Annotated in this window: 47 protein-coding genes, 9 tRNA genes, 1 riboswitch and 1 other annotated feature (1 of these 58 running past the window's edge); of the genes, 18 read left to right on the top strand and 38 right to left on the bottom strand. The window is 43.1% G+C overall.

Annotated features, from left to right (window positions below; all coding sequences use genetic code 11):
* A protein-coding gene (locus tag FAY33_RS16065) for an NUDIX hydrolase (RefSeq protein ID WP_143322243.1) crosses the window boundary here: on the bottom strand, window positions 1–153 show its 5' portion. The gene continues 396 nt to the left of window position 1, outside the view; only the first 153 of its 549 coding nucleotides appear in the window; its start codon is at window positions 151–153; its stop codon lies beyond the left edge, outside the window.
* Window positions 154–167: 14 nt separating this feature from the next.
* Window positions 168–962, bottom strand: coding sequence for a pyrroline-5-carboxylate reductase (gene proC, locus FAY33_RS16060; RefSeq protein ID WP_143322242.1), 795 nt, complete (start codon window positions 960–962; stop codon window positions 168–170).
* A gap of 151 nt (window positions 963–1,113) precedes the next feature.
* Window positions 1,114–1,375: a binding site (T-box leader), on the top strand.
* 65 nt (window positions 1,376–1,440) lie between these two features.
* On the opposite strand from proC, the gene FAY33_RS16055 reads away from it, so the two are divergent.
* The 12 genes from FAY33_RS16055 to thiD all read left to right on the top strand — a co-directional run bounded on the left by FAY33_RS16055 (window position 1,441) and on the right by thiD (window position 12,324).
* Complete coding sequence (locus FAY33_RS16055) at window positions 1,441–2,916, top strand: chorismate-binding protein (RefSeq protein WP_143322241.1); 1,476 nt, start codon at window positions 1,441–1,443, stop codon at window positions 2,914–2,916.
* A complete protein-coding gene (locus FAY33_RS16050; protein WP_143322240.1) occupies window positions 2,913–3,527 on the top strand; it encodes an aminodeoxychorismate/anthranilate synthase component II in 615 nt (204 codons plus the stop codon). Before FAY33_RS16055 ends, FAY33_RS16050 begins: the two co-directional genes overlap by 4 nt.
* Window positions 3,505–4,524, top strand: coding sequence for an anthranilate phosphoribosyltransferase (gene trpD / locus FAY33_RS16045; RefSeq protein WP_143322239.1), 1,020 nt, complete (start codon window positions 3,505–3,507; stop codon window positions 4,522–4,524). Before FAY33_RS16050 ends, trpD begins: the two co-directional genes overlap by 23 nt.
* Entirely contained in the window at window positions 4,521–5,321 is an 801-nt protein-coding gene (gene trpC, locus FAY33_RS16040) for an indole-3-glycerol phosphate synthase TrpC (protein WP_143322238.1), read from the top strand. The genes trpD and trpC overlap by 4 nt, the downstream gene beginning before the upstream one ends.
* The gene (locus FAY33_RS16035) at window positions 5,318–6,001 is read left to right on the top strand and encodes a phosphoribosylanthranilate isomerase (protein ID WP_347562710.1); all 684 of its coding nucleotides are present in this window, start codon (window positions 5,318–5,320) and stop codon (window positions 5,999–6,001) included. The genes trpC and FAY33_RS16035 overlap by 4 nt, the downstream gene beginning before the upstream one ends.
* Entirely contained in the window at window positions 5,947–7,131 is a 1,185-nt protein-coding gene (gene trpB, locus FAY33_RS16030; RefSeq protein WP_143322237.1) for a tryptophan synthase subunit beta, read from the top strand. The genes FAY33_RS16035 and trpB overlap by 55 nt, the downstream gene beginning before the upstream one ends.
* Window positions 7,124–7,903 carry a tryptophan synthase subunit alpha gene (trpA, locus tag FAY33_RS16025; protein WP_143322236.1) on the top strand — a complete coding sequence of 260 codons (780 nt, stop codon included), beginning with the start codon at window positions 7,124–7,126 and terminating at the stop codon, window positions 7,901–7,903. The genes trpB and trpA overlap by 8 nt, the downstream gene beginning before the upstream one ends.
* A 36-nt stretch (window positions 7,904–7,939) precedes the next feature.
* A riboswitch (TPP riboswitch) is annotated at window positions 7,940–8,048 on the top strand.
* Between the two features lie 90 nt (window positions 8,049–8,138).
* Window positions 8,139–9,446, top strand: a complete 1,308-nt coding sequence (gene thiC, locus FAY33_RS16020; RefSeq protein ID WP_143322235.1) for a phosphomethylpyrimidine synthase ThiC — start codon at window positions 8,139–8,141, stop codon at window positions 9,444–9,446.
* Window positions 9,447–9,482: 36 nt separating this feature from the next.
* Entirely contained in the window at window positions 9,483–10,022 is a 540-nt protein-coding gene (gene thiW, locus FAY33_RS16015; protein WP_243126804.1) for an energy coupling factor transporter S component ThiW, read from the top strand.
* Between the two features lie 13 nt (window positions 10,023–10,035).
* On the top strand, window positions 10,036–10,899 hold the full coding sequence (gene thiM / locus FAY33_RS16010; RefSeq protein ID WP_143322234.1) for a hydroxyethylthiazole kinase: 864 nt from the start codon (window positions 10,036–10,038) through the stop codon (window positions 10,897–10,899).
* Window positions 10,886–11,527 (top strand): thiamine phosphate synthase, encoded by a 642-nt coding sequence (gene thiE / locus FAY33_RS16005; RefSeq protein WP_243126802.1) that lies wholly within the window; start codon window positions 10,886–10,888, stop codon window positions 11,525–11,527. The genes thiM and thiE overlap by 14 nt, the downstream gene beginning before the upstream one ends.
* On the top strand, window positions 11,524–12,324 hold the full coding sequence (gene thiD, locus FAY33_RS16000) for a bifunctional hydroxymethylpyrimidine kinase/phosphomethylpyrimidine kinase (RefSeq protein ID WP_143322233.1): 801 nt from the start codon (window positions 11,524–11,526) through the stop codon (window positions 12,322–12,324). Before thiE ends, thiD begins: the two co-directional genes overlap by 4 nt.
* 5 nt (window positions 12,325–12,329) lie before the next feature.
* Here thiD and FAY33_RS15995 read toward each other — a convergent pair whose 3' ends face one another.
* Entirely contained in the window at window positions 12,330–15,380 is a 3,051-nt protein-coding gene (locus tag FAY33_RS15995) for a glycoside hydrolase family 2 TIM barrel-domain containing protein (protein WP_143322232.1), read from the bottom strand.
* A gap of 525 nt (window positions 15,381–15,905) precedes the next feature.
* Here FAY33_RS15995 and FAY33_RS15990 point away from each other — a divergent pair.
* Window positions 15,906–16,751: an AraC family transcriptional regulator gene (locus FAY33_RS15990; RefSeq protein WP_143322231.1), complete on the top strand. Its 846-nt coding sequence runs from the start codon at window positions 15,906–15,908 to the stop codon at window positions 16,749–16,751.
* Between the two features lie 14 nt (window positions 16,752–16,765).
* Here FAY33_RS15990 and FAY33_RS15985 read toward each other — a convergent pair whose 3' ends face one another.
* The 13 genes from FAY33_RS15985 to FAY33_RS15925 all read right to left on the bottom strand — a co-directional run bounded on the left by FAY33_RS15985 (window position 16,766) and on the right by FAY33_RS15925 (window position 33,448).
* Complete coding sequence (locus tag FAY33_RS15985; protein ID WP_243126801.1) at window positions 16,766–17,866, bottom strand: GntR family transcriptional regulator; 1,101 nt, start codon at window positions 17,864–17,866, stop codon at window positions 16,766–16,768.
* Between the two features lie 10 nt (window positions 17,867–17,876).
* Window positions 17,877–18,572 carry an L-ribulose-5-phosphate 4-epimerase gene (locus FAY33_RS15980; protein ID WP_143322230.1) on the bottom strand — a complete coding sequence of 232 codons (696 nt, stop codon included), beginning with the start codon at window positions 18,570–18,572 and terminating at the stop codon, window positions 17,877–17,879.
* A 20-nt stretch (window positions 18,573–18,592) separates the two neighbouring features.
* Complete coding sequence (locus tag FAY33_RS15975) at window positions 18,593–20,188, bottom strand: FGGY-family carbohydrate kinase (protein ID WP_143322229.1); 1,596 nt, start codon at window positions 20,186–20,188, stop codon at window positions 18,593–18,595.
* Window positions 20,189–20,200: 12 nt separating this feature from the next.
* On the bottom strand, window positions 20,201–21,727 hold the full coding sequence (locus tag FAY33_RS15970) for an alpha-N-arabinofuranosidase (protein ID WP_143322228.1): 1,527 nt from the start codon (window positions 21,725–21,727) through the stop codon (window positions 20,201–20,203).
* Window positions 21,728–22,287: 560 nt separating this feature from the next.
* Window positions 22,288–23,712 carry a D-alanyl-D-alanine carboxypeptidase family protein gene (locus FAY33_RS15965; RefSeq protein WP_143322227.1) on the bottom strand — a complete coding sequence of 475 codons (1,425 nt, stop codon included), beginning with the start codon at window positions 23,710–23,712 and terminating at the stop codon, window positions 22,288–22,290.
* Window positions 23,713–23,783: 71 nt separating this feature from the next.
* Window positions 23,784–25,343: a ribonuclease Y gene (gene rny / locus FAY33_RS15960; RefSeq protein WP_143322226.1), complete on the bottom strand. Its 1,560-nt coding sequence runs from the start codon at window positions 25,341–25,343 to the stop codon at window positions 23,784–23,786.
* Between the two features lie 125 nt (window positions 25,344–25,468).
* On the bottom strand, window positions 25,469–26,077 hold the full coding sequence (locus tag FAY33_RS15955) for a regulatory protein RecX (RefSeq protein ID WP_143322225.1): 609 nt from the start codon (window positions 26,075–26,077) through the stop codon (window positions 25,469–25,471).
* A 62-nt stretch (window positions 26,078–26,139) separates the two neighbouring features.
* Entirely contained in the window at window positions 26,140–27,234 is a 1,095-nt protein-coding gene (recA, locus tag FAY33_RS15950) for a recombinase RecA (protein WP_143322224.1), read from the bottom strand.
* Window positions 27,235–27,534: 300 nt separating this feature from the next.
* Window positions 27,535–28,425, bottom strand: a complete 891-nt coding sequence (locus FAY33_RS15945; RefSeq protein ID WP_143322223.1) for a S8 family peptidase — start codon at window positions 28,423–28,425, stop codon at window positions 27,535–27,537.
* Window positions 28,426–28,761: 336 nt separating this feature from the next.
* Window positions 28,762–30,033 carry a diaminopimelate decarboxylase gene (locus tag FAY33_RS15940; RefSeq protein ID WP_143322222.1) on the bottom strand — a complete coding sequence of 424 codons (1,272 nt, stop codon included), beginning with the start codon at window positions 30,031–30,033 and terminating at the stop codon, window positions 28,762–28,764.
* Window positions 30,034–30,173: 140 nt separating this feature from the next.
* Window positions 30,174–31,610 carry a pyruvate kinase gene (gene pyk / locus FAY33_RS15935; protein ID WP_143322221.1) on the bottom strand — a complete coding sequence of 479 codons (1,437 nt, stop codon included), beginning with the start codon at window positions 31,608–31,610 and terminating at the stop codon, window positions 30,174–30,176.
* 15 nt (window positions 31,611–31,625) lie between these two features.
* The gene (locus tag FAY33_RS15930; protein ID WP_143322220.1) at window positions 31,626–32,474 is read right to left on the bottom strand and encodes a rhomboid family intramembrane serine protease; all 849 of its coding nucleotides are present in this window, start codon (window positions 32,472–32,474) and stop codon (window positions 31,626–31,628) included.
* Between the two features lie 32 nt (window positions 32,475–32,506).
* Window positions 32,507–33,448 carry a magnesium transporter CorA family protein gene (locus FAY33_RS15925; protein ID WP_143322219.1) on the bottom strand — a complete coding sequence of 314 codons (942 nt, stop codon included), beginning with the start codon at window positions 33,446–33,448 and terminating at the stop codon, window positions 32,507–32,509.
* A 254-nt stretch (window positions 33,449–33,702) separates the two neighbouring features.
* Between FAY33_RS15925 and FAY33_RS15920 the strand changes: the two genes are divergently transcribed.
* The 3 genes from FAY33_RS15920 to FAY33_RS15910 all read left to right on the top strand — a co-directional run bounded on the left by FAY33_RS15920 (window position 33,703) and on the right by FAY33_RS15910 (window position 40,122).
* Complete coding sequence (locus FAY33_RS15920) at window positions 33,703–37,968, top strand: 2-hydroxyacyl-CoA dehydratase (RefSeq protein ID WP_143322218.1); 4,266 nt, start codon at window positions 33,703–33,705, stop codon at window positions 37,966–37,968.
* A gap of 347 nt (window positions 37,969–38,315) precedes the next feature.
* The gene (locus tag FAY33_RS15915) at window positions 38,316–39,740 is read left to right on the top strand and encodes a cell wall-binding protein (protein WP_143322217.1); all 1,425 of its coding nucleotides are present in this window, start codon (window positions 38,316–38,318) and stop codon (window positions 39,738–39,740) included.
* A gap of 211 nt (window positions 39,741–39,951) precedes the next feature.
* Window positions 39,952–40,122 carry a DUF1540 domain-containing protein gene (locus FAY33_RS15910; protein ID WP_143322216.1) on the top strand — a complete coding sequence of 57 codons (171 nt, stop codon included), beginning with the start codon at window positions 39,952–39,954 and terminating at the stop codon, window positions 40,120–40,122.
* A gap of 99 nt (window positions 40,123–40,221) precedes the next feature.
* On the opposite strand, the gene glyA is transcribed toward FAY33_RS15910, so the two are convergent.
* From glyA to FAY33_RS15885, 5 genes are all read right to left on the bottom strand, one after another.
* The gene (gene glyA / locus FAY33_RS15905; RefSeq protein WP_143322215.1) at window positions 40,222–41,469 is read right to left on the bottom strand and encodes a serine hydroxymethyltransferase; all 1,248 of its coding nucleotides are present in this window, start codon (window positions 41,467–41,469) and stop codon (window positions 40,222–40,224) included.
* A gap of 85 nt (window positions 41,470–41,554) precedes the next feature.
* Window positions 41,555–43,273: a single-stranded-DNA-specific exonuclease RecJ gene (gene recJ / locus FAY33_RS15900; RefSeq protein WP_143322214.1), complete on the bottom strand. Its 1,719-nt coding sequence runs from the start codon at window positions 43,271–43,273 to the stop codon at window positions 41,555–41,557.
* 38 nt (window positions 43,274–43,311) lie between these two features.
* Window positions 43,312–44,031 (bottom strand): SprT family zinc-dependent metalloprotease, encoded by a 720-nt coding sequence (locus tag FAY33_RS15895; RefSeq protein WP_243126799.1) that lies wholly within the window; start codon window positions 44,029–44,031, stop codon window positions 43,312–43,314.
* Between the two features lie 132 nt (window positions 44,032–44,163).
* Window positions 44,164–44,664, bottom strand: coding sequence for a hypothetical protein (locus FAY33_RS15890; RefSeq protein ID WP_143322212.1), 501 nt, complete (start codon window positions 44,662–44,664; stop codon window positions 44,164–44,166).
* A gap of 6 nt (window positions 44,665–44,670) precedes the next feature.
* The gene (locus FAY33_RS15885; RefSeq protein ID WP_143322211.1) at window positions 44,671–45,360 is read right to left on the bottom strand and encodes an HD domain-containing phosphohydrolase; all 690 of its coding nucleotides are present in this window, start codon (window positions 45,358–45,360) and stop codon (window positions 44,671–44,673) included.
* Window positions 45,361–45,500: 140 nt separating this feature from the next.
* On the opposite strand from FAY33_RS15885, the gene FAY33_RS15880 reads away from it, so the two are divergent.
* The gene (locus FAY33_RS15880) at window positions 45,501–46,061 is read left to right on the top strand and encodes a tyrosine-type recombinase/integrase (protein ID WP_143322210.1); all 561 of its coding nucleotides are present in this window, start codon (window positions 45,501–45,503) and stop codon (window positions 46,059–46,061) included.
* Between the two features lie 270 nt (window positions 46,062–46,331).
* Complete coding sequence (locus FAY33_RS15875) at window positions 46,332–47,003, top strand: YjjG family noncanonical pyrimidine nucleotidase (protein ID WP_143322209.1); 672 nt, start codon at window positions 46,332–46,334, stop codon at window positions 47,001–47,003.
* Between the two features lie 3 nt (window positions 47,004–47,006).
* Here FAY33_RS15875 and FAY33_RS15870 read toward each other — a convergent pair whose 3' ends face one another.
* The 17 genes from FAY33_RS15870 to FAY33_RS15790 all read right to left on the bottom strand — a co-directional run bounded on the left by FAY33_RS15870 (window position 47,007) and on the right by FAY33_RS15790 (window position 57,483).
* Window positions 47,007–47,852, bottom strand: a complete 846-nt coding sequence (locus FAY33_RS15870; protein ID WP_143322208.1) for a serine hydrolase — start codon at window positions 47,850–47,852, stop codon at window positions 47,007–47,009.
* Between the two features lie 26 nt (window positions 47,853–47,878).
* Window positions 47,879–48,769, bottom strand: coding sequence for a C40 family peptidase (locus FAY33_RS15865; RefSeq protein WP_143322207.1), 891 nt, complete (start codon window positions 48,767–48,769; stop codon window positions 47,879–47,881).
* Window positions 48,770–48,792: 23 nt separating this feature from the next.
* Complete coding sequence (locus FAY33_RS15860; RefSeq protein WP_185967662.1) at window positions 48,793–49,725, bottom strand: ATP-binding cassette domain-containing protein; 933 nt, start codon at window positions 49,723–49,725, stop codon at window positions 48,793–48,795.
* Window positions 49,725–50,780 carry an ABC transporter ATP-binding protein gene (locus FAY33_RS15855; RefSeq protein ID WP_143322205.1) on the bottom strand — a complete coding sequence of 352 codons (1,056 nt, stop codon included), beginning with the start codon at window positions 50,778–50,780 and terminating at the stop codon, window positions 49,725–49,727. Before FAY33_RS15855 ends, FAY33_RS15860 begins: the two co-directional genes overlap by 1 nt.
* Before the next feature lie 11 nt (window positions 50,781–50,791).
* On the bottom strand, window positions 50,792–51,775 hold the full coding sequence (locus FAY33_RS15850) for an ABC transporter permease (protein WP_143322316.1): 984 nt from the start codon (window positions 51,773–51,775) through the stop codon (window positions 50,792–50,794).
* The gene (locus FAY33_RS15845) at window positions 51,775–52,716 is read right to left on the bottom strand and encodes an ABC transporter permease (RefSeq protein ID WP_143322204.1); all 942 of its coding nucleotides are present in this window, start codon (window positions 52,714–52,716) and stop codon (window positions 51,775–51,777) included. Before FAY33_RS15845 ends, FAY33_RS15850 begins: the two co-directional genes overlap by 1 nt.
* A 34-nt stretch (window positions 52,717–52,750) precedes the next feature.
* The gene (locus FAY33_RS15840) at window positions 52,751–54,682 is read right to left on the bottom strand and encodes a peptide ABC transporter substrate-binding protein (RefSeq protein ID WP_143322203.1); all 1,932 of its coding nucleotides are present in this window, start codon (window positions 54,680–54,682) and stop codon (window positions 52,751–52,753) included.
* A gap of 551 nt (window positions 54,683–55,233) precedes the next feature.
* On the bottom strand, window positions 55,234–56,031 hold the full coding sequence (locus tag FAY33_RS15835; RefSeq protein ID WP_143322202.1) for a serine hydrolase: 798 nt from the start codon (window positions 56,029–56,031) through the stop codon (window positions 55,234–55,236).
* Window positions 56,032–56,401: 370 nt separating this feature from the next.
* Window positions 56,402–56,475, bottom strand: a tRNA-Arg gene (locus FAY33_RS15830).
* Window positions 56,476–56,648: 173 nt separating this feature from the next.
* Window positions 56,649–56,722 (bottom strand) — tRNA-Arg (locus FAY33_RS15825).
* Window positions 56,723–56,751: 29 nt separating this feature from the next.
* Window positions 56,752–56,837: transfer RNA gene (locus FAY33_RS15820), tRNA-Leu, on the bottom strand.
* 23 nt (window positions 56,838–56,860) lie between these two features.
* Window positions 56,861–56,933: transfer RNA gene (locus FAY33_RS15815), tRNA-Val, on the bottom strand.
* A gap of 64 nt (window positions 56,934–56,997) precedes the next feature.
* Window positions 56,998–57,071, bottom strand: a tRNA-Asp gene (locus FAY33_RS15810).
* A gap of 29 nt (window positions 57,072–57,100) precedes the next feature.
* A tRNA-Ile gene (locus tag FAY33_RS15805) sits at window positions 57,101–57,174 on the bottom strand.
* Window positions 57,175–57,212: 38 nt separating this feature from the next.
* Window positions 57,213–57,285: transfer RNA gene (locus tag FAY33_RS15800), tRNA-Thr, on the bottom strand.
* A 6-nt stretch (window positions 57,286–57,291) separates the two neighbouring features.
* Window positions 57,292–57,363 (bottom strand) — tRNA-Glu (locus FAY33_RS15795).
* Window positions 57,364–57,411: 48 nt separating this feature from the next.
* Window positions 57,412–57,483: transfer RNA gene (locus FAY33_RS15790), tRNA-Asn, on the bottom strand.
* Window positions 57,484–57,671 lie beyond the last annotated feature (188 nt).

Raw genomic sequence — 57,671 nt, 5'->3', positions numbered from 1 at the left:
TGTGACAGGAACCACTGCCGCTGCTCCCATGTGATGAATGAAGTCCCAATGTGCCTCATGACCGCTTACAAGGACCGTGTCCTGATAAATCTTTAATATACTTCCCTGGTATTTCAATTCCCGTTTTATACGTTTTACCGGCGGCTGTTCCATGTGATCCCTCCCTGTTAAAATTCTGTGCATTTTTTAAAGCAGGCATCCGTCGCTTTTATCACCGCATTACGCAGTCCATGCTCTTCCAGTGCGGAAACGCCTGCAATGGTGGTTCCTCCCGGAGAACAGACCTTGTCCTTTAATGCTCCCGGGTGCTCCCCTGTCTCTAAGACCATCTTCGCACTGCCAAGAACCGTCTGTGCAGCCATTTCATAGGCAGCATCTCTCGGAAGTCCGTACTTTACAGCACTGTCTGCCAGAGCTTCAATAAACATGTACACATAAGCAGGAGAACTTCCGCTGACACAGACCACTGCATTCATCAGCCGTTCTTCTACAATTCTCATCTTTCCTAAAGAGCTGAAGATATTCTTAATTGCATTCTGCTCTTCGTCGGAAAATACACCTTTTTCGTAGCAGACTCCAGTCATCCCTTCGCCCAAAAGTGCAGGAGTGTTTGGCATGGCACGGACAACCCTTTTTTCATCTCCCAGCTTTTCCTTCAACTGGGTGGTGGTAATGCCAGGAGCAATGGAAATAATCACATTTTTTTCCGATACAGCATTGCGTATATCTGCGAGAACCGGAGTAAAATACTGGGGCTTTACAGCCAGTACAATATACTTCGCATTCCCTGCAAGCTGGCCGTTATGATCTGCGTGCAAAACTCCCAGTTCTTCTGTGATCTGCGTGCACCGGTCCTTATTGACATCTGTGAACATAAGATCTTCTTTGTCATATACATGAAGAAGCCCTTTTAATATTGCCAGCCCCATATTTCCAATTCCTATAATACCGATCTTTGCCATGAAACATCCTCCTGTTTTCTGTTAGAAATCAAAACCAATCAGCATCATTCTAGCACCATTCTTAAAATCATGTCAATGACAACAAAATCATTTTAAAAAAATAAATGTTGACATTTGTATTTCCATCTCATATACTGTAGCAAAGCAAAATAATAAACTGTTGAGCAGGAGTAAGTAAGATCACTTCATCATGCACAGAGAGCTTCCGGTTGGTGAGAGGAAGCGTTGGTGTCCGATCTGAATGGACCTGCGAGGGCGGCTTGAAACCGGAATATTCCGGGAGTAGATGCTGACGGGTTTCCTATCCGTTATCAAGGGGAGGCACATGTTGGTGTGCTGAAAGGCGGGAGAAGTCTATCTTCTCCAATCAGGGTGGTACCGCGGAAATCAGATCATAAGCTTCCGTCCCTCTTATCCATAATCATATGGAGGAGGGACGGGAGCTTTTTTTATTGTATAAGAAAGGAGTAAGGAAACCATGAATACTACACCGGACATCAGGGAAATAAAAAAGCTTGCCGCTTCCTATCCCGTAATTCCGATCTGCAGGGAAATCTTTGCAGACACTGTAACTCCCATTAGCCTGCTGCAGAAAATAGCAGCCAGGAACAGCCGTTTTTATCTGTTAGAAAGCGTTGAGGGCGGAGAAACCTGGGGCCGCTACTCCTTTCTTGGATATGACCCCATCATGCAGGTTACCTGCAAAAACAAAGAAGTTACCATACATCATTATTCCAGCAAGGAAGAAACCAAAAACATTGAGACTGATACGCCTTATGACGTTTTAAGGGATCTTCTAAAAGAGTATCGGTCACCAAAAATCAACGGTCTTCCTCCCTTTACTGGAGGTTTTGTAGGATATTTTTCCTACCGCATGATCGGCTATGCAGAACCAATTCTCTCCATCAAGGAAGGAAACTGCAATGATTTTGACCTTATGCTTTTTGATACGGTGATTGCCTATGACCATCTGACAGAAAAAATAAGTCTTGTGGTAAACATGAAGACAGAGCATGTGGAAGAAGCATACAAAAATGCCTGTAAAAAAATAGAACAACTGACAGAAATCATTCGGGAAACAACGGTTAAAAAGCAGCCCGCCTCTTCCTGCTCTCCCAGCTTTCACTGCAATGTGACGAAAGAGGACTACTGCCTTATGGTGGAACAGGCAAAAAAGTATATTGTTAACGGAGATATTTTCCAGACAGTTCTCTCCAGACAATTTACCAGTGAATATTCTGACAGCCTGTTCGATGCCTACCGGGTATTAAGAACCACCAATCCTTCCCCCTATATGGTCTATCTCTGCACCGGGGATATGGAGATTATGAGCACTTCCCCGGAAACTCTTGTCCGGCTAAAAGACGGGCGCCTTACTACGTTTCCTGTTGCCGGTTCCAGACCAAGGGGTGCTGATGAGGAGGAAGATAAAAGGCTTGAAAAAGAACTGCTGGCAGATGAAAAAGAACTGGCAGAACATAACATGCTGGTAGATCTTGGGCGGAATGACCTTGGAAAGATTGCTGAATTCTCCACCGTAGAGGTAACCGGATACAAAATCATCCACCGCTATTCCAAGATCATGCACATCTGTTCCCAGGTGGAGGCTGTCATCAAAAAAGACTGCGACGCATTTTCTGCCATTGAATCTGTTCTTCCTGCCGGAACCTTATCCGGTGCTCCAAAGATTCGCGCCTGTCAGATTATTGACGAACTGGAATCCGTTCCCAGAGGGGTCTACGGAGGTGCCCTTGGGTATGTGGATTTTACGGGAAATATGGATACCTGCATTGCCATTCGGATGGCAGCAAAAAAAGATGGAATTGTAACTGTGCAGGCAGGAAGCGGAATTGTTGCAGACAGTATTCCAACACTGGAATATGAGGAATCCGGACATAAAGCAGAAGCGGTGATTTATGCCTTACAGAAAGCGGCGGAGGTAAACAGCTTATGATTCTGATGATTGATAATTATGACAGTTTTACCTACAACCTGGTTCAGATGCTTGGCGGGCTGGACTCACGGATTAAAGTAATCCGTAACAACGAGAAAACCATCGGGGAAATCAAAGAGTTTTCTCCCGATTATCTGATCCTCTCCCCTGGTCCCGGCTATCCAAAAGATGCCGGAATCTGTGAAGAAGCAATCCGGACATTTACCGGGAAAATTCCCATACTTGGTGTGTGTCTGGGGCATCAGGCTATCTGTGAGGTGTCTGGTGCTGCCATAACACCTGCCAGAAAGCTGATGCACGGAAAGCAAAGTATTCTTACGGTTTCCCGGACAGATCCTCTCTTTTTCGGTCTGTCCGCACAGATTCCGGCTGCAAGGTATCACTCTCTCATTGCCCAAAGGGAATCTCTTCCCTCTTCTCTCTCTGTGATTGCCACCGACGACCAGGGAGAAATTATGGCAGTAAAGCACCAGGATTATCCGGTTTATGGGCTTCAGTTTCACCCGGAATCCATTCTTACACCAGATGGCAAAACCATTCTAAGAAATTTTTTATCCATAGGGAAAGCAAGGAAAGGAGCAAAAAACCATGATCCAGAAAGCAATTCATGAGGTAATAACAGGTCAGGATTTAAGCTTTGATGCCGCCAAAGAGGTTATGAACGAGATTATGAGCGGAGAGACAACACCCGCCCAGATCGCCGCTTTTCTCACAGGTCTCCGGATGAAAGGGGAAACCATTGATGAAATCACAGCCTGCGCCACTGTCATGAGGGAAAAATCCCTTCGTCTGGAACCGGATTTTCCGGTCATAGACATTGTAGGAACCGGGGGAGATGAAGCGGGAACCTTTAACATCTCCACCACCAGTGCATTTGTGGTGGCTGCCGGAGGAGTTCCGGTAGCCAAACATGGCAACCGCAGTGTATCCAGCAAAAGCGGAGCTGCCGATGTTTTGGAGCACCTTGGAGTGAATTTAGACCTGACAGCAGAACAATCCAAACTTCTGCTAAAGAACACAGGAATGTGTTTTCTCTTTGCACAGACCTACCACTCCTCCATGAAATATGCCGGTCCGGTTAGAAAAGAACTGGGCGTGCGGACCATTTTTAATATTCTGGGACCGCTCTCCAATCCTGCCGGTGCCACCATGCAGCTTCTTGGAGTCTACGACGAAAAGCTGGTGAAACCTCTTGCCCAGGTGCTAAGCAACCTTGGCGTGAACCGTGGACTGGTGGTTTGCGGAGAAGACGGACTTGATGAAGCCACCGTTACCGGTCCCACTCATGTGTGTGAAATCCGTTTTGGAGCGTTGACCCATTACAAAATCACACCGGAACAGTTTGGTCTTACTTCTTCCTCTCTTGAAGAGCTGAAAGGGGGGACTCCCTCTGACAATGCAGAGATAACAAGAGCAATTTTAAAGGGAACTTTAAAAGGTCCAAAAAGAGAAATTGTTCTGCTGAATTCTGCTCTGAGTCTGTATCTTGGAACCGATGACTGTACCATTTCCCAATGCATGGACACTGCTGCACGCTTGATTGATTCCGGGAAAGCATACGAAAAACTGGAAGAATTTATCCAGGCTTCTAAGGAGGTGTACCAATGATTTTAGATACTCTGGCTGCCGGCTCTAAAAAAAGGGCTGAGGCGGCAAAAGAAAAAATCCCTATGGATCAGATGCGAAAACTTGCCCTGGCTGCATTGGATGCCGAAAAAGACAGCCCTGATGGCAGAGTGTTTGAACAGGCACTTAAAAAAAAGTCCATGTCCTTTCTCTGCGAGGTCAAACGTGCCTCTCCTTCCAAGGGAATCATTGCAGAGGACTTTCCCTATGTGGAAATTGTAAAAGAATACGAAAAGGCAGGAGCAGATGCCATCTCCGTCCTTACAGAACCAGACTATTTTCTGGGGGAAAACGAATATCTTTCAGAGATCAGAAAGTCCGTCTCTCTCCCGCTTTTAAGAAAAGATTTTACGGTGGACCCATACCAGATCTATGAGGCAAAGGTTCTTGGAGCATCGGCAGTTCTTCTGATCTGCTCCCTTTTGGATACCAGTACCTTAAAAGAGTATTTAACCATCTGTGACAGCCTGGGCTTAAGTGCACTGACAGAAGCCCACGATGAAAGGGAAATCCACTCTGCTCTCATGGCAGGGGCAAGAATTGTGGGAGTCAATAACCGGAATCTTAAAAACTTTGACGTCAATTTAGATACCTGTCTCCGGCTAAGATCTCTGGTTCCCGACCCTGTAATCTTTGTTGCAGAAAGCGGAATCAGAACCAAAGAAGATATCCGCTCTCTGGCTGATGCAGGAGTCAACGGGGTTTTAATCGGGGAAAGCCTGATGAAATCAGAAAATAAAAAGGAACTTCTTGAATCATTCCAGAGGGCTGCCACATGATGCAGAAAGAAAAACAGATCAAACTATGCGGCTTAAAAACCATAGAAGATATAGACGCAGTAAACAGGTTCAAACCAGACTATGCAGGTTTTGTCTTTGCACCGGGAAAACGGCAGATTTCTCCTTCAAAAGCTTTTCTGCTGAGAAAAGCACTGATACCAGAAATCTCAGCCGTAGGCGTGTTTGTAAACAGTCCGGTGACAGAAATTCTTCCCCTGGTCAGGGACCATGTGATCGACGCCATACAGCTTCACGGAGAAGAAGATGAAACCTATATCAGGAACATGAAACAGGAGATGCAAACTTCTGTTCCCATTATAAAAGCCATCCGGATAAAGGAGAAAACAGATTTTCATCTGGCAGATTCTCTCTCGGTTGATTTTCTGCTTTTTGATACTTACTGCAAAGGCATCCACGGCGGCAGCGGGAAAACCTTTGACTGGACCATGATTCCTGCCATAAAAAAGCCTTATTTTCTGGCAGGCGGGATTGAGGAGTCTAATCTATATGATGCAATGAAAACCAATGCGTTTTGTCTGGATATCAGCACTGGAGTGGAAACAGAAGGCAAAAAAGATCCTGATAAAATCAGGAACATCATTCAATTAATAAGGAGTAAAACATCATGTCAAAAGGAAAATTTGGACGGCACGGCGGACAGTTTATCCCTGAAACGCTGATGAACGCAGTTACAGAATTAGAAATAGCCTACAAAAAATACAGTCAGGACGATGATTTTCTATCGGAACTTGACGCTCTTAATAAAACCTATACCGGAAGACCCTCTCTCCTTACTTATGCGGACAAAATGACAAAAGATCTGGGCGGAGCAAAAATCTATTTAAAGCGGGAGGACTTAAACCACACCGGTTCCCACAAGATTAACAATGCTCTTGGGCAGGTTCTTCTTGCCAAAAAAATGGGTAAAACCCGGGTGATTGCAGAAACCGGTGCCGGACAGCATGGGGTTGCCACAGCCACAGCTGCTGCACTTTTAGGCATGGAATGTGAGATTTTTATGGGAGAAGAAGATACAAAGCGTCAGGCACTTAACGTATTCCGCATGGAACTTCTGGGTGCAAACGTTCATGCCGTTACCAGCGGAACAAAAACCTTAAAAGATGCAGTCAACGAAACCATGAGGGAATGGACCAACCGGGTAGATGACACCCACTACGTTCTCGGTTCTGTGATGGGTCCCCATCCATTTCCCACGATTGTAAGGGATTTCCAGAGTATTATCGGAAGGGAAGTCCGCGGTCAGTTAGAAAAGGAAGAAGGAAAACTTCCCGACCTTTTAATCGCATGCGTAGGGGGAGGCAGCAATGCCATAGGGCTTTTTTATGAATTTTTAAATGAGCCGTCTGTGGGTCTTGTAGGGTGTGAGGCTGCCGGTCACGGCGTTGATACAGATAAAAATGCCGCCACCATCTCCAATGGCACCCCTGGAATCTTCCATGGTATGAAATCTTACTTCTGTCAGGATGAATACGGACAGATCGCACCGGTTTACTCCATTTCCGCCGGTCTTGATTATCCTGGAATCGGACCGGAGCACGCCGCACTTTTTGATTCAGGCAGGGCCTCCTATGTTCCGGTTACAGACAAAGAGGCGGTGGAGGCTTTTGAATATCTATCCCGTATGGAGGGCATTATTCCGGCAATTGAAAGCGCACATGCCATCGCCTATGCCAGAAAAGTGGCTCCTTCCATGGGAAAAGACCAGATTATTGTTATTAATTTATCAGGGCGGGGCGATAAAGATGTGGCTTCCATTGCCCGTTATAAGGGGGTTGAAATCTATGAGTAGAGTATCGGAAGCATTTTCAAAGGGAAAAGCATTTATTCCATTTATCACTGCAGGAGACCCCAGTCTCTCCATCACCGAAGAACTGATTCCTGCCATGGCAGAAGCAGGCGCAGATTTAATCGAAATCGGGATTCCATTTTCTGATCCTGTGGCAGAGGGAATCGTTATCCAGGAAGCGGATCAGCGTGCTCTTTTCGCAGGTACTACCACGGATAAATTATTTGAATCCGTTAAACGCATCCGGACAAAAACCAGTGTTCCCCTGGCGTTTATGACCTATTTAAATCCTGTCTTTGTATATGGAAGCCGGCGCTTCATTAAAAAAGCCGCAGAATGCGGAATTGATGCACTGATTGTGCCGGATCTGCCTTACGAAGAAAAAGAGGAACTGCTGCCCTTTTGTCAGGAATTCAACCTTGATCTGATCTCCCTGATTGCTCCTACCTCCAAAGAGCGGATACGAACCATTGCAAAAGATTCCCAAGGGTTTGTATACTGTGTATCATCCATGGGTGTGACCGGAGTAAGAAGTGAAATCAAAACCAATATGAAAGAAATGATTGCCCTTGTAAAAGAGGAGCAGGATATTCCCTGTGCCGTTGGATTTGGCATTTCTACGCCAGAGCAGGCAAGGGAAATCAGTCAGTCGGCAGACGGTGTGATTGTGGGCAGTGCCATTGTAAAACTGGCAGCTCAATATGGCAGCGACTGCATTGGTCCTATCTGCAGCTTTGTAACAGAAATGAAAAAAGCCATTACAGAAGACTGTTAATTTCATCTTGACAACCGTCTGACCCGGTGCTACACTAATGCCACAAGAGGGAGCTCGTAAGCGGGCTGAGAGGAAGTAATCAAACTTCGACCTTTATAACCTGATTTGGGTAATGCCAACGTAGGGATTTATACGAGACGAATGAATTTTCTGAGCCCGTGCCTGTTGGTACGGGTTCTTTTTTTTGCTCGAAAAGTACTCGTAAATCCCTCCAGATAATCAAAGGAGGATACATATGAATTACACCACGCAAATGGATGCTGCTAAAAAGGGCATTCTGACAAAGGAATTACTGGCAGTTGCAGACAAGGAACAATGGGAACCGGAGAAACTCAGGAAACTGGTTGCAGAAGGAAAAGTTGCAATTCCCGCCAACAAACATCACACCTGTTTAAGCCCCAATGGAATCGGCTCCATGTTAAAAACCAAAATCAATGTAAACCTTGGGACTTCCAGAGACTTAAATAATATGGACATGGAACTGGAAAAGGTTCAGGATGCAGTTTCAATGGGAGCGGAATCCATTATGGATTTAAGTTCCTATGGAGACACCAGAATCTTCCGTCAAAAGCTGACAAAAGAATGTCCTGCCATCATTGGAACCGTTCCCATCTATGATGCAGTTGTTTATTACCATAAAGCGTTAAAGGATATAACTGCCGAAGAATGGATTCAGATTGTGGAAATGCACGCCAAAGACGGGGTGGATTTCATGACCATCCATGTTGGAATTAACAGACAGACTGCCCAGCGCTTCAAAGAAGCAAAGCGTCTGACCAACATTGTTTCCAGAGGAGGATCCATTATCTTTGCCTGGATGGAAATGACGGGAGAGGAAAATCCATTTTACCAGTATTATGACCGCATTTTAGATATCTGCAGCCAACACGATGTGACTTTAAGTCTGGGCGATGCCTGCAGACCAGGCTGTATTGAAGATGCTTCCGATATCTCCCAGATTGAAGAACTGGTTACCTTAGGGGAACTGACCACACGGGCATGGGAAAAGAACGTACAGGTGATTATTGAAGGTCCCGGACACATGCCTCTGGACCAGATCGCCGCCAATATGAAGATTCAGCAGACCATCTGCAAGGGGGCACCTTTTTATGTGTTAGGACCTCTTGTAACAGACATTGCACCTGGATATGACCACATCACTTCTGCCATCGGAGGTGCTGTTGCCGCTGCTGCCGGAGCCGCTTTTCTCTGCTATGTCACTCCTGCAGAGCATTTAAGACTTCCCAATACAGAAGATGTAAAGGAAGGCATTATTGCCGCCCGCATCGCTGCCCATGCCGCTGATATTGCCAAAGGAATCAAAGGTGCCAGAGACTGGGATCACCAGATGAGCCAGGCGAGAAAAGACTTAGACTGGGAAGCCATGTTCCGCCTTGCCATTGATCCTCAGAAAGCAAGACATTATAGGGAAACATCAAAACCAGAAAAAGAAGATACCTGCTCCATGTGCGGCAATTTCTGTGCCATGAAAAATATGAACCGGATTCTGGAGGGGAAACCCATTACCATCTTTGATGAATGATTCATTGTGTAAATAATATTAACAGGAGGAATTTTCATGAATAACGTGAATCATCAAACACAAACGATCCGTAGAATGAAAATAAAAAAACTGGCAGTCAGTGGAATGCTGGTGGCATTTACCGTTGCACTCTCAGGATTTTCTATCCCCATTGGTGCTTCCAGATGTTTTCCTATCCAGCATCTGGTTAACGTTTTTGCAGGCGTTTTCTTAGGACCTGTTTACGGGATTTCCATGGCATTTAGTACTTCTTTCATCCGCAATCTGCTGGGAACTGGAAGCCTTCTCGCTTTTCCTGGCAGCATGGCAGGTGCAGCCTTAAGCACATTCCTTTTCCAGAAAACCTGCCGTTTTGTCCCAGCCTGTCTGGGAGAAATCTTTGGAACCGGGCTGATCGGAGCAGTTCTCTGCTATCCCATTGCCACCGCTTTGATGGGAAAAGAGGTTGCAGTTTTCTTCTTTGTAACTCCGTTTCTTATGAGTACAGTCTGCGGAACTATTCTGGCAGCCATTCTCTTACTGATCTTGCATCGCACGGGGCTGATCTCCTATCTCACCCGGCTGATAAACGAATAGAAAGGACACTTGCATGAACCATATCGTCAGAAAAACAAACCCACTGATTCACTGCATCACCAACTATGTAACAACAGAATCTGTGGCAAATATCATTCTTGCCTGTGGAGGGTCTCCGGTTATGGCAGATGCTCCCCAGGAGGTTTCAGAGATCACTGCACGCTCCAATGGTCTTTTACTGAATATGGGAACACCAGGAGATACTACAGAAGCAGCCATGATACAGGCTGGAATACAGGCAAACAAACTGCATATTCCCGTTCTTTTTGATCCGGTAGGCATGGGCTGTTCCACCTTTCGCACCAGACTGGTTCTGGAAGTACTAAACCATGTAAACGTTACGGTGATCCGGGGAAATGTTTCAGAACTGCGTATTCTGCTTCAAAGCTTAACAGACCCGAAAGGGGAACACAATTCCATTGCCATACGGGGAGTTGATGCCTCTTTTGAAGATAAAATCACCGGAGATAATCTGAATTCTTTCATAGAAACATGCAGAGCTTTAAGCCGTATGACAGGTGCAGTTATCGTCATGACCGGCGCCACGGATATCATATCAACGGAATGTGAAACCAGACTGGTGAAAAACGGCTGTCCCGACATGTCCGGAATTACGGGCAGCGGCTGTATGTTAGATGGCGTAATTGCCGCCTGCGTCGCCTCTGATTACACCACTGAATCTAAGCCTTCCAAAAGCCAGATCTTAGAAACCGTTTCTCTGGCAACTGCCATGTATGGTCTATGCGGAGAACAGGCTGCCCGCCAGGTAAAAAAACAGCAGGCAGGAACCGGAAGTTTCCATACTTTTCTTATGGATGAAATAAGCTGCGCCAGCGAACAGGAGTTAAAGGGAGGGTTACGAATTGAATTTTTATAAGGACATGCTCCTTGTTTATGCCGTTACAGACCGGACATTTACAGGAGAAAAGACGCTGTACGAGCAGATAGAAGAAGCACTTGCAGCAGGGGTTACTCTGTTACAGCTCAGAGAAAAAAATATGAGCAAATCTGAGTTCTTAGAAGAAGCAATTTTAGTAAGAAAACTGACCAATCAATACAGAGTGCCTCTTATTATTAATGATGATGTGGACATTGCATTAAAATGCAAAGCAGACGGGATTCATGTGGGACAGGATGACCTGTCCGCTAAAGAAGCCCGCCGTCTGATGGGTCCAGATAAGATTGTGGGAGTCACTGTGAAAAATCCAGAACAGGCAAAGCAGGCTTTTAAAGACGGTGCTGATTATCTTGGTGCCGGAGCCGTATTTCAAACCAGCACCAAAGAAGATGCCACTGTCATGACAAAGGAGCAGTTACAGGCAATCTGCAATTGTGTTCCCATACCCGTTACTGCCATTGGGGGAATTACTTCCGGGAATGTTTCCTTTTTAAAGGGAACTGGAATCTCCGGTGTCTCTGTAGTTTCCGGCATCTTTGGACAGAAGGATATTCCTGCTGCTGTTCATGCCTTAAAAAAAGAAGCCGGAAAGGCGGTGCTGTCATGAGCCTTCTTCTTCCATCAGTACTGACTATTGCAGGCTCAGACTGCAGCGGAGGCGCAGGAATTCAGGCGGATTTAAAGACCATTACCTCACTGGGACTTTACGGTTCCAGTGTGATCACCGCTCTTACCGCCCAGAATACAACAGGAGTTTATCTGTCACAAGCGGTGGAACCCCAGATGCTTCTGGCACAGCTTGAAGCAGTCCTCTCTGACATTCCGCCCCAGGCAATTAAAATTGGTATGGCCGGAACCGTATCTTCCATTGAAATCATTGCAGATCATCTGGAAGCCCTGCCTTCCATTCCTGTTGTGGTGGATCCGGTCATGGTGTCTACCAGCGGAGGAACCCTTCTTCAGAAAGAAGCGGTGAAAACCCTGACCAGCCGCCTATTCCCTCTTGCCTGTCTGGTTACCCCCAATCTGGCAGAAGCGGAAGTCCTGTTATCCACAAAGAGCCCCATTCTTTCCCTGGAGGATATGGAATCTGCGGTTGTTGAACTGTCCCGGACATTCCACACCTCCTTTTTATTAAAGGGAGGGCATCTGGATCAGGAGGCAAGCGATGTTCTGTGCCACAACGGTTCTCTTACCTGGTTCAAAGGTGAGCGGATTATGACAGAGAACACCCATGGCACAGGCTGTACCTTATCCTCCGCCATTGCCTGCGGTCTTGCAAAAGGAACAGACTTAATTAAAAGCATTTCTTCTGCCAAAGAGTATCTAAGAGGTGCGCTTTTGGCAGAACTGAACCTTGGAAAAGGAAATGGACCAGTCTGGCACGGCTGGACCCATTTCTGAAACTTTTAAAGAGCAGGAACAAGCCTTAGGATAAAAGAAAATTCTTCCTCATCAAACATATACCTTTTTTGCATATCAGGTCCACAGCTTTCTGATCCAATGCCATTTTGCCGGTAATCGAGACAGAGAACCGTACTGTCAGAGGGAACCAGCTCGAAATTATGCGCCTTTTGAGTCAATTCCTCCTGGGTATAAACCGATGCCTGAAAAGAGAACTTTTCTTTTGAAAAAGCAGTTAAGGAAATGTTTTCTCCCTTTACTGTAACAAAATCACAATCCCCCCGGCTTCCATTCTCCTGAGGTTTTAAATAATCCTCATGAAGATCCTTTACACAGGAGGTAAACAGCCCATGGAAGCTGGCTCTTTTTTTGTCAATATAGTTCTCATAAGGTCCAAGTCCGTAATAAGTCACCTGATCCATCCCTTTTGGAAGAAACAGCCGGAGTCCAAACCTTGGCAGTTCCGGAAATTCCCTGTCTTTTTTCACTTCCAGCCTTCCTTCCAGCCCTCCACCGGGCAAGATCGTCCAAAGTGCATGAATATCCATAATTCTCTGCACCGAAACTGCCAGAATAGATAGCGTGGTTCTTATTTGCACCCGGTCTTTTTCCACCGCATATGTAGTATCATAAGCTCTCGCTCCCGCCCTGTGGTAGTGTGCCTCCAGCCATTTGGACTTTATCCTGCTGTCATTATCCGTTGGTGCACGCCAGATATTATACTCCATAGGCCGGTTCAGCAGAGAATTGTTTTGAAATGACATATTCTCAAAGCATCCGGTCAGTTTATTATAGATATAAGAAAAGTCTTTTCCAGAGACCGTCAGATGCCGGTCACTTTCTTTCACTTCAAACGTCCCCTCCTGCCCTTTGGCCTTTTCCCACAAGAATATGGTCTTCTGGTTTTTTCCATCCTGATTGAGCAGATGAACCTCATCAAACCCCAGAACATATCCCGCTTCCAGAAATGCAGATGGCTTCTTTAATAAGTACTGAATCTTCAGATAACATACTCCCGATTCCGGAACACTGATGTTTAAAAAAACAGTTCCGTCCTTATGAGGAAGAATATCTTCAAAATGTTTTTCTTCCATAACCCCCCGCTCCAGGACCTCCCCGTCACAGGTCACTTCATATGCAAGAGAGGCATAATTCTTTACCGAAACAAAATCCATATAATTATGAAATACCAGTTTCCCGTCTTTCTGGTCAAAGTCTGTTAACCGGATGGGGCGGTACACATTCTTATACTCTTTCAGACCGGTATGTGGCGTTCTGTCAGGATATACCAGCCCATCCATGCAGAAATTAGAATCGTGAGGATATTCCCCGTGATCTCCGCCATAAAGATACATGGGTTTTCCGTCCAGATTTCTCCCCTGATCAATTGCATGATCGCACCATTCCCATACAAATCCGCCGCACACCTCATCATATTGATGGAATACATGGAAGTAATCCTCTAAATCCCCAGGACCATTGCCCATAGCATGGCTGTATTCACAGAGAATAAAGGGCTTCTTTTCCTCTCTTTTCCTATATTCATGGATTTCTTCCAGACTGGCATACATTCGACTGTACAGATCCAGATTGGAATAGTCATAGATTTTATCTGCTGAGCGGTAACGGGCTCCCTCATAATGGGTCAGTCTGGAAGGATCGAATTCCTTCGTCCACGCAAGAGCCGCTTCAAAGGTACAACCATAGGCGCACTCATTACCCATGGACCAGATCACAACACAGGTACGGTTTTTATCCCTCTCCACCAAAAGCTTTACCCGGTCAACTGTGGCCTGCGTAAATTCCGGGTTATCAGAAATCCCATGGTTCCACCGGTTTCTCCACACATCAGAAGAACGGTCTTCCATATAAATATAAGCAGCGCCATGGCTCTCATTATCCGCCTCATCAATGACATAGAATCCGTATTCATCGCATAACTGATAGAACTGCGGTGCATTGGGATAATGACTGGTGCGGATTGCATTTACATTGTGCTCCTTCATCAACCGCAGATCCTCTTTCATCTGCTCCAGGCTAATGGTAAATCCAGTTACCGGATCACTGTCATGGCGGTTTACCCCACGAAACTTTATATTTTGTCCATTGAAATAAAAAACTCCCTCTCTCATTGCAATCTCTCTGATTCCAAGCCGGTCAACAAGAACTTCCCCTGAGGATTCCAGTATAACCGTATACAGATAAGGCTGTTCCGCATTCCACAAAAAAGGATTATCAACAATTAAATCAATGGTTCCACCGGATAAGGATTCTTCCATTGCGGCTGCCACCTGTCCATTCCCATCAAGAACCGTAACCTTTATCGGAACCTCTTTCCCCATAAAAGTAATATCCGACTGAATATGGGCTTTTCCTTCCTTAAGAACGGTATGAAAAAAGTAATCATAAATCCCCTCTTCCGGTCTCTTTAGCAGATACACATCTCTAAAAATCCCAGTCATACGGAATTTGTCCTGATCCTCCAGATAACTCCCATCACACCATTTGAGAACCAGAACAGCAAGAATATTCTCTCCCTCCCGGATCAGGGCAGTCACATCAAATTCGCTGGTTCCATGGGATACCTGGCTGTATCCTGCATAGCTTCCATTTAACCAGACATAGAAACAGGAATCCACTCCTTCAAAATTCAAATATGACCTTGGTGCCTGTTCTTCTCTTTTATAAGAAAAATGATGCACATAAGCACCACAGGGATTTTCCTGAGGCACATAGGGGGGATCCATGGGAAATGGATAGCGGGTATTGGTGTACTGATGTTTATCCCAGCCATAATTCTGAAAGCAACCTGGAACAGGTATCTCATCAAAATGACTGGCATCGTAATCCTCTCGGTAAAATTCCTCACTCAAATCGTAAATACTATCATAATAACGAAATTTCCAGTTGCCATTAAGCAGTTGGAACCGGTCCGAACGTTCCCTGTTAGAGGTCAGATCAAACAGCGCTCTGGATGCTGGAATGTAGTAGGATCTGTTTGGCATGGTATTTTCATGCAGCAGATGCAGATTCTCATAATGTCTGGGTACAAGCATGGTATTTTCCTCCTCCCTATACTACTTTTATTATAAGAGATAAGAATGAAAAATCCATAACTCTGATGAGACAAAATATACACAAAATGATACAAACCCTTTTTATAGGAGAATCGCAAAACGATCCTGTAACGAAAAAACGCCAGGTCCCTAAAATGGGAACCTGGCATTGTTACAATTAACAGCAATTATCATCATTACTGCGACGGCAGGAAGCATCGTTGCAGCCAGCACGGTAACCTTCACAATAACATCTTCTTTTTTCCTCTGCACAAGGATCTACATTGCTTTTATTTCCAGAATTACAACATTTATTGGAATTGCTGCAGCAATTATTTCTATTACCCCATGAACAACTCATATAAACTACCTCATTTCTTTGATTATATAAGTAGTATATGGGACGATCAGACTAGTTGTGCATATTAAATATAAGACATGTACAGATTAGAATCTTCCTGTCATTCCATAGACAAAACATACCTCAGATGATACAATCAAGAAAATATCCAAGGAGCTGAAACCATGTATACCAATACCGGATATAGGAATCTGAATGATGAACAACTGGAAGATTATGAGGTTTCTCTAAGAATCAACTGCTGCGGCGTCTACCGCCTTCTCACCCTTCCTGTCATGGTCACAAACCGCCCCTTTGGCAGACCCGATTATCAAATCTTATACATTGCAGCAGGAAAGGCCACCTTTCAACTGGGGAATGAATTAAGGGAAGTTCCAGCCGGAAACATGGTTTTATACCTTCCCCATCAGTGCCAGCATTATTCCTACTGTTTGGCTGACAAACCAGAAGTATATTGGCTGCACATTACAGGGAAAGAAGTCCATGATCTTTTAGGACGTGCTGGATTTTCAGAAAATCCTGTGGTATATACCGGGATTTCGCCCAGATATCAGGACATCTTTCTCTCCATCATTCGGGAAATACAGCTTCCCAGATCCTGTTCTGAGGAACTATCCACCCTCTTCCTCCGTCAGCTCTTCCTGTATTTGGAGCGTTTTCATAGAGAAGGAGGAAATAAAAAATCCGGAATCAGAAACGATATGGAACAGGCGGTTCACGATTTCCATGAGAACTTCACAGAGGATATCCAAATGGAGGCGTATGCAAAAAAACTTCATATGAGTACCTGCTGGTTTATCCGGAGTTTCAAGCAATATACCGGACTTCCTCCCCGGCAATACCTGACCTCTATCCGGATTCAAAAAGCAAAGGAGCTCTTAGAAAGCACAAACTACGGCATTGGACAGATCGGACAGATTATTGGATATGAGAATCCCCTCTACTTTAGCCGGATCTTTAAAAAATACACCGGTCTTTCTCCTGCAGAATACAGAAAATCACAGTTATAGCGATTCACATACCGTTAAATTCTCCGGTCTTTGCAGGATTCCCTTACTACCAGTTCAGGTTTTAATATCCGCTTTACCTGGCTTTCTGCATCTGGTATTCCCTGAATCTTTTCCAGAAGAAGTTCTGCTGCCATAGCCCCCAGCCGTTCCTGGGGGTTGGCGATGGTGGTAAGCTTTACCACCGCATTCTCCGCAATGAAAGAATTATCATAGCCTGTCACTGAAATATCCTCAGGAACAGATAACCCGCACCGTTCCAAAGCTTTAATCACTTCAAGGGCAATCTGATCGTTGTAACAGACAATTCCATCCATCTTTTCCCCCTCTTCCAGCAGGTAGATCAGGACTTCTGATGGTTTCATATTCCGGTCTTCTGTATGAAACCAGATGACCAGATCAGGATCATAGGTAAATCCCCCCTCCTGCAATGCTTTTACATAACCTTTGTGACGCTGGATTCCCTGCACATCATCCGCCTTAAAGATTCCAAGAATCTTCTTGTGTCCCAGCCGGATCAAGTGCCGGGTCACCAGATATCCTCCCATACAGTCATCCATGAGAATACAGGGCTTCTGTCTCATCTGGGCATAATATCCCTGAATAAATACATAAGGAATACCATAGAAATCCAGTTTGTCATAAAGCCCTTTATGTCCGCACATGATTTCGCTTTTGCTAGGTTCAATAATCAAGCCGTCAACCTCTTTTTCAAGGATCTCTTCCAGACATCTGCTTTCCTTCAACCGACTGTTCCCCGTATTCTTTAAAATAATACTGTAGCCTTTTGCGGTCAGCACGCTGTCAATCCCCTGAATCAGCCCTGGGAATATGTAGTCAGATAAATACGTGGTAATCACCGCAATGTTACCTGATCCCTTTTTTGTTCCAGCTCTCCTGGATACAAAGGTACCCCTGCCATGTTCTGCCTCAATAAACCCTTCCTGTTCCAGAATAGAAAGTGCTTTTCTTACGGTGTGGCGGCTGACATGGCAGGCGGCGGATAATTCATTCTCCGATGGCAGACGGTCCCCTGGTTTCCTTTTTCCTGAAATAATATCCCGTTTCAGTTCTTCCATTAATACATAATACTTTGTTTTACCACTGTCCTCTGTCACTGATAACTCCTTATTCTTTGCGCTGCCCATAGTAAGCATGAGGACCATGCTTTCTCATGAAATGCTTATCCTGCAGACTTTTGGGTGCAGGAATCACAGACGGATTTAACAGTTCTGTCATCAGATTCATCTTTGCAAGCTCTTCCAGCACAACGGCATTATGAACTGCATTGGCAGCATTGCTTCCCCATGTAAAAGGTCCATGGTTCTTACATAAAACCCCGGGAACGTGCATGGGATTGATTCCTTTAAAAGTCTCTATAATGACAAGTCCTGTATTCTTCTCATAATCCTCTTCTATCTCACCATCAGTCAGATTCCTGGCGCATGGAATCTCACCGTAAAAATAATCTGCATGGGTAGTTCCGTAACAGGGAATGGCTCTTCCCGCCTGTGCCCAGGATGTCGCCATGGGAGAATGGGTATGTACAATTCCTCCCACTTCTTCAAAAGCCTTATAAAGTTCCAGATGGGTGGCGGTATCAGAAGACGGGTTCAGTGTTCCTTCTACCTGGTTCCCATTTAAGTCCATAACCACCATATCTTCCGGTTGAAGCTTATCATACTCAACACCGCTTGGCTTAATAACAAACAGCCCCCTTTTCCGATCAATGCCGCTGACATTTCCCCAGGTGTAAGTAATCAGCCCCTTCCGGGGCAGTTCCATATTTGCTTCGTATACTGCTACTTTCAATTCTTCCAGCATGTTTATCGCCTTTCCTGTGTTTAATCCAGATTGTCTACTGCCGCACGCTCGATGGCTAAGCCTTTTTTATAACGCTCCATAAAGACTGCAAAGCCCTCTTCATCCTCAGGATCAGGGGCAAGAACCGTACCGGTATTGTCTGCAAAAACTCTATCAGAGAGATATCTGTCAAGAGTCTCATCCTCATCCTTTCGAATCATATAAGCTGCCAGAAGAGCCGCACCCCAGGCACCGCCTTCTCCTGCTGTCTCCATGACGGCAACCGGAACATTCATTGCTGCTGCCATGATTTTTTGTCCTGCCTCTCTGGTTTTAAAAAGCCCTCCATGACCCAAAAGCACATCCAGCTTTACGCCCTCTTTTTTAAGAATATCCATTCCCACCTTCAAAGCACCTAAAGCCGTATAAAGATGAACCCGCATAAAATTAGCCAGATGAAACCTGCTATTTGGCGTACGGACAAAAAGTGGTCTTCCCTCTTCAAAGCCGGTTATATGTTCCCCGGATAAATATCCGTAAGAAAGAAGGTTTCCTCCATCTTTGTCTCCCTCTAATGCTTTTTGGAACAAAGCGGAGTATAAGGCGTTTTTATCCGTATCCAGTCCCATCATATTGGCAAACTCTTCGAATAAAGATACCCAGTCATTTAAATCCGAAGTGCAGTTATTGCAGTGCACCATTGCCACCGGATCGCCTGCCGGTGTGGTAACAAGATCAATCTCAGAATACACCTTTGACAGTTCTTTTTCCAGGACTACCATGGCAAACACACTGGTTCCTGCTGAAACATTACCGGTTCTTCTCGCCACACTGTTGGTCGCTGTCATACCGGTACCGGCATCCCCTTCTGGCGGACATAAGGGAATTCCCGCTTTTAAATTGCCGCTGACATCCAAAAGCCTCGCTCCCTCTTCTGTCAGCATTCCAGCCGGTTCCCCGGCGGTGAGGACCTTTGGCATAATGTCCCTGAGTTTCCATGGAAACTGCTTTTCTTTCACAAGATCATCAAACTGATCCATCATACGCTGATTAAAATCTTTTGCCTCACCGTTCACCGGAAACATTCCTGCACAGTCACCAATTCCCAATACCCGTTCCCCTGTCAGTTTCCAGTGAACGTACCCTTCCAGAGTAATCAGATAATCAATGGAAGAAACATGCTCTTCTTTATTGATAATTGCCTGATACAGATGGGCGATGCTCCATCGCTGGGGAATCTGATAGGAAAACAGCTCCGTTAATTGCCTGGAAGCCTCTTCTGTCATCGTGTTTCTCCAGGTCCGGAAAGGAACCAGTAATTCCCCCATTTTATCGAATGCCATATATCCGTGCATCATGGCAGAAAAACCGATTGCCCCAATGGTTGTCAGAGTCTCTCCATATTGTTCCTCCACCGCATTTGCAAGACTTTTATAACTTTCCTGGACTCCATTCCAGATATCCTCCAGGGAATAAGTCCAGATCCCGTTCTCATACCGGTTTTCCCAGTCGTGGCTTCCTGATGCAATAGGATTATGGTCTTCGTCAATTAACACAGCTTTTATTCTGGTGGAACCAAGTTCAATTCCAAGGGCTGTCTTTCCCTGCCGAATGGCTGCGACCTGTTTCTCCTTCATTTCAACTCCTCCTTAAACCTTGTTTTTTCCAAGACGTATCACATTCCATGATGCCTTATGTAATGTACTTGTCATGACTCCCTCATGAAGAACGGACTGGCTGGTATGCTTTGGCGCTACCTTTTGACTAAAAGGTCCATTCTCCGCCTTTAGGTCATCGCACTCCAATACAATATGTTCTAAAACATGATATTCTTCAAAGCTTCTGACATCTACCGTCATTTCCGCATTCTCTTTTACGCTTCTGTTTACCGCAAATACGGTTACCTGGTCTGTCTCTTCCTGATATACGGCTACTGCCTCTACAGCGGTTACCTCTTCATGGGTTGCTGTATCAAATTTAGGAGTTGCGATTACAGGAAGAAGTGCGGTTCCCCTTCCGTATAAAGATGCGTGCATAAACGGATAAAAGATGGTTTGTTTCCAGGCAGTTCCTCCACCTGCTTCCGTCATAATAGGTGCGATCACATTAACAAGCTGAGCAAGACATGCCATCTTTACCCGGTCTGCATGTTTTAACAGAGTAATCAACATCAGCCCTACCAGCAAAGCATCTTCAAAATTATAAATGTCCTCAAGCATGGGCGGGGCAACCTGCCACGGATGGTTTTCCGTAATATCATTATCAGCCGCATTAGAATGATACCATACATTCCACTCATCAAAGCTGATTTTTATGTCCTTTTTCCCTCTTTTTTTCGCTTTCACGTAATCGCAGGTAGCAATAACTGTACGGATAAAATGATCCATATCATCCGAGCAGGCAAGGAAATCTTCGGTATCTCCCTTTTTATTCCCATAATACTGGTGCATGGAAACATAATCCACATAATCATATGTATGCTGTAAGGTAACAGCCTCCCACTGGGGAAACGTTGGCATGGTTAAAGACGAGCTTCCGCAGGACACCAGTTCAATAGAAGGATCAATAATCTTCATGGCTCTTGCCGTCTCCTCTGCCAGACGACCATACTCCTCCATGGTCTTATGTCCAAGCTGCCAGGGTCCATCCATTTCATTGCCAAGACACCAGGTCTTTATGTTATGAGGCTCTTTAAATCCATGACTGATTCTCAAATCGCTATATTTGGTGCCTTCTTTATGATTGCAGTATTCCAGCAAATTACACGCATCTGCAATTCCCCTGGTTCCCAGATTCACTGCCATCATCACCTCAGAACCTGCGTCCTTTGCCCATCTGGTAAATTCATTTAGCCCCACTTTATTTTCTTCAATGCTCTTCCATGCAAGTTCCAGCCTTCTTGGACGTTCTTCTAAAGGACCCACACTGTCTTCCCAGCAAAATGCAGATACAAAGTTGCCTCCCGGATACCGGATAATAGGAACATTCAACTCTCGAATCAGCTCTTTCACATCGTTGCGAAAACCATACTCATCCGCCTCCGGATGTCCGGAAGAATAGATGCCGTCATACACGGCACGACCAAGATGCTCAATAAAGGAGCCATAGATTCTCTCGTCAATATCTGCAATTTTATATTCTTTATCAATTACCATCTTTACTTTGCTATATGCCATTTGATATACCAACCTTTCTGGTTTTTCCTTATGATTCAATCACCAAACGTCTTAAAGTAATCTTATTGACTAATAATAATCTTATACCTCCTCCCCCTGCCTTCTCCATAAGGATGAGAATCCCATCCTCTTATTACCAATGTATAACTTGTACGCACCATTGTACAAGTTGTTTTTATTGTTTTTTCTCTGTTTCTGATTTTTTAACAAATCCTTATCATTCTTTCAAATAGAATCCGGTTTTCTTCGTTATAAATCTTTTCATAATAAAGAATTTCTTTAAATCAAAAAGATTTTCAGTGGATTGAGTCTAAAACATAGTATTCTTCTTGTCCACCTTTATGCAAATATTCTAATTTTTCTTCTGCGTCTATCCAATATGCACAATTTTATTTTTGAATAATCTTGATATTTGTTGACACTTTTTAATCATTTTAGGGTATATTATTATTTGTAACCCCCCCAATACATTATATAGTTTTTGCTACACCCCATAAGAAACGAAATACCTTCTCCGAAAAAAGACCAGCTACCCCAGCTGGTCTTTTTCATTTTCTTACTTATTTTTTTCCATTTCTTCGTTTCTCTAAAATCTTTTCAAACGCTTCGTGGTCGCCTTCTTCTCTCAGCCGGCGCCTTCTTTCTTCTCTTCTGCGTTCGCTTTCCCTGAATTCTTTTTTTCTTCTGTATAATACAAAACCAGTTCCTGCTCCGGCTAACAATACAATTCCTGCAATTGCAGCAGGAAAAATCCCTGATTTCCGTTTGCCTTCCGTTTTTGCTGCTCCTGAGGGATCTTCTGCTTTATTGGCCCCGGTCGTTGTCTGCTCAGACGTTTCTTCCGTCTCTCCACCGGTTCCATTTGATGCAATTAAGTATGCCTGCCCTATCTTCCTGTCATTATAAGTGTACTGAATGAAGGCGACTGCCCCCTTCGGACTGTTTTTCGGTAGTTTTGTGACCAACTCTTTTTTTACATCAGAAAAGGAGGCTTCCTTGGGAACAGTGATCTGGCTTCCGGTTTGCAGCTTTAAGTCCGAAGGCTTATACTGGGTATCTCCAATCTTAACCGGCTCTTCTCCCTGAATGTATTGCGTTTCTTTTCCATCTACTTCTATATTCTGAAACCGGTCATATCCAAACTGCAAAAGATTCTTTCCATCAATAAAATACTGTCTTGGACTTCCCTTTAGGACAACTGAAATCAACCTTCTCCCATCCTGTTCAGAATAAGTCACCAGAGTATTCCCAGCTTTGATCAGATATCCGGTTTTTCCTGCAACTGCTGCGGGAAAATAAAATTCACTGGAAGAATCCTTTGTCTTTACCAAACGGTGCTCATTGTAAATAGTCAATCCTTCCGGATTATTGGCAGTTGGGGGAATTTTGCGGCTTAACGAAGAACTGATCTCCACCAGTTTTTTGTTGTTATACGCCTCTTTCGCTATCAGAGCCATATCATAAGCAGATACATACTGGGTATCCCCATTCAGCCCTGACGGATTATCAAAATGGCTTTCTGTTCCGCCAAGCTCCTTTACCTTATCATTCATCATCTTCACAAAATCTTCCCTGCTGCCTGCCACATGTTCTGCAAGAGCATTGGCAGCCTGATTGCAGGAATGAAGAATCAGAGAATAAAGGCAGTCTTCTACAGAAAGCTGATCCCCGTCCGTTACATTTAACTTATTGCCGCTTCCTTCTTCCACATTATAGACAGAGTCTTTGGAGAAGGTAACCATATCTTCTGGTTTGGCATGTTCAAGCACAATAAGTGCGGTTAATATCTTTGTAATACTGGCAGGAGGATATGCTTCGTGCATATTCTTACCAAATATCACTGCTCCTGAATCTGCATCAATGACAATCCCCGCCTCTGCCTGGATATCTGTATCTGACGGCCAGTCTGGTTTTGCGTATACAGTCATAATAAATAGCTGGCTGATTAACATGCAGCACAGCAGTGTTTTCAACTTACGTTTCACGTATCAATCCTCCAACATAAAACATGCCCTAAAACCGCAAAAAGAGTATTATACGGTTTTAGGGCACTATTTTACTTTGCGTAATCTGTTACTCTGGACTCCCGAATTACATTGACTTTAATCTGTCCGGGATACTCTAAGGATTCTTCAATCTGCTTTGAGATATCACGGGCTAAAAGAATCATATCATCATCATTGATCTGGTCGGGAACTACCATAATCCGAACTTCACGTCCTGCCTGAATAGCGAAGGACTTGTCCACTCCCTTAAAGGAATTGGTAATATCTTCTAACTGTTTTAATCTGTTTGTATATGTTTCCAGAGTCTCTCTTCTGGCTCCAGGTCTTGCGGCAGAAATAGTATCCGCTGCCTGGACAATGCAGGCAATAAGGCTCTGAGGCTCAACGTCACCATGATGGGACTCAACCGTATTCAGCACAATCGCAGATTCTTTGTATTTCCTGCAAAGTTCTACACCTAGCTGAATATGGGAACCTTCCATCTCATGGTCAACGGCTTTCCCGATGTCATGTAATAAACCAGCACGCTTGGCCATACGGATATCGAGGCCAATCTCTCCAGCTAATAAACCGGATAACTGAGCCACTTCCATGGAATGCTTTAACGCATTCTGTCCGTAACTGGTTCTGTATTTCAGCTTGCCAAGCAATCTGATGAGTTCTGGATGAAGACCGTGAATTCCCACTTCAAGAGCGGCGGCCTCTCCTTCTTCACGCATATTGGTCTCTACTTCTTTCTGCGCCTTCTCTACCATCTCCTCAATTCTGGCGGGATGAATCCTACCATCCACAATGAGGCGTTCCAATGCAATTCTTGCCACTTCTCTACGAACCGGATCAAATCCGGATAATACAACTGCCTCCGGGGTATCATCAATAATGAGTTCCACACCCGTAAGGGTCTCTAACGTACGAATATTACGTCCTTCTCTACCGATAATCCTGCCTTTCATCTCATCGTTAGGAAGCTGTACAACAGAAACTGTCGTCTCTGCTACATGATCAGCCGCACATCTTTGAATGGCTGTAACTACATACTCTTTTGCCTTTTTATCGGCTTCTTCTTTCGCTTTGTTGTCAAGTTCCTTAATTAATTTCGCAGTGTCATGTTTTACATCATCTTCAACAGATTTTAAAAGATATTCTTTTGCCTGTTCGGAGGTAAGTCCGGAGATATTCTCCAGTTCCTGAATGCCTTTTTCATACAGCAATTCGACTTCGGCATTTTTTTTGTTCAGGGCATCCTCTCGAGCAGCAAGACCTGCTTCGCGTTTTTCCATTGCCTCAGACTTCTTGTCCAAGTTTTCTTCTTTGTTTAGTACTCGTCTTTCATAACGTTGAAGCTCAGCTCTTCTTTCCCTGGTTTCCTTTTCCAGTTCATTCTTAGTCCTTAAAGACTCTTCTTTCGCCTCAAGGAGAGCTTCACGCTTCTTTGTCTCAGCGGTTTTTAACGCTTCATCTATTATTTCCCGGGACTTTTCTTCTGCGGAACCGATTTTACTCTCGTAAGTGTTCTTACGATATGTGATTGCAGCAGACCAGGCAATAAAAGCGACTACTACTGATGCCAAAATTACAACCAATACAGTCGTGAATACTGATACTGACACAGGAGCACCTCCTTATTAGATTTTCATTGTACAACAATACAACACTTCAATTTTAAACTGTTTTATACATTATGTCAAGTATTTCGCCCCTGTTTCCGGTATACTTATACACATTTTCCGTATTGTCAGTCATCATCATAAATACCGCCAAAAACCCGGTTCACTACTTCATAAGAAAAACCCTTTCTTGCAAGGGCTGCAATGACTTTACTCTTGTCTTTTCGATCCATATTTTCAACATTTCGGCACTTTTTTCTGATGTATGCCTGGATTTGTGCTTCCTCATTCACCGGCTGTTCCTTCAAAATATCCCGGATCATCTCTTTATCCAGCCCTTTCCTTTGAAGGTCATACTGAATCTGCTTTTCACTCTTTCTATTGGAATTAAACTCCACATAGCGTTTGCCATAGTTTTCATCATTGATAAAGCGGTGCTCCTTTACAAAACTAATGGCATACTCGATAGCTTCTGACGGGTATCCTCCGTCCTTTAACTTTCTCACCAGTTCCTGTTCCGTCTTATCTGCAGACTTTAATAGAAATAAAACCCTTTCCCTGGCTCTCTTTTTTAATACTACATTCACAATCTCCTGGTAAGTATCCTCTTCCAGTGATTCTCCCTCTTCGATTCCATATTTTTTTAGTTCCCCTCTATAAAGAACAAGAGTAAAGTCTTCATCAAGAACGACTTTACTCCTGCGTTTATCGACGGGCACAATCTCTGTTACTATCATATATGCCTCTTATCTCGTCTTTTTTCTTTCTTCTAATTATAAATCGCGGTTATTCTGGCAGACTATTCTTTTTCTGGAGCTGCCTTACTTTCTTCCGGTTTGATTCGCTTACTTTCCTTCGCTCCCGCTGCACTGGTTTCCGGAGCAACAGCAACACCTTCTCCTGGAAGATTATAATTTGCACGGACTTTATTCTCGATCTCCTGGCAGATAGCAGGATTGTCCTGGAGATAGATCTTGGCATTCTCACGTCCCTGTCCAATCTTAACATTGTTGTAAGCGAACCATGCTCCGCTCTTTTCCACAATGTTCTCTTTCACGCCAAGGTCTAACACATCACCTTCTTTGGATATTCCTCTTCCAAACATAATATCAAACTCCGCTTCTTTAAATGGAGGAGCGATCTTATTCTTTACTACCTTTATACGCACCCGGTTTCCGACCATATCGCCGCCCTGCTTTAAAGTCTCAATTCTTCGGATGTCCATACGGACTGACGCATAGAACTTAAGAGCACGGCCGCCTGTCGTTGTCTCAGGGCTTCCAAACATAACTCCTACCTTCTCACGAAGCTGGTTAATAAAGAGAACAATACAGTTAGACTTGCTGATAACGGCTGTCAGTTTCCTCAGTGCCTGGGACATTAAACGTGCCTGCAGGCCGACATGACTATCTCCCATGTCTCCTTCAATCTCTGCCTTTGGAACCAGAGCTGCAACCGAGTCAACGATCACAATGTCAACTGCACCGGAACGAACCATGGTCTCTGTAATCTCCAGAGCCTGCTCTCCATTATCTGGCTGGGATATGTAAAGGTTGTCAATATCTACTCCGATCTTCTTGGCATATACAGGGTCCAGGGCATGCTCTGCATCAATAAAACCGGCAATTCCTCCCCGCTTTTGTACCTCTGCGATTATATGAAGAGCAACCGTAGTCTTACCACTGGATTCCGGTCCATAGATCTCAACCACTCTGCCTTTGGGGATTCCGCCAAGTCCCAAAGCAATATCCAGGCTCAACGCCCCTGTGGGAACTGTCTCTACATTCATATTCGTTGCGTTATCACCCAGTTTCATGACAGAACCTTTTCCAAATGCCTTTTCTATCTGTGTAAGGGCCGCATCCAGTGCTTTCAGCTTATCATCTTTATTCATCTTTTCCTCCAACACGAACAAACGTTCTTCTTATAGTTATAATAATAGTATACTTTTCCGGAAATGTCAACCAGAAAAAAACTTCTTCTGACATCAGCGGCTGCAGCACTCCCTGCCTGTCCGGCTAAAATTCAAAAATGTTACGGAAACTCCGGCGATCTGCCAGACATTGAATGGAACGGAAGGCAAGATACCTTCTGACTATGAATCAACTATAGCACAGCAGCCCGTAGTCTGCAAGTATTTTTATCGGCCCGCCTCACAGGAACGGAGGCGGACCAGACCACAATAAAAAATAATCTATAGTAAAAGCTGTTCCACGTCAAGAAGTCCCCAGCCCTGCTGGTTTATGGGAAGGCCTAGATCCACGGCCCGTTCCCTCAGCATCAGCTTTACATCCCTGTTGCTCATATACGGATATTTCTGCAAAAGAAGTGCAATTGCCCCTGAAACCAGGGGCGTCGACATGGAAGTTCCGCTTTTGCTCTGATACTCTCCAGGTTCATTGGCACAGCTCATAATTCCTGCGCCAGGTGCTATGATTTCGGGTTTACAGATACATGCACCGGTAGGACCTCTCCCGGAATAATCAATCATCCGGTTGCCCATAACATTTACTTCTTTATAATCATCGGAACAGCCCACCGTTATCACCTTTCGGCTGATTCCCGGAGTGGTAATGGTGTTGGTGCCAGGTCCCATATTTCCTGCTGCGACACAAACCACAAGACCATCATCCCAGGCTGCATTTACCCCTCGTACAAGAACAGAATTTTCTGTCATTCCTTTCCTTGAAAAGGAACCTACAGAAATATTTACGATCCTGATTCCGTATTTTTCCCGGTTATCGCGGACCCATTTTAATCCTGCCAGCACATCAGACGCATATCCGTTTCCTTTTTTATCAAGAACTTTTAACATAACAAAATGGCATTCCGGCGCAATTCCCATATATTTCCCGCCTGAGGCTTCCCCGCTTCCGCCAATAATCCCTGCGATGTGGGTGCCATGGCCATTATCGTCATAAGCATCACGCCTGCGATGCACAATATCTACAAAAGCTGCAACTCTATGTTGAAAATCTTCATGAAGATAAATTCCTGTATCAAGCACTGCAACCCCTACTCCGCGTCCGGTATATCCCATCCGGTAAGCAGTCTCACAATGTATCGCCTCTCTTACATGATCCACAGTCCACTACCTGATCCCTTTTTTATTAAGATATTCAAATCCGTGGTCTAAGGTTTCTTTTCCAGGCTAAAATTTTCCACTCCTGTGCTTTCTCTCAAATACGATATTAAGAAAATCTTCATAATCTATTCAAATAAAATACAAACTTTTCTACGGTGGGTGTGATATACTTGTGTCATAAGAAATGCACAATGTATAGCAATTATCCTTTTACCCTTTTTGAAAATCCGAAAATCCTAAGAAAATTTCCCCTGTGTCGTAAGACACGGGGATTTTTCTATTTAAGGCAAAAAAAGGAAAGGACCGGTAAAAGTCCTTTCCTTATTAATAACCTGTTTAATACTTTACAGCCTTTAACACATCACAGAAATCAAATGTTCCAAAATAATCCTTTGGTGTCTCCGCCCTGCGGATCATCTGAACACTTCCGTCCTCTTTTAAAAGCAGCTCTGCTGATCTTAATTTACCATTGTAGTTATATCCCATGGCATATCCGTGGGCACCCGTATCATGAATGAACAGCAAATCTCCCATCTCAATCTCCGGCAGCATCCGGTCAATTGCAAACTTATCATTGTTTTCGCAGAGAGAGCCAACTACATCATACTTGTGGCTGCAGGCATTCTCTTCTTTTCCCATAACCGTGATATGATGGTAAGCGCCGTACATCGCCGGGCGCATTAAGTTTACCGCGCAGGCATCCACACCGATATATTCCTTATGGGTATGTTTTTCATGAATTGCTTCTGTTACAAGTCCGCCGTAAGGTCCAAGCATAAAGCGGCCAAGCTCCGTATAAATCGCCACATCTCCCATTCCTGCCGGAATTAAAATCTCTTCGTAAACCTTTCTTACCCCTTCGCCGATGGCAAAAATATCATTGGGCTCCTGGTCTGGGCGGTAAGGAATTCCAATTCCGCCGGACAGATTGATAAACGCTATCTCAGCACCTGTTTCCTGCTTTAACTTAACTGCAAGTTCGAAAAGAACCTTTGCAAGCAAAGGATAATATTCATTGGTTACGGTATTACTTGCCAGAAAAGCGTGAATGCCAAATTTCTTAGCACCCTTGCTTTTTAAAATTTTATAGGCTTCAAAGATCTGCTCCGTTGTCATTCCATATTTGGAATCTCCCGGATTATCCATGATATCATTGCTGATCTTAAATACACCGCCTGGATTATAACGGCAGCTTATGGTCTCCGGAATGTGTCCGATTGCTTCTTCCAGAAAATCAATATGGGTAATATCGTCAAGATTGATAATTCCTCCGATTTTATCCGCATACTGGAACTCCTCTGCCGGTGTATCATTCGATGAAAACATAATATCAGAACCGGAAAAACCCATGGCATCAGACATCATAAGTTCCGTCATAGAAGAACAGTCGGCTCCGCATCCATAATCTTTTAAAATATTTAGAATAAATGGATTAGGTGTGGCTTTGACTGCAAAGTACTCCCGGTATCCTTTGTTCCAGGAAAATGCCTGTTTTAGTTTCGCTGCATTCTCCCTGATTCCTTTTTCATCATAAATATGAAAAGGAGTTGGATATTCTTTCACTATTTCACTTAATTGTTCCTTGGTTACAAATGGTCTTTTTTCCAAAGCCTTCCTCTCCTCTCGTAAGCTAAACTATGCAGAAAGAGCCTGTCCCTGGCACATCTGCTGGTAAGCTACATTGTACCGGGGATAGACTCCTTTGTCTACTGTTTTTTGTATATTTATTCAAAATTCTCTGATTGCAATTAATTTACATTTACAACACGCATAATATTGGTATGCTCTGCTGATTCATGCTTTCTCACTGGATTAACCACGCCTGCGGTTACAACTACTGTATCATTCTCTTTTACAACGTTCTTTTCTTTTAACAGCTCAATAGAAGAATAAATCAGTACGTCCGTAGACTCCGCACGTTTTGCCTGATATGGTTTTACACCCCAGTATAACTGCATCTGACGAAGTGCAGCAGCGCTTGGAGATAATCCGATGATCTGGCACTCTGGTCTCCATTTTGATAACAGTCTTGCAGTAAAGCCGCTGATACTTGGTGCAACGATTGCTTTCGCATTTAAATCATGGGCAGTTGCTACAGAAGAATAGCATACTGCATTGGATACGTTCTGCTCATTGGCTTCTGATACTCTGCGCTGACGGAATGAATTGTAATCCAGATGCTTTTCTGACTCTTCTACGATAGAAGCCATCATAGAAAGAGCTTCAACCGGATATTTACCCATAGCAGTCTCACCAGAAAGCATAACAGCATCTGTACCATCATAAACAGCATTAGCAACGTCAGTCACTTCTGCTCTGGTTGGACGTGGGTTACGGATCATGGAATCTAACATCTGAGTTGCTGTGATAACCGGCTTGCAGGCAACATTACATTTATCAATAATGCTTTTCTGGATAAAAGGCACTTCCTGAGCAGGAATCTCAACACCCATATCTCCTCTGGCAACCATAATTCCATCACTTGCCTCGATGATATCATCTAAGTTCTCGATTCCCTCTGCATTCTCAATCTTGGCAATCACACCCATATGATAGTTGTTGGCAGCCAGAATATCCTTGATCTCACGGATTGCATCTGCAGTGCGGACAAAGGAAGCAGCTATGAAATCAAATCCCTGCTCAATACCAAACTGGATATCCAGTTTATCTTTATCTGTCAGTGCAGGAAGTTTGATCTTAACATTCGGTACGTTAACACCCTTTCTCTCTCCCAGCTCACCGCCGTTAACAATTCTGCAGACAATCTCTTTGCCTTTTACTTCTTCCACAACCAGTTCAATCAGTCCATCATCAATTAAAATACGGTTGCCTGCAGTTACATCTTCTGCAAGACCTTCATAAGTAATATATCCTCTTTTGGCATCTCCGACAATCTCTTCACTTGTTAAAGTATAAGTCTCGCCTTCTTTTAATAAAACTTTCTTTCCATCTGCCAATACACCGGTACGGATCTCCGGTCCTTTTGTATCAAGAAGTGCTGCAATCGGAAGATCCAGCTCTTCACGGACACTTCTTAACATATCAAGACGTGCCTTTTGTTCCTCGTAATCACCATGAGAGAAGTTAAATCTGGCAATATCCATTCCATTCTCAGCCAGAGCTTTCATCAGGTTGCGGTCATTAGTATTAGGTCCCATTGTGCAAATAATCTTAGTTTTCTTCATTGTTATCCTCCGTAGCTAATTGGTCGTGCTGTCAGTTGTGGGGTTGTCTGACGTCACGTGTTGATGTGTATACAAATGATCGGTACAGTATTCATAACTGCCTTCACATTTTGAGCAATAACGAAAATCCAGGTTCGGGGAATCTTTCTCCGTCCGTCCGCAAACAGCACATTTATGATGTGTTCCGCCCTGGGGCATAATCTTCATCTGTTTATGGAAATTATTCTTTCTTTTTATCTCTTTTGGATTCAGCCGGCTTACATTCCGGGTTAAAAGAAAGAAGATGAAGAAGTTCAATAAAGACATAACGATTGTGATTCTGGTTGTCATTCCGCCGGCAATGAAGCCATAAAGGAAATAAACACCATTAAATACCGCCAGCCATTTCGCTTTTACCGGAATCACAAAAAACACTAAAAATTCCAAATCAGGAAACGTTGCAGCAAAAGCAAAGAACAGAGAATAATTAAGAAATTCTGTCGTAAGGAACACGACATTCCCTGTTAAAAAATACACAATAAGGGCTGCTGCCACATGACCGATTACTCCCATAAAAAAATAAACATTAAACCGAAACGCTCCCCAGATTCTCTCTAAGTTCTGACCCAGCATATAGTAAAGATACATAGCGATCAGACTGAAGAACAGATTCGTACCTCCCGGCGGATAAATCATAAATGTTATGATTCTCCAGACCTGCCCTCTTAAAATCATCTTTGCGTTGAGGGAAAGGTATTCCAGATAAAACCCAGGTGCAACAAGCTCTAAAACAAGCCCTGCACCATACAATCCGATAATATAATACATCAGATTTGAAATCGCATATTTTCTGAATTTGCGCTCCAGATTATAAAAAAATTTCATGTTTCCTTCCTTTTCCTAATTATAGTATAAGACTAAAACAGATCCTTTTTCGAAAAAATCCAGGCAACAATCAGGGTCAGGACCAGTGTAAAGCCCAATACAATCAAAAACCCGTAAGGATTGTTGGCAAAGGGCATTCCCTTGCTGTTCACATTCATCCCGTAAAAACTCGCCACCATGGTGGGTATGGACATAACAATCGTAATAGTAGCAAGAAACTTCATTACAATATTTAAGTTGTTGGAAATTACAGAAGCAAACGCATCCATGGTTCCGCTTAAAATACCGCTGTAGATATTCGCCATCTCAATCGCCTGCTTGTTTTCGATGATTACATCCTCTAAAAGCTCCGTATCTTCCGGATACTTTTTGATTTTTTCATTCCGCATCAGTTTTTCAAGCACGATCTCATTGGAACGCAGGGAAGTAGTGAAGTACACAAGAGTCTTCTCCAGTTCCAGAAGCTCAATTAATTCCCTGTTCTTCGTGGATTCATGAAGTTTTTGTTCTATCACTACAGTCTTTTTGTCAATGACTCTTAAATATTGCAGATATAGTGACGCATTCTTATACAGAATCTGTAAAATAAAACGTGTTTTCATATACGTATGGAAATCCCTGACCCTGCCGTCCATGAACGCATTGAGCACTGTAGTATCTTCCAGACAGACTGTAATAATGGTCTCGTCCGTTGTTATAATCCCCATAGGTATGGTCACATACCAGTCTTTGTCATTCCGCTCCTCAATGGTTGGAACATCCACCAGAATCAGTGTGTAATGATCCTCCGTCTGGATACGGGAACGCTCTTCCTCATCGAGAGGCGCTCTTAAATCATCCGGATCAATCCTGTAAGTGTTTGCGATTTCCAGAATCTCTGTAGCAGTGGGGTTTGTAAGCGCTATCCAGGAACCTGGAGAAAGCTCATCCTTTTGTTGCAACAGACCATCCTCTGTTTTATATATCTGTATCATAGCGTTTCCCCCTTCCACTAAAAAATCATAAAAAATTCCTTGACAGACTTCGACTTATACATTATAAAATCCCCAACCCTTTTTGTCAAACAAAATGAATCCGTATTTTGTGAACTTAAACAATTTTTGCCTGTTTTAGCAGTAATTTATCATGGAATGACAATTGTATTATTTCTTATTTTATGTTAAACTGATGTTCGGTGAGCCAGCAACTTACTTTTACACAAAAGGAGGCAGGGGATACCCCCGCACATATGATTACATACAATACTTTAGGAATCGACATCGGTTCTACTACCGTTAAAATTGCAATATTAAATGAGAAAAACGAAATGTTATTCTCTGATTATGAACGGCATTTTGCCAACATACAGGAAGCACTTGCCGGTCTTCTAAAGAAAGCTTTTAAAGAACTTGGTCCCATGAACTTACGGGCAGGCATTACCGGTTCGGGCGGACTGACTTTATCAAAACATTTAAAGGTGGCTTTTGTCCAGGAAGTTGTTGCAGTTGCCACTTCCCTTAAGGATTATGCCCCACATACTGACGTTGCAATCGAACTGGGCGGAGAAGATGCAAAAATAATTTACTTCACCGGCGGCATTGATCAGCGTATGAACGGTATCTGCGCAGGCGGAACCGGTTCTTTTATTGACCAGATGGCATCTCTGTTACAGACTGACGCTTCTGGATTAAACGAATATGCTGCCAACTATAAGGCAATTTATCCAATCGCTGCCCGCTGTGGTGTATTTGCCAAATCGGACATCCAGCCACTCATTAACGAAGGGGCTACCAGGGAAGATCTTGCGGCTTCTATTTTTCAGGCGGTTGTAAACCAGACCATCAGCGGACTGGCTTGCGGAAAACCGATCAGAGGTCATGTTGCCTTCCTGGGAGGCCCTTTGCATTTTCTTCCGGAACTGAAAAAAGCATTTATTCGTACCCTTAAACTGTCTGGAGATGCGATCATTGCACCAGATCACTCCCATCTTTTTGCTGCCATTGGCGCAGCCATGAACGCTTCCGAATCTTCTGAAGAGATCATCTCTCTGGAAGATATGATTACCCGGTTATCCACCGGCATCCGCATGGCATTTGAAGTAAAGAGAATGGAACCTCTGTTTAAGGATCGGGCTGATTTTGACGAATTTATACAAAGGCATGATGCTTATACCGTGAAAAAAGGAGAATTGTCTTCCTATCACGGAAAATGTTTCCTTGGAATTGACGCAGGGTCCACAACTACAAAAGTTGCCCTGGTAGGGGAAGACGGGACTCTTCTGTACAAATTCTATAGCAGTAACAACGGAAGTCCTCTTGCCACAGCCACCCGTGCCATGAAAGAGATTAAGGAACAGCTGACAGAGGACAGCGAGATCGTATGGTCCTGTTCCACCGGATATGGAGAGGCTTTATTAAAGGCGGCTTTTCTCCTTGACGAAGGGGAAGTTGAGACAATCTCCCACTATTATGCTGCTTCTTTCTTTGAACCGGATGTAGACTGTATTCTGGACATCGGCGGTCAGGATATGAAGTGCATCCGCATTAAAAACGGCACAGTAGACAGCGTTCAGTTAAACGAGGCGTGTTCTGCCGGCTGCGGTTCATTTATTGAGACCTTCGCCAAATCTTTGAATTATAAGGTGGAAGATTTTGCAACCGAAGCACTGTTTGCCGAAAATCCAACCGATTTAGGAACCAGATGCACTGTATTTATGAACTCCAATGTAAAGCAGGCGCAGAAAGAAGGCGCTGATGTAGCAGACATTTCCGCCGGCCTTGCTTATTCCGTAATTAAAAATGCTTTATTTAAGGTTATAAAGATTACGAGCGCAGAAGATCTTGGCAAGCATGTGGTTGTCCAGGGCGGTACATTTTATAATAACGCAGTACTGAGAAGCTTCGAGAAAATCTCCGGCTGCCACGCAGTCCGTCCTGATATTGCAGGTATTATGGGTGCTTTCGGTGCCGCCCTTATTGCACGGGAACGCTATAACCAGTCTGAAAAGACCACCATGTTAAGCCTTGATGAGATATTAAATCTGCATTATGAAACTTCCATGGCACGCTGCAGAAAGTGCACCAATAACTGCGTTCTTACGGTAAACCGTTTTGACGGAGGACGTAAATTCATCTCCGGTAACCGCTGTGAACGTGGTCTTGGAAAAGAAAAAGCTTCCAATGATGTACCAAACCTGTTTGAATACAAGTTCCACCGCATGTTTGATTATGAACCATTAACAGAGGAACAGGCAGAACGAGGCACCATCGGAATCCCCAGAGTCCTTAATTTATATGAGAACTACCCCTTCTGGGCGGTTTTCTTTAAGACGCTGAAATTCCGTACTATCCTTTCCCCTCAGTCCACCAGAAAGATCTATGAGATGGGCATTGAGTCCATTCCAAGTGAATCTGAGTGTTATCCTGCAAAGATTGCACATGGTCATGTGGAATGGCTTATAGGGGAGGGAATTAAGACTATTTTCTACCCCTGTATCCCTTATGAGCGGAATGAATCGCCGGATGCGGGTAACCACTTTAACTGCCCTATTGTTACCTCATATGCAGAAAATATAAAGAACAACGTAGAAGGAATTAAGACAGAACAGATTCGTTTTCTCAATCCGTTTATGGCTTTTACCAACGAAGATATTTTAACTGCACGTCTGATTGAAGTATTTAAAAATGAATTTCAAATTTCTGCATCAGAGATCTCCCATGCTGCCCACGCTGCGTGGAGTGAACTGATGGCTTCCAGGGAAGATATGGAGAAAAAAGGGGAAGAAACCCTGCTCTGGCTGAAAGAGAATGACCGCCACGGAATTGTTCTGGCGGGACGTCCTTACCATACAGATCCTGAGATCAACCATGGAATCCCGGAACTTATTACTTCTTTTGGTCTTGCGGTTCTTACAGAAGATTCTGTTTCCCATCTCGCCGAGATTGAACGGCCAATGGTGGTAACAGACCAGTGGATGTACCACACTAGGCTCTATCGCGCCGCTACACTGGTTAAAAGAGAGAGAAACCTGGACTTAGTCCAGCTCACCTCCTTTGGCTGCGGTTTAGATGCTGTAACCGCAGATCAGGTCAGTGATATCCTTACCGGCTCCGGAAAGATTTATACGGTCTTAAAGATCGACGAAGTCAATAATCTGGGGGCCGCAAGAATCCGAATCCGTTCACTGATTGCTGCATTAAAGGTGAGGGATAAGGAACATTTTGACCAGAAACCGGTATCAAGTGCTTATCACAGAGTTACCTTTACCAAGGAGATGAAAAAGGACTACACCATTCTCTGCCCTCAGATGTCACCTATTCACTTTGATCTGATTGAACCTGCCATCCGTACCTTTGGCTATAAGATCGAAGTGCTGCAAAACGACAACCATTCTGCGGTTGACACGGGACTGAAATATGTGAATAATGACGCATGTTACCCTTCCCTGATCGTGGTTGGTCAGATTATGGAGGCTCTTTTGTCCGGTAAATACGACTTAGACCGTACGGCTGTATTCATGAGCCAGACAGGCGGAGGCTGCCGTGCCTCTAACTACATTGGCTTTATCCGGAGAGCACTGGACCGATCAGGCATGAGCCAGGTTCCTGTAATCTCTGTAAATGCCAACAACATGGAGACCAACCCGGGCTTTAATATTACACTGCCTATGCTGACAAAAGGTATGCAGGCGGTTGTCTACGGTGATGTGTTTATGCGGGTTTTATATGCCACCCGCCCTTACGAGAAGATTCCTGGCTCAGCCAATTCCCTTCACGAGAAGTGGAAAAAGCGATGCATTGAATCTCTTTCTAAGAAGACGCCGGATATGATGACCTTCTCCAAAAATATCAGGGGAATCATCAGAGACTTCGATCAACTGGAACGCAACAATATCCAGAAACCAAAGGTTGGTGTTGTAGGGGAAATCCTGGTTAAGTTCTCTCCTCTGGCAAATAACCATATTGTAGAACTATTGGAATCAGAAGGAGCAGAGGCAGTGATGCCGGATCTGATGGACTTTTTACTGTACTGCTTCTATAATAACAACTTTAAGGCAGAAAACTTAGGCGGGAAAAAGAAAACCGCTGTTCTGTCCAACATGGGAATCTCTCTGCTTGAGTTCTTCCGTAAGACAGCAAAGCAGGAACTGACCAAGAGCAAACATTTCATCGCTCCTTCCCATATCGGCAATCTGGCAGACATGGCAAAAGACTATGTTTCCATCGGTAATCAGACCGGTGAAGGCTGGTTCTTAACCGGAGAGATGCTGGAACTGATTCATACAGGCACCAATAATATTGTCTGCACCCAGCCATTTGGCTGCCTTCCTAACCACATTGTTGGAAAAGGGGTAATCAAAGAACTGCGCAAAACCCACCCGGATTCCAATATTATTGCCGTGGACTATGATCCCGGTGCTAGTGAAGTAAACCAGTTAAACCGTATTAAACTGATGCTTTCAACGGCACAGAAAAATCTTGCCAAAGAGCAGGCACCAACCGAAAGAAATACTTGATTATTTAAAATAAAAAAACATCCTGAACCAGTCTTTTCTGGCAAATCAGGGTGTTTTTTTATAAAATACACATATTATTTTCTTAAATTTTCCATTTTTAATGAAAGGAACTGTTTTTTCTTTTCTATAAAAGCTTTCATAATAAAAGACTTTTTTAACTTTTTTACTCTTTTTACTGTTACCATAATACGGAAATATTACAAAAGTATTAACTTTTATCGCATTTCTTACGCATTCTTACGCCTTTTTTACTTGCCTTGACCCTGGAGCTACTCCATGGTTTAAAGTCACATCAACAGCGAAACCCGCTGGCAAACAAACAGGTATTACGAAAGGAGACTGAACACATGAGAAAACAGAAACTGAAATGGATCGTTCCCTGCGCGGCTGCGCTTTTCACCATAGGTGCCTCTATGACATCCTTTGCAGCCCAGGGCTGGACCGAGGAAAATAATACATGGGTGTATTATGATAACAACGGGGATCAGACAACAGAGACCTGGAGAAAATCCGGAGACAACTGGTTCTACTTAGATTCCGACGGCCAGATGGCAATCAGCACATTAATTGAGGACAATGACAATTACTACTATGTCAATTCCGCAGGTGCTATGGTAACCAACGAGTGGCGTGAAATCACTTCTGATGAAACTGATGACGAAGATGGTCAGGATACTTACTGGTATTATTTCGGTAGTAACGGAAAAGCTTACAAAGCAGGAAATTCCGGAAGGACCAGCTTCAAGTCTGTTAAAACAGCAGATGGTAAAGTCAACGATTATGCCTTCGATACCGAAGGAAGAATGCTTTTTGGCTGGGTAAACGAAGACGCTTCCCGTGTAACTGGTGATGATGCATGGAAAGAAGGAACCTATTACTTAGGAGCTGCTAACAGCGGTGTAAAAGCAAGCGGCGAATGGAAATTAATCGAAGTTGTTGATGATGACAATAACAAAGATAACTTTGACGGCACTTACTGGTTCTACTTCGGCAACAATGGTAAGAAGATGAAAGATACTTCTAAAACCATTAACGGCAAGAAATACCGTTTCAATGAATACGGTGCTGCTGAATCCGAATGGTATGAGAAAGCTTCTGCTGCTACTGCAAGCAACCCAAATCAGTACTATAACCTTCCAGAGCAGTCATGGCTTGCAAAAGGCTGGTTCAAAACCGTTCCAAGCGAAACTGTTGACCAGGAAGCAAATGAAAACGGTGATGAGTACTGGTTCTATGCAAATAACAGCGGAGACCTGGTAACAAACCAGATCAAATCCATCAACGGATTAAGATATGCGTTTAATGAAAAAGGCGAAATGCTTGCAGGACTTTACAAGCTGACCTTTGATTCAAACAGAAATATTACATCTTATGATGAAATTGAAACAGAAGATGAATTCCCAGGCGTAGATGACGAAGCTTTCGTTTACTACTTCGGTAACTCTCCAAAAGAGGGTGCTATGGCTACTGGTAAGACTACAATCGACCTTGATGGCGAAAAGTATACCTATAACTTCCGCAAATCCGGAAGCAACAAGGGTGCAGGCTACAACGGTATCAACGATGACAGCATTTACATTCAGGGACGTCTGTTAAAAGCTGACAGAGATGAGAAGTATAAAGTAGTAGAATTCAACGGCAAAGAATACTTAGTTGGAATTTCCGGCAAACTTGCTAAGAATAAGTCAAACGTGAAAGACGGAGACGAGAAATACTACAAGACTAACAGTGACGGAACTATCAAAGAATCCAGTTACGAAAAAATTAAATAATCCAATTCATTACATCATAATATGAACATCACAGTACACTAATATCATAATTATGCACTAACATCCTAATACACTAAGTAAAAACGGGCTTTGAAATGGTAACACACACCTTTCAGAGTCCGTTTTTTATTTTAAGAAATAATTGGCATAATAATTCTGACAAATCCGTTCACAATAATAGACGTAACAATCAATGAAGGAGGGTTTATCTATGATAGTAAACGGGAAAAATGAATGTATTGAATGTTCTATCGACAACTGCGCTTATCACGCAAAAAGTGAAGACTACTGTACACTGGACAAAATCAAAGTAGGAACTCATGAAGAGAATCCAACAAAAAAAGAGTGTACCGACTGCATGTCTTTCAGCAACCAGGCCTAAGCAGCCATACTGATTTCCTCCTAAAATACTGCGCACTGATCCTGCGCAGTATTTTAATGCAAAATAAAAACTGCCAACAGGCAGCTTTTATTTTATGAATTAAGCATATAATGGGTATTTATCACAGATCTTTGTTACTTCACTTCTGATGTAATCGCCTTTGTTCTCAAAATCAGTGGCAGCAAGCCAGATACATTCTGCAATCTTAGCCATATCTTCTTCCTTTAAACCACGGGAAGTAATGGCTGGAGTTCCGATACGGACACCAGAGGTAACAAAAGGACTTCTTGGGTCGTTTGGTACTGCATTCTTATTAAGAGTAATATAAACCTCATCACAACGGTTCTGAAGCTCCTTACCAGTCACTTCCATTCCTCTTAAATCAATTAACATCAGGTGGTTATCGGTTCCACCTGTCAAAATATTAAATCCCTGCTTGATTAAAGCGGCTGCCAGGGCTTTGGAGTTCTTAATTACCTGCTCCTGATAACCCTTAAACTCCGGTTTTAACGCCTCTCCCAGACATACTGCCTTTCCTGCAATAACATGCTCTAAAGGACCACCCTGTGTTCCTGGGAAAATTGCCTTATTAAAGTTAAACTTATCAGCAGCTTCCTGATTGGCAAGAATCATTCCGCCTCTTGGTCCCCGCAATGTCTTATGGGTAGTCGTGGTAACAACGTCTGCATAGGGAATGGGGCTTTCATGAAGTCCGGCTGCCACCAGACCGGCAATATGAGCCATATCTACCATTAAATATGCTGACACCTTATCCGCTACTTCACGGAATCTCTTAAAGTCAATGGCTCTTCCATAAGCACTTGCACCGGCTACAATCAGCTTTGGCTTATGCTCAACGGCAAGACGCTCCATCTCATCATAATCAAGAATTCCTTCATCATTAACACCATAAGGTACAATATTAAAATATAAACCGGAAAAGTTAACAGGGCTTCCATGAGTCAAATGTCCACCATGATTTAAGTTCATTCCCATAACTGTATCCCCTGGCTTCAGCATGGCAAGAAATACTGCCATATTCGCCTGAGCACCGGAATGAGGCTGCACATTGACATAATCACAGCCAAAAAGCTCCCTGGCACGTTCAATGGCAATGGTTTCAACCACATCCACTTCTTCACAGCCACCATAATAACGCTTTCCAGGATATCCCTCTGCATACTTATTCGTAAGTACTGTGCCCATTGCCATCATAACCGGCTCAGAAACAATATTCTCTGATGCGATCAGCTCTAAGTTTCTTCTCTGGCGTGCACACTCTTTCTCAATGGCTTCCCCGACTTCCTTATCATAGCCGGTAATAAACTTCATTACTTCATTTACCATGTCCATTCCCTCACTTTTCCGTTAAAACTACGACTTTTGTATTTTGGTCGATTATATAGCCACTTCCCGATTCTGTCAAGGCTTTCTAGGATATCTTTGAAATCTTATAACTCTTTATCACAATCTGAAGAGACCGGTTTCCATTGTATTCATTGACTGCAGGATAATAAATGACATCAAGCATCCGACTGTCTCCCAGTTCCTGCATAAACCGGTCCCCATCGGTGAATAAAAGTCCGTCCATAGGCACTCCGTCCTTGGCTGCGAGAGAAAATTTCACAACATTTCTATTTTTCCCCATAACTCTTACGCTTCTTATGTATAAATCCTTCTGGGCAAACGAAGGTTTTTCATTTCCCTGCCCAAAAGGCTCTAACCGTTCCAATTCCTCAATGAATGGTTCACTGATGTACTCAAAAGGCATGGGAACATCAATCCACACTTTGCGGATAAAATCATCTTCTGTTAGCTTTGCCAGTTGATTTAACCGGCGGCGGAATTCATCTACATCTTCTCTTTTTAAAGATAGCCCTGCTGCCAGAGGATGCCCTCCGAATTTTATAAGCAGGTCCTTTACCTCCACCAGGGAATCAAACATGTGGTAAGCTTCAATAGAACGGCCTGAACCCTTCACATGCTCCTCCCCATCGGTTAAAACAAATGCCGGCTTTTGAAAATGCTCCCGAAGCCTGCCGGCAATGATTCCCGCCAGTGACTCGTGACACTCAGGAAGATAGACCACCAGCACCTTGTCCTGTGCATAGAGAGATTTCACCTGTTCCATTGCCTGCTCTGTCCCTTCTTTTGTCATGGTCTTTCTCTGGTCGTTTAAATCCTTTAATTCCATCGCCAGACGGTCTGTCTCTGATTCATCCTCACTTAGCAATAGGGATAGAGCGAGTTTGGCGGTCTGCAGACGTCCCCCCGCATTTAAACAGGGACCGATTACAAACCCAATCTGATATGCCGTCATCTCATCTTTATCCAGATTATTCTTTTCAATCAGCTTTAACAGACCGGAACTTCTGGTACTGCCAATCCGCTTTAACCCTTCCTTAACAATGATTCTGTTCTCATCCTGAAGCTTCATCACATCTCCCACTGTAGCAATGGCAGCAAACTCCAGCATCTCAACGCACTTATCTGCCGGAATGGAACAGGACTCATACAACGCCTGAACCAGCTTATATGCCACCAGACCGCCGCAGATCTCTTTATAAGGATAAGTACAGCTCATCTGCTTGGGATTGACAATGGTGTCTGCCGGAGGAAGAAGTTCTTTGCCCTCTTCCTTTCTGATATCATGGTGATCTGTTATAAGGACTGTAAGCCCCAGCTCTTTTGCAAGCCTGATCTGATCCACGGCCGCAATGCCATTATCACAAGTCAGAATGGTATCAATCCCGTCTGCTGCTGCTGCCCTGATAATGGATTCATTAATTCCGTATCCATCCTTAATCCGGTCAGGAATCTCATAATCTACAACTGCCCCTGCTTCTTTTAGTCCCTTATATAACAGGTATGTGGAACACACCCCATCAATATCATAGTCACCAACGATTCTTATGGGTTTTGAGTCCTTAATCTTACTCTTTATGATGTCAACCGTTATATCCATATCTTTCAGCAGATGAGGACTGTATAAATCCTTTAAACCGCCATGAAGATATCGTTCCACGGATTCTCTTCCTATTACATCCCGGTTTCTTATAATTCTGGCAGTTACCGGAGTTATACCATGACATTTTGCCATTTCATTAAAATCTGCCCGTTTCGTCTGTACCATCCATTTTTCTGCTGCCATGTTTTTTCTCCCTTACAAGCCAGATGACGACTTATGTACTAATAAATCCCCTCTATCTTCTCTCCCCAAAGCTTTAACTGGTTTCTTCTTACCAGATAATCCGGCAATACATCAGCCACTGTATTCCAGAATGCCCTGGAATGATTCATATGAATCCGATGGGACAATTCATGAACCACCACATAATCAGCCAGCGTCTGGGGCAGAAGAACAAGCTTCCAGTTAAAATTCAGATTCCCTTTTGAACTGCAGCTTCCCCATCTGGTGGACTGATCCCGTATGGCAATCTTTTTATAAGATACGTTCATACATTGCGCCCAGAAGGAGGTTATCTCCTCTAAATAACTTCTTGCCTCTTTCCTGTACCACTGCTTCATGACACCTTGCACTTCTTCCTCATCAGCCGCCCCTGCTGCTTTTAAAAAGGGAACGGCAACGGTAATCTCCTCTTCCGAATCAAGAGTAATGCGGGCTTTCAAATCAGGGCTTTCCTTTACATGCAGGACGATATCCTTTCCATGAAGCAGTACACCTGCCCCTTCGCTCCAGTGAAATTCCTGTTTCTCTTCTGCCCTTTTCTGTATCCGGTCTAATTGTTTGTAAATCCACTCTTTATTTTTAAGGATCAGCTTCCGCCCGTCTTCCTCCGAAGCATAGTCAGGCAGCCGGACCACAACTTCCCCATCTTTTGTTACCTGGATTGCCATAGAGCTCCTTCTGGAAAACACAATCCGGTACGCAACATTCTTTTCTGACATTCTCTGCACCATAACCTTTACGGATCCTAAAATGACCCTGCTTTAAATTTCTCTCTCAAATATCATATTATACCATAAAAATAAAAAAAAGGAGACATCTATTCACAAGAGATATCTCCATTTCTGATAAATTTAAGGAAAGACAATTGCCTCCATCATACGCATTAATTCCATGGCACTGCGAAACCCAACTGCTTTTCCATTGGTCATTTTCCCCTGCACTCTGCCCTGCAAACTGGAATGAAGCCGGTATTCCACGGTTATCAGCATCGTAGCCCTCGCTTTCACTGAATAAGATACCAGACTGCTGCTGTCCTGAAACCTCACTTTTGCCTTAATCGGAACATTACTTTTTAATTTTCTGTGCTCCATAAATTCTTTTTCCATGGCATCATTTAAAAATCTGGGTTCCGTTGAGGGGTGAGGGGTTCCGATCCAGTCACACATTTCATCAATCCGAAGGATCATTTCTCCTTCATTTTTAAAAGGAACCGGATATTCCATATAACAATTAAGAATCTCGCCATAAAGAGCACCTTCTTTTCTGCCGTGTATGCAGACAAGCATTGTACTGATTCTGACTGCTCTTGTCATGAATGTACAGGCTTTGTGAATCTGTTTTCTATTTATCATTTCGTTCTATCCCCTTTCCGTATCAAACCGGTCAATCACTCTCTCCAGTACATTTACATAGTTCTGCGGATAGGAAGAACGCTCCCCCCGTATCAGCCGGAATGCTTCCCAGGACCTCATTGAATGACTTGTGGTAAAATAATCATACATATCTGCAACCATAACAATCTTCGTGTATTCATTGATCTTTTCCTCCGTCAGTTTCCAGGGATACCCGCTTCCATCCATTCTCTCATGATGCTGCAGAATAATGTCCCTGCTGCTTTCCGGCAACGCACTTCCAGAGACATAACGGACACCAAGAACACAGTGCTTCTGGAAAATCGCCTCCTCCTCCCTGGTCCGCTTTCCAGAGATGTTTAAAATCCGTTTTGAGATCAGACGTTTTCCAATATCATGAAACAAGGCTCCCAGAGCAATTTCCATTAAAGTCTTTTCAGAATAATTAAGCTCCGCTCCCATCATAAGGGATAACAATGCAACATCCAGTGAATGAGGATATAGTTCATCACTTTTTAGCGTTAATGTATTAATATACTCACTCCATGGTTCCTGATCCGACTCATATAAAATCTGATTCATCACTTTATATGCCTCATCAAGCACTTTCTGGTTACTGGATTCCGTTTCTTTTTTTAGCTTCACCAGGCACCTGGTTTCTTTCCAATGATTATCAGCCCAATGATTGCTGCTCATCTTGTCACCTGCTCTCTTTTGTCTTTCAAATGTAACACTCTATAGATATTGTTGCGTTTCTTACTTCTTTCAGTGTATTATTGTATATTGGACAATTTTTGCTTACGGTTTAGTAAGAAAATAAAATGGAGGAACAAAAAATGACAGTAGAGCCAATACGGGAAAAGGGAAAAATATCACAAATGTACAGCCTCCTCTATAGCAGGAATCCCAAATATGCGGTAATTTTTAAATTTGGAATCAACACAGGATTGCGAATCAGCGACATCATATCCATTCGGGTATCTGATATCTTTCTGGATGAGGAACATTTTAAAGATTACTTTGCATTAACAGAAAAAAAGACAGGAAAACAAAAGAAAATCAAACTTAACGAGACCTTAAGAAATACCTTACGCGATTATGTCCTGAAAAAATCCTTAACCTGCGATGATTACCTCTTTCCCAGTCAGAAAGGGGGATATGTGGGGCGAATTCAGATATACAGGGTTCTCAAACAGACAGCCTGTTCACTTGATATTGAAAACTTTGGAACACACAGCCTTAGAAAAACCTGGGGGTACTGGACTTACCGGATGTCACAGTACAATATTGGATTGATTATGGATACCTTTAATCACAGTTCCCCCAGAGTAACACTACGTTATATTGGAATTAATCAAGATGAAAAAGATGAGCTTTATGCCCTTGTTCAACTATAGAATTGGAGAAATAAGCAGAAAAAAACACATATTATTGACACAACAGTTATTATTACCTATAATATTTATTATAAAATACAACAATATCTATATATTGTTGCATTTTTATGGTGAATTTAAACATATTACATGTGTTATCATAGGACAATCTGGTGAAAAGTATTCAAATGGATAAATATCCCACTCCAACAAGATTGCAGAACTATTTGCCCCTGCTTACGGGAGTATGATATAATGACTAAAATGTTATTTACACTGGAGGAATGACCCATGTATGAGTTTTACTTACTGGATATTGATAATACACTGCTTAACTTTGATGCCGCTGAACAAGAGAGCTTTCGGAAACTCATGGAATCCTACGACATTCCATTCCAGGAAGATTTATTTACCCGCTATAAGGAGATCAATAAAAATTTATGGAATCTGCTGGAGCAGGGCAAGATTGATAAACCCACCATATTGACAGGACGGTTCAGGGAATTTTTTTCCTCTCTGGAACTGGACATTAATCCTTCTGAAGCAGAGCACCGTTTTCAGAACCATCTTAGCGATGGCAAAGAGATGATGCCCAATGCCGAAGAAGTGCTCCGCTGTTTAAAAGACGCTGGAAAAAAACTTTATTCTGCCTCTAATGGTGTGTACGCAACCCAGATCAGACGTTTGAAAATCGCCGGTCTTTTTCACTACTTTGAAGGTATGTTTATCTCAGAAAAAGTGGGATTTGAAAAACCAAATATCGGTTTCTTTGACCATTGTTTTAATAATATCAAAGATTTTAATAAAACCACAACGATTATGGTTGGAGACAGCCTGACTTCTGACATACAGGGTGCTCTTAATTCTGGAATTGCTTCCTGTCTTTACTCCCCAACAGGAAACAATCCCTCTTTAAAGGCAACTCATACCATCTCTGATTTGAGGGAGCTTCTTTCCCTGTAACATTTATTGATAGAATCTTCCTTCCAGTGCCAGATACTGGTCAAGGATCATCCGGGATACCCTTGCTCCGAATACCATGGCAGGGTGTCCCGGATAATACATGGCATCGGAGAATTGTTTATGGAACATTACAATTACATAAGGTCCATAGGGAGTGAATACAATTCCTCCGTCATTTCTGCATCCATCCATGCTTCCGCTTTTTGATGCCACCGTTATTAATACATCATCTGTATTGTCACTGTCCATAAAATACGGAGGAAAGTCCTTTGTAATCATGCTGTTGTAATGCTGCTGTTTTAAGATCTCAAGCATCTGGCTGTCTGCACCGGTACTGATCAGCTCTCCTTTTGCCAGCCGGATAAACACACTTGCATAATCCGCCGGTGTACTGGTTCCCAGTCTTTTGTACTGCTCAAAATGGATGGGATTATAAAGTATGGTATCCTTGCATCCAAGCCTTTTTATACAGTTGTTAATGGTATCAATTCCCAGATAATCAATCAGCATATTGGTTGCAATGTTATCACTTACTATAATCATAAAAGTTGCCGCATCAATAACACGGAGAACTGCCCCCGGCGTTAATGCTGAAAGCACACCACTTCCCTCAACGATATGCTCTTCCTTATATTTCAGCATATCAGTAAGAGAAGCATTTCCTTTCTCTGCCTCATCAAATAAACTGGCAAGAATCAGAGTTTTAATGGCACTTGCCGTTTCAAAGGTTTCATCTGCATGTACTTTCACTACATTTCCATGAAAATCATCAAGATAAATTCCCATGAATCCATCATAGCTTTTTATTTCTGCTTCCACTCTTTTTTCCAATGTGAGCCTGGAATCCATATGATCCTCCATTTCATCAGACTGAACTAAAATATACTGCCAGAAGCGTACCAGCTTTCTGCCAGATCTTTACGGTAATCTTTGGCAGAAGGATTGAGGCTATTGATTCTTACCCCACTTCTCCCTGCTTTTCCTGTTGAATGAATATAAGCACCATCTCCCAGATACATGGCAATGTGACCTGGAAAATACATCAGATCCCCTGGCATCATTGCTTCCTTTGCAATCTCATGAACCGGAAATCCTGATTTTATTTTTGCATCCCGGAAAATCAGAACTCCATTAAGCAGATAACTCTCCGAGGTAAGCCCAGAACAGTCAATTCCATCTGCCGATCTTCCTCCCCAGCGATACTGGGTTCCCAGATATTTTAAGGCATCTTCCACAACTGCCTTTCGAAACTTTATTTCATCCGCAATTTCTTTCTGAGGCAGAACATTCGTCCACAACATTTCCTGAGAAAATTCTTTTCTTCTCACATCCTCTTTTCGTATATACCCCTTCTCTCCATTGAGAAGTTCTGCTGCCAGCCAGCCTTCATGGCCCGGATCAGACGCTCCTGCTTTTATTACCGCTCCCCTTGGAAGTGTGAGAAGGCGGACTCCCTGCACTCTGGGCAAGGACAGCACATCTCCATGACTTCTGTCAACAACCATCAGTCCACTTGCTTCATATTCTTTTATCTCCGCCAGGGAAAGGACTTTTATCTCTTCTTCTCTGACAAAACCAGAATATCCGTAGAACGTTTCTGCCGGATAATATCCTCCAATCAGATCTCCAGTGATCTTTAGACCCATTCCATATAAAACTTCATCAGCGATAGCAGAGATTTCCTCTCCATGCGGATTCTCCTTACTTTCTCCCGGCAATTCCCACAGAGTTACTACCGGTTTATTTATCACTCCAAACAGCTCCATGAAACTCCTTTCTGATTGGGAACCTAATTTCTATACCGCTTTCTATAGTCTTCCCCTTCTTTTTGATTTGCAAGCACAAAATGATCCGGACGAATTTCCTGCCAAAATGGTTTATCCTCAGAGTAATCATGTACAGACGGATTATAAATCACAAGCTTCTTATTTCTTTCCCTCCTTGGATCAGGCATGGGAATTGCAGATAAAAGTGCTCTCGTATAAGGATGAATGGCGTGGGTAACCAGTTCTTCTGTTTCTGCCATCTCCACAATCTCCCCTTTCCTGATCACGGCAATCCTGTCTGTAATAAACCGCATCACAGACAGATCATGCGCAATGAACAGATAGGTAATCTGTTTCCTTTTCTTCATCTCATTCAGAAGATTTAACACCTGTGCCCTTACCGATACATCCAAAGCAGAGATTGGTTCATCCGCAATAATAAAATCCGGATTCATGATTAATGCTCTTGCAATTCCAATCCTCTGTCTCTGCCCGCCTGAAAACTCATGAGGAAAACGTCCTGCAAAATCAGGCAGCAGACCTACGTCACAAAGAGCCTGCTCCACCCGCCATTTCCGCTGCCTTTTACTGAGTTCCGGCTCTAAATTCATCAGCCCCTCACTGATAATATAATCTACCTTGGCTCTTTCGTTTAAAGACGCCTGAGGATCCTGGAAAATCATCTGAATCTCTCTAATCACCTTATGATCCAGTTGCCTGGAAATATCCCCATTGATTTTCTCTCCCTTGTACCGGATTTCTCCCCCTGAAGCCTTTACAATCCGCATAATTGCACGCCCAATGGTGGTTTTTCCAGATCCCGATTCCCCTACAAGTCCCAGTGTCTCCCCTTTATATATTTGAAAATTCACACTTTTTACTGCATAATAAGCTTTTTTCCGTTCTCCAAATGCCACACTCAAATTTTTCACTTCCAATAATATTTCCCGTTCCATCACATCATACCTCCCCTTCTGATTTTCTCAACCGCAGACGGCAAAGGTACCTTTGGCGCTCTTGGATCTGAAAGCCAGGTCTTTACTTTGTGGGTAGCAGACACGAAAAATGCAGGAGGACGTTTTACAAAATCAATATTTAGTGCTTTTGGATTGCGAGGTGCGAATGCATCCCCTTCTATGGCAGTATAAAGACTGGGAGGAGTTCCGGGAATGGAAAAAAGCGCCTCCCCCTTCTGCCCTGCCTGAGGAAGAGAGGATAAAAGTGCCCAGGTATATGGATGTCTTGGATCATAAAAAATCTCATCACTTGTCCCGATTTCCACAATATCTCCGGCATACATCACTGCTACCCGGTCAGCAATGTTTGCAACCACTCCCAGGTCATGAGTGATGAAAATAACAGAAAGACCATATTTATAACGCAGGTTTTTAATCAGATCAAGAATCTGTGCCTGAATAGTCACATCAAGAGCCGTTGTGGGTTCATCGCAAATTAAAATCTTAGGATTACATGCTATTGCAATGGCAATGACCACTCTCTGCCTCATTCCACCCGAAAATTCATGAGGATACTGCTCAAACCGGATCTCCGGTTCCTCTATTCCCACATCCTCCAGATACTGAAAGGTTCTCTTAATTGCCTCTAAGCGTCCTACCTTCTGATGGAGCACAACAGCCTCCATAATCTGACTTCCGATGGTTCTGAGGGGATTTAAGCTGGTCATAGGGTCCTGCATAATCATGGCGATTTCACGTCCCCGTATTTTCCTGAAATCTTTTTCTTTTTTTATAGAGGTAATAACGACTTCCTGCCCATCATCTGCCCCATAATAAATAATGCTTCCTCCGGCTACAGAACCGTTTTTCTCCAGGAGGCCCATAAAAGATCTTGCAAATACAGACTTTCCGCTTCCCGATTCTCCTACAATCGCCAGAACTTCTCCTTTATAAATATCCAGAGATATCTGCCTGATTGCATGCAGTGTCTTTCCACGAAGTTCAAAATGGATATCCAGATCCTTTACCCCTAAAATAATCTTCTCACGCTCCATCTCTTTCCTCCTTACACATGGTTTTTGGGGTCAGCTGCATCAGAAAAAGCATTCCCGATGATATAAAATGATATGGTAACAAAAGAAAGAATTATAGTTGGATATAAAAGCTGATAACGCAGTGCGGCACTGGTAACCAGCACCCGCCCTTCATTAATCAGATTCCCCAGGCTGGGAGTATCCACCGGAAGCCCCAGTCCAATATAAGTAATAAACACTTCATTTCCAATAGCAGCAGGAATGGTAAGCGCCATACGAAGCATGATTACGGATACCAGATAAGGCAGAAGGTTCCTTACAACAATCCGGCTCACCGGTGTTCCAAGACAGCGGCTTGCCACGTTATAGTCTCTGTCCCGGATAATCAGGATCTGGTTTCTTATAAATCTCGCCATCTGAATCCAGCCAGTGAGACACATGGCAAATACAAGAGTCTGTACACTGGGTTTTAAAATATAGGAAATCAATATTAAAATAATGGTACCTGGGATGTTATCAATAATATTATAAACTTCTGTAAGCAGAAAATCTGCCTTTCTCACATACCCCCAGATCACACCAACCGTAATGCCTATAACTGCCTCTGCCATGGCAACCAGAAATCCAATGATCAAAGAGGTTCTGGTTCCTGCCCAGATTCTTGCCCATAAGTCCTGCCCGATGGAATTGGTCCCAAGAAGAAACCCTTTTCCAGGCGGAACGTTCCGGTACTGCATTCCACTGCTGTCATTCATAATGGTATTTGGATCATGTTGACCAGGCAGATAAGGCTGAATAAATGTAAATGCAAGCAGCAGAAGCAGCAGAACAAATAAAACAACTGCTCCCCTGTTCTTTAAAAAAGACTGAATGGTACTGCCCCAATAGGAATAGTTGCTATACCCTGTCCGCTCCGCCTCTCCCTCCTGAAACTCTGCAAAGGAAAACAGCTCCGATTCCTCCATGTGATTCATCAGATCCGCTTCTTTTGTATGCCGGTAAGAAAACTGTTTCATCACCTGTCACCCTCTTTCCTTCCCAGACTGATCCGAGGGTCCAGCATGACCATCAGCACATCTCCGATTAAAAGCCCTAAGACTCCCACACAGGCATAGAGAAGCACAATTCCCTGAACCATAGTATTGTCATGCTTTTTTATCACTGTCACAAGCAGTCCTCCCATTCCAGGAATACTATAAAGAGATTCGATATAGATAGATCCAATTACAGTATTTAAAAACGCTGTAGGGATGTACTGAACCAGAGGAACAAAGGCATTGCGGAACATGTGCCGAACAATAATCTGATTCTCTGATAATCCTTTTGCCTTTGCCAGCTTTACATAATCCCTGTTGCTTTCATCTACCATATACCGCCTAAGCCACATACCATAAAATGCAATATTTCCCAAAGACATGGAAAGAATGGGGAGAATCCAGTATCTTGGATCATCAATCTGAAATAAAAGCCCTACTTTTAGTATACTGGTCCCATATAGCTGGATATACAGAAAATAGACAGTAGCCGGAACTGCCTGGATACAAACAATGAATAAGGTTCCAATCCGATCCGCAAGACCATGCTGGAATCTTGCCATCAAAGCACCTAAAGGCAATCCGATCAACAGCGATACCACCATGGACCAGCCCCCAAGTTTTATGGAAACAGGAATCTTATCAGCCAATATGTCGGAAACCGGAACATTAGCACGATAAATCCGTGACACCCCCAGGTCCCCATGAAATAAATCTGCAAAAAAGCCAATAATCTGGACCGGCAGGGGATCAGAAAGCCCCATTTCCTTTAACCCAACCTGGATCTGCTGGGAAGTCATTTTATCAAAGTTCTGGAAATACCCCTCAATCGGCATAAACCGAAGCAGGCAGAACACTGCCGTTAAAATGATTGCCAGGGTAAGAAAAGAACGGGCAATTCTTTTACCTAAATATTTTACCATCAGCTTCCTGTCTCCTCTTCTTTGGACGATTCTTTTATTTTACATCTGCTTCCCTGTTTTTCTTAAACTCTTCCATAGAAACATAGTGGTCCAGAAGATGCTGTCCTTTATACCGAAGATTCGAAACCCCAAACGGTGCGTACTGCCCCTCAAATACATTTAATTTGGATGCCACGTATTTGCTGACAGAAATGCTGTAAGGCAATACAAACCCATGTTCAATTAAACTTGCCTCTGCCTTTGCAAATGCCTCATACCGTGCATTAATATCCACTTTAATTCCTTTTGCTGCTTCCACTAATTGAAAATACTCCTGGGCTGCTTTAGCAGAAGGTGTCCCCTCTTCAACAGCCTTTGCAATATTTCCATATTTAAATCCAGGATCATACCCATTTTCTTCTTTTTCCTGATAAAATGGATCTGTCCAGGTCTCCGGGTCTGCATAATCTGCTCCCCAGTTGCATTTCATCAGTGCATATTTCCCACCTCTCCGCACTTCTGTCAAAAATCCATCTGCCGGACCAGCCTCAACAATCACATGAATAAAATCATTGCCGAGAAGGCTCTCCATCTGCTGTTTTACCACCTGACATTCCTTATCCCAGTTGACTTCTGAGGGGTTATAAGGCATCAGAACCTTGACCGGGAACGTAACTCCTTCTGCCCCCAATTCCTCTTTTGCAAGATCCCGGTATTCTTTTGCCTTTGCTTCATCAAAGGTATTGCCTAAATCCGCCACATCCCCCACTGCTGTATAATCCGTTCCATCTTCATTAAATGTAAAATCTGGAGGTGTGATGGATTGGATTACATAATCATCCGGATTAGACGGTTCCATGACTGCAACCTGCTTTGTCTTATTTAATCCGGAGAACAATGCCTTTCTAAAATTCTCATTATTTACCGCCTTTCTCCAGTTATCCGGTTCATACGCCGCATCAAACTGGGGATTAAAATTAAAACTATAAAAGTAAGAATAACTGGTTTTCGGTCTCTCCCTGCTTACCAGATTTTTTGTCTCCTCATTCTGTAACCAGTCATCCAGAATATCTGCAGAAATTTCCGCATAATCAATCTCCCCCCGCTTTACCATCTCTGGTCCAATGGTATTGTATTCTGCATTATAAATTTCCTGTATTTCATTTATGTAAACAAAATCCGCATCATAGTTTAAGGGATTTTTCTTTAATACATGCTTTTCCTGAGGTGAAAATTCCTCCAGATAATAAGCTCCATTGTAATACATTTTATCCGCCCCGGTTCCAAACTCTTTACCAAGCTCCTCAAGCTGAGGTCCGTATGCAGGCATATAAATAATATAAGCCAAGGAAGATAGGAAATAGGGTACTTCCCGTTCTAATGTATAGGTAAGTGTATGGGCATCAATTGCCTTCACTCCTACCTCAGAAAAATCAATCTGGTCCCACACCGTTTCATTCTCATCTTTGCCGCCCTGATAAACCAGTCCATTGTAATACTGATCTGCATTGGCAATGATACCAAACAGATTCTGGACATTGGAGCTTTCATTTTCAGGTGTCAACTGATATTTCATTGCATCAACAAAATCCTGAGCGGTAACTTCTGCCACTTCTTTTCCAGTATGATCAACCCATTTTGCTTCCCTCAGATGAAATGTCCATGTCATCGTAGAATCGTCAAAACTCCAGTCCAATGCAAGCCCCGGCTTAATCTGCCCTTTGCTGTCATACTCTACCAATGTATCAACACAATTTGCCCCAATCTTATAGTCCCCCTCCGAGGACGAAACCAGATAATTCAAGGTTGCAGCTTCCGCTCCATATAACTTCGTGTATACCGCCTGATTTGCTTCCTGAACTGAACCCTTTCCATTTACTCCTTTAGATTCCTGATCCCCTGGTTTCTTTGCTCCGCAGCCGCTTAATATAGTAGACACTGCAATCACCACACAGAGTATTCCTGCCATAAATTTTCCTTTTTTCATTCACTTTCCTCCATTATCCTGATTTATTAATCTTGAAAAAATAATTCTGAAATAATAATCTTGAAATAATAGTCTTAAAATAATAGTCTTGAATAAATCAAACTTTACTTTGAATCCCTGTTCTTTTATTTTATGTTCAACTATAATAAAATTTGCCACTTAAAACTGATCCTCTCAATATTTTCCCTCTTATTCCACCTCGACTCTTTGACGTGGATTCATCTTTCCAATCCTTCCACCTTAATCCTCTCATCACAACTTTTCCATCTCAATCTTTTCATCCCAATCTTTTCATCCCAAATCTATGATCTTATATTTATATTAATTTTCTTATCATGTTTTTGGGCTATTTTGTATTCCTTTTTTAATTATTTTTCTTTACTTTTTTCTATTGATTTTCTATTGATCTTTCTATATTGCTCTTTCGATTAATCTTTCTATATTGATTTTCTATATTGATCCTTCTATATTGCTCTCCCTATATTGATCCTTCTATATTGCTCTCTCTATATTACTCTTTCTATTCCAATTTATATATTCCAATCCTTATCTCATATAAAATCTGTTTTTTCATGTCCTGAGTTATGTACCTTATATAATTCCAAGGAAATATCCGCCATAACCCTTTCAAAGCGGGGAGTGTCTGTCTCATTTCCACAGAAACAAACAATAAAAGGGTTTTTTCCATAAATAATTCCTACATCATGGCTGATTCCCATATCTTCGCCTGTTTTATGAGCAATCTCTGGCATGTGGGAAAGTGCTTTTAGATAAAAAGGAATTTTACCTGTTAACTGCTGGTTTTTCATAATTGATAGCATTTTCTCACTAGCCTGCTTACTGATTAACGTTCCAGCGTACATTATTTTTAACAGTTTTCCTACTTCTCCAACCGTAATATAATTTTCAATTCCGTTCCTTGCTTTCTCCAGATCAAACATCTTTCTGCGAAGTACCGTTTTCTCAAATCCAAACCTCTTAATGGCTGTGTTAATCTCTTCTATTCCCATGTGTTCAATCAATACATTCGTTGCCGTATTATCACTGAAAATAATCATCAGTGTGATCAGATCCATTACCGTTACTTCAATTCCCTCATGCAGATAGGTAAGAGCACCACACGATGGAACGCAATCCTTTTGTTTTATGGAAAACAGCATCTTGCAATTGTAGTCTCCCCTTTCCAACTGCTCAAATGCCACAGCCATAATAAATAGTTTTATTACACTTGCTGCCAAAAAAGGCTCCTGGTCTTTATAGAAAATCACATCCTCTGTATTTAAATTCTCATAATAAAACCCTATTTTTCCAGGTAGCTGTTCCAATCTTTTTATAATTTTAGATACCATTGTTTCTCATCACTCCTTTCAACAACTACTTCTATCCAACAATCACTTCTATTCAATGCACTTGACAAGCTAACCAAAGAACCAGATACAAAAAAGAGGCACTGTATCAATAGCCTGCAGTTGCCTCATCGCGTCGGAATATAAAATTTTATTCTATAATTAGTAGAATAAAATATAGAAAAAAATCAAGTTTTTTTTTAATATATATTTTTTCAAAAATAGCCTGTCTATATTTAATTTATTAGTAACATATACTCATTATTACTATTTTTTGCCTGCATCTTTCTCTAACAGTCAATCTTAACTTTTGACATTCTTAATTTACAACAAAAAAAGAACAGTCTTAAAATTCATAAAACTGTTCTTCACATGCGCTGGACAAGATTCGAACTCGCGGCCTTCTGGTCCGTAGCCAGACGCTCTATCCAGCTGAGCTACCAACGCATCCTTTGTACAAAGGTTACTATACACCTAATTGATCTATTTGTAAAGTGTAAAGCTGATATTCCATCAGCATAATCTTGTATTCACTTTCTATTACCAATATGATAGTTTATATAATAAAAGAGACACTCTATAAAGAATGTCTCTTTTAAGAACTTTAAAAGTTCTAGCTACGTGCGTGAGAAGATTCGAACTCCCGACACCTTGGTCCGTAGCCAAGTGCTCTATCCAGCTGAGCTACACACACATATTCAATTATTTGTCTCGTTAGACAAATGCCGGCGACCGGAATCGAACCGGTACGGGCGATTAAGCCCGCAGGATTTTAAGTCCTGTGCGTCTGCCAGTTCCGCCACGCCGGCATTCTCATGATTTCTCATGGAAATGGGACCTATAGGGCTCGAACCTATGACCCTCTGCTTGTAAGGCAGATGCTCTCCCAGCTGAGCTAAGATCCCATAAATGTTGCGATAAACAATTAAGCTTATCTGCTGGTTATAAAGTCTGTATATGTATACAGAACGACCCGGATGGGATTCGAACCCACGACCTCCGCCGTGACAGGGCGGCGCTCTAACCAGCTGAGCCACCAGGCCAGATTATCAAATATTTAGTTCAGTGTTAGTGGACCTTCGGGGACTCGAACCCAGGACCGACCGGTTATGAGCCGGTTGCTCTAACCAACTGAGCTAAAGGTCCTAAACATAATGATCTGATATATATTTAGTTTTTTGTGAAGCCGATGATCGGACTCGAACCGATAACCTGCTGATTACAAATCAGCTGCTCTGCCAATTGAGCCACATCGGCATTCAATGACCCCAACGAGATTCGAACTCGTGTTACCGCCGTGAAAGGGCGATGTCTTAACCGCTTGACCATGGGGCCAACTTCTCTTTTCGCTTTCCTCACAGTCTTTTGCCAGAGTATTACGAACACCCCGAGTAGGACAGGAACCAACGACCCAACGGTTAACAGCCGGTTGCTCTACCGACTGAGCTATCGAGGATTATTGCATTACTGCAACGATTGAGGCATATACCCTCAAAACCACACATTGTTATATATCTTCTTCATCCGTTCTTCCTCTTTATCAAAATACTAAGCTCGATAATACCTCGCTAAGTGTTTTGATATGCCTCGCACTAAACTCGTTGAATAACTCGTTAAGTGCTCTGGCGACCTAAACCAACCTG

The sequence above is a fragment of the Clostridium sp. HBUAS56010 genome (genome assembly GCF_007115105.1).
GTDB lineage: Bacteria > Bacillota > Clostridia > Lachnospirales > Lachnospiraceae > Lacrimispora.
The sequence above is the reverse complement of the archived record's forward strand: the minus strand, read 5'-3'. Positions and strand labels throughout refer to the sequence as shown.

Coding starts and splice junctions, on each gene's coding strand:
- proC (WP_143322242.1), bottom strand. CDS start 962: ATGGCAAAGATCGGTATTATAGGAATTGGAAATATGGGGCTGGCAATA.
- FAY33_RS16055 (WP_143322241.1), top strand. CDS start 1,441: ATGAATACTACACCGGACATCAGGGAAATAAAAAAGCTTGCCGCTTCC.
- FAY33_RS16050 (WP_143322240.1), top strand. CDS start 2,913: ATGATTCTGATGATTGATAATTATGACAGTTTTACCTACAACCTGGTT.
- trpD (WP_143322239.1), top strand. CDS start 3,505: ATGATCCAGAAAGCAATTCATGAGGTAATAACAGGTCAGGATTTAAGC.
- trpC (WP_143322238.1), top strand. CDS start 4,521: ATGATTTTAGATACTCTGGCTGCCGGCTCTAAAAAAAGGGCTGAGGCG.
- FAY33_RS16035 (WP_347562710.1), top strand. CDS start 5,318: ATGATGCAGAAAGAAAAACAGATCAAACTATGCGGCTTAAAAACCATA.
- trpB (WP_143322237.1), top strand. CDS start 5,947: ATGTCAAAAGGAAAATTTGGACGGCACGGCGGACAGTTTATCCCTGAA.
- trpA (WP_143322236.1), top strand. CDS start 7,124: ATGAGTAGAGTATCGGAAGCATTTTCAAAGGGAAAAGCATTTATTCCA.
- thiC (WP_143322235.1), top strand. CDS start 8,139: ATGAATTACACCACGCAAATGGATGCTGCTAAAAAGGGCATTCTGACA.
- thiW (WP_243126804.1), top strand. CDS start 9,483: ATGAATAACGTGAATCATCAAACACAAACGATCCGTAGAATGAAAATA.
- thiM (WP_143322234.1), top strand. CDS start 10,036: ATGAACCATATCGTCAGAAAAACAAACCCACTGATTCACTGCATCACC.
- thiD (WP_143322233.1), top strand. CDS start 11,524: ATGAGCCTTCTTCTTCCATCAGTACTGACTATTGCAGGCTCAGACTGC.
- FAY33_RS15995 (WP_143322232.1), bottom strand. CDS start 15,380: ATGCTTGTACCCAGACATTATGAGAATCTGCATCTGCTGCATGAAAAT.
- FAY33_RS15990 (WP_143322231.1), top strand. CDS start 15,906: ATGTATACCAATACCGGATATAGGAATCTGAATGATGAACAACTGGAA.
- FAY33_RS15980 (WP_143322230.1), bottom strand. CDS start 18,572: ATGCTGGAAGAATTGAAAGTAGCAGTATACGAAGCAAATATGGAACTG.
- FAY33_RS15975 (WP_143322229.1), bottom strand. CDS start 20,188: ATGAAGGAGAAACAGGTCGCAGCCATTCGGCAGGGAAAGACAGCCCTT.
- FAY33_RS15970 (WP_143322228.1), bottom strand. CDS start 21,727: ATGGCATATAGCAAAGTAAAGATGGTAATTGATAAAGAATATAAAATT.
- FAY33_RS15955 (WP_143322225.1), bottom strand. CDS start 26,077: ATGATAGTAACAGAGATTGTGCCCGTCGATAAACGCAGGAGTAAAGTC.
- recA (WP_143322224.1), bottom strand. CDS start 27,234: ATGAATAAAGATGATAAGCTGAAAGCACTGGATGCGGCCCTTACACAG.
- pyk (WP_143322221.1), bottom strand. CDS start 31,610: ATGAAGAAAACTAAGATTATTTGCACAATGGGACCTAATACTAATGAC.
- FAY33_RS15930 (WP_143322220.1), bottom strand. CDS start 32,474: ATGAAATTTTTTTATAATCTGGAGCGCAAATTCAGAAAATATGCGATT.
- FAY33_RS15925 (WP_143322219.1), bottom strand. CDS start 33,448: ATGATACAGATATATAAAACAGAGGATGGTCTGTTGCAACAAAAGGAT.
- FAY33_RS15920 (WP_143322218.1), top strand. CDS start 33,703: ATGATTACATACAATACTTTAGGAATCGACATCGGTTCTACTACCGTT.
- FAY33_RS15915 (WP_143322217.1), top strand. CDS start 38,316: ATGAGAAAACAGAAACTGAAATGGATCGTTCCCTGCGCGGCTGCGCTT.
- FAY33_RS15910 (WP_143322216.1), top strand. CDS start 39,952: ATGATAGTAAACGGGAAAAATGAATGTATTGAATGTTCTATCGACAAC.
- glyA (WP_143322215.1), bottom strand. CDS start 41,469: ATGGTAAATGAAGTAATGAAGTTTATTACCGGCTATGATAAGGAAGTC.
- recJ (WP_143322214.1), bottom strand. CDS start 43,273: ATGGCAGCAGAAAAATGGATGGTACAGACGAAACGGGCAGATTTTAAT.
- FAY33_RS15895 (WP_243126799.1), bottom strand. CDS start 44,031: ATGTCAGAAAAGAATGTTGCGTACCGGATTGTGTTTTCCAGAAGGAGC.
- FAY33_RS15890 (WP_143322212.1), bottom strand. CDS start 44,664: ATGATAAATAGAAAACAGATTCACAAAGCCTGTACATTCATGACAAGA.
- FAY33_RS15885 (WP_143322211.1), bottom strand. CDS start 45,360: ATGAGCAGCAATCATTGGGCTGATAATCATTGGAAAGAAACCAGGTGC.
- FAY33_RS15880 (WP_143322210.1), top strand. CDS start 45,501: ATGACAGTAGAGCCAATACGGGAAAAGGGAAAAATATCACAAATGTAC.
- FAY33_RS15875 (WP_143322209.1), top strand. CDS start 46,332: ATGTATGAGTTTTACTTACTGGATATTGATAATACACTGCTTAACTTT.
- FAY33_RS15870 (WP_143322208.1), bottom strand. CDS start 47,852: ATGGATTCCAGGCTCACATTGGAAAAAAGAGTGGAAGCAGAAATAAAA.
- FAY33_RS15865 (WP_143322207.1), bottom strand. CDS start 48,769: ATGGAGCTGTTTGGAGTGATAAATAAACCGGTAGTAACTCTGTGGGAA.
- FAY33_RS15860 (WP_185967662.1), bottom strand. CDS start 49,725: ATGGAACGGGAAATATTATTGGAAGTGAAAAATTTGAGTGTGGCATTT.
- FAY33_RS15855 (WP_143322205.1), bottom strand. CDS start 50,780: ATGGAGCGTGAGAAGATTATTTTAGGGGTAAAGGATCTGGATATCCAT.
- FAY33_RS15850 (WP_143322316.1), bottom strand. CDS start 51,775: ATGAAACAGTTTTCTTACCGGCATACAAAAGAAGCGGATCTGATGAAT.
- FAY33_RS15845 (WP_143322204.1), bottom strand. CDS start 52,716: ATGGTAAAATATTTAGGTAAAAGAATTGCCCGTTCTTTTCTTACCCTG.
- FAY33_RS15840 (WP_143322203.1), bottom strand. CDS start 54,682: ATGAAAAAAGGAAAATTTATGGCAGGAATACTCTGTGTGGTGATTGCA.
- FAY33_RS15835 (WP_143322202.1), bottom strand. CDS start 56,031: ATGGTATCTAAAATTATAAAAAGATTGGAACAGCTACCTGGAAAAATA.